A 56,199-nucleotide genomic window follows, 5' to 3' on the forward strand; every position below is an offset into this window, starting at 1 on the left:
CCCGCCGTGGGCGAGTGCGGCTTCACGCTCGGCCGACGCCGTGTTGGTAAATGGGCGGTGGGGGCGGGCGTAGCTTAGGAGTATGTCGAAGTACGGTTCCTTTCCCGGTTCGCGTCCTCGTCGGCTGCGTACCACGCCTGTGATGCGGCGTATGGTTGCCGAGACCCGGTTGCATCCCGCCGACTTCATCCTTCCCGCGTTTGTGCGGGAGGGGGTGCGTGAACCGGTGCCGATTGCTGCCATGCCGGGCGTTGTGCAGCACACGCGGGACAGTTTGAAGAAGGCCGCTGCTGAGGCTGTGGCCGCCGGGGTTTCCGGGATCATGTTGTTCGGGGTGCCGGAGGAGTCCAAGAAGGATGCGGTGGGGACTCCTGGGACCGATCCGGACGGGATTCTTCAGGTCGCGATTCGGGATGTGCGGGCCGAGGTCGGGGACGACCTGCTCGTCATGTCTGATGTGTGTCTCGACGAGACCACCGATCACGGGCACTGTGGGGTGCTTGACGCTGACGGGCGCGTGGACAATGACGCGACCCTGGAGCGGTACGCCGAGATGGCTCAGGTGCAGGCCGATGCCGGGGCCCATGTGGTCGGGCCCAGCGGGATGATGGACGGGCAGGTCGGGGTCATCCGCGACGCCCTTGATCAGATCGGGCGGGAGGATGTGGCCATCCTCGCCTATACCGTGAAGTACGCGTCTGCTTTCTACGGGCCTTTTCGGGAGGCCGTTGCCTCGTCGTTGCGGGGGGACCGGAAGACGTATCAGCAGGATCCCGCCAACGTGCGGGATTCGATGCGCGAGTTGGCCCTGGATTTGGAGGAAGGGGCCGACATGGTGATGGTGAAGCCTGCCGGGCCCTATTTGGATGTCCTCGCTCGGGTTGCGGATGTGGCGGATGTACCGGTGGCTGCCTATCAGATCTCTGGTGAGTACTCGATGATCGAGGCCGCTGCCGAGAAGGGCTGGATCGATCGGGATCGGGCGATTCTCGAGGCGCTTACCGGGATCAAGCGGGCCGGGGCGCAGAACATTCTTACTTACTGGGCCACCGAGGTGGCCCAGAAGCTGCGCTGAGTCGTCCACCGGGCACCCGCAGCTCCAGCACCGGCTCGCCCGTGGCATCCCCCTCGGGTGAGCCGATCAGCGCGGAGAACGCCTCGGTCGTGACGAGCAGGCCGGTGTCGGTGCGCTCGAAGACCGGCGCGAACGGCTCGTCGGCGTGGGCGGGCCCGTAGCGGACCGCGAAGACGGTCAGCCCGCCCGGGGCGCCCGGCAAAGGGTCCGCCTCGAGCGCCGTGGTCGCGACCGTGTGGCGCCAGCCGGCATCCGGGTTGCCGTAGCCGCGCGGGTCGGCGGCCAGCCGGAAGGCCGCCTGCTCCTGGGTGAGACCGATGGTGTCGGGGGAGTTGAAGTAGGCGGAGGAGTCCGTGCCCGGCCAGTCGGGCGTGGTGACCGCGATCCCGGCGGCGCCGGTGACGGCCAGACCGCCCGCGTGGAGCGCGCCGTCGGTGGCGAGCCGCCCCGCCCGCTCGGACAGGTCCAGACCCGCCACCTCCAGCAGCTTCGCCAGCCGCCCATCGGTCTCCGTCGCGTACGGCAGACCGGCCAGCAGGAACGGCTCGCCCTCCGCCGGGTCCAGGTCCAGGGCCACCGTCAGCCACAGCGACGTCCCGTCGGTCACGTACAGCGACTGGGTGTGGACGAGGACCTGCGCGGCGCTGACCACCGGCTTGGTGACCAGCTTCGCCATGAGCCCGGGGGCGGCTGCGTCGCGTACCCGCACCTCGCCCATCGGCCTGGTCAGCAGGAAGCTGCCCCCGTCGGCCAGCCGTACGGCCGGTCCGATGCCGTGCTGGCGGTCGGCGGCCGCGGGCAGCAGTAGCGTACCGGCGGCCTCGATCAGCGACGGCGTCAGCACGTTGTCGAAGGAGACGGAGACACGGGCGCTGCGCAGCTGATGGCGGACGGGAGAGGTACGCGGCGCCCGGTACCAGCGTGTCGTGTCCTGCGCCTGCCACACCAGCATGAAGGCGAAGTGGCCGTCCATGGCGCCGTCCGGACCGGCGGCGTGGTAGCCCCACCGGGTGTCACCGCGGTAGCGGCCGAGGTCGGCGCGGATACGGCGGCTGAAGAGCCGCAGTCCCAGGACCGCCTCGAAACCGGAGTGCTGCTCGCTGTAGCGCGGCCCGCCGATGTCGTAGCCGCAGGACGACAGCCGCGCGTCGATATAGCGGGCGATGTCGTCGCCGTCCTCGACGAACACCTGCTCGCCGCTGACCCGGTGGGCCTGGGCGAGGAACGACAGCGAGATGGGCCCGTAGTTGTTGTCGTACGCGCCCCCGTGCTCGGCGGGCAGCAGCGCGCCCCGGTCGGGCAGCCGGCGGGAGCGGATCTCCTCCGTGTACAGGCGCATGGCCGTCTCGCGGACGCACTCCGCCTCCGTGCCTGGCAGGTGGCGGGCGAGCATGAGACCGCCGACCACACAGCCGATGGCCTGGTTGGTGGCGTCCTGCGGATTGAAGAAGGTGACCTCGGTGAGCCAGCGCCAGTAGCCGCAGGCCAGTTCCGTGAGCGCGCCGGACTGCTCGTCGGACAGCAGGCCCCGGCCGATGTCCAGCAGATTCACCGCCTGGAGCAGCGCCCAGACCGTGCTGGGCCAGTCGCCGATCGGGTGCGCGCCGTCGCCGAGTACGTAACGGGCGTACGGCTCACCGGAGTCGCGCAGGCGCAGGTTCGGGTAGCCGGGGTTGTCCGTACGGAAGACACGTTCGCGCAGGTGGAAGTCCACGCTGCGGGACACGGCTTCGGGGAGCCGGTCGTCGCCCGTGCGCCGCCACGCCAGCGCCAGCAGCGAGGAGATGCCGAGCGAGGTGTCGCCGATGTCGTCCGTGCAGCCGGGGCGTTCGAGGTTGCCGTCGGGGGTGATCCGGTCCAGGGCCTCGGCGGCGACGCGTGCCAGCACGGCGTCGTACGCCTCGGGGCTGTCCGGCTGGTCGTGCAGGGAGGTGCGCTGGTGCGGGAGCAACACGGGTTCCACGGGTGTGGTCACGTGGGGCTCAGCCCTTCATTCCGGTGGTGGCGAGGCCCTCGACGAGGCGCTTTTGGAAGACGAGGAAGCAGATCAGGGTCGGTGCCAGGGCCAGCGTGGACATCGCGAACATCGCGCCGTACGACGAGCCGCTGGTCTGGTCCAGGAACAGAGTCAGGCCGAGGGGCACGGTGAACTTGTCGTTCTGCTGGAGGTAGACGAGCTGGTGGAGGAAGTCGTCGTACGTCCAGATGAAGGTGAAGATCGTGGTGGTGACCAGGGCCGGCTTCATCAGCGGCAGGATGACCTTCCAGTAGATCTGGAAAGGGTTGGCGCCGTCCACCATGGCCGCCTGGTCCAGCTCGCGCGGGATGGAGCGGATGAACTGGACCATCAGGAAGATGAAGAAGGCGTCCACCGCGAGGAACTTCGGCACGATCAGCGGCAGGAACGTGTTGATCCAGGTCAGGTTGTAGAAGATCGTGTACTGCGGGATCAGGACGGCCTGCGTGGGCAGCATCAGCGTGCCGAGCATCAGGCCGAACCAGATCTTCTTGCCGCGGAACTCGAAACGCGCGAAGGCGTAGGCGGCCAGCGAGCAGGAGATGACGTTACCGATCACCGCGCCGATCGTGACGATCAGCGAGTTGGTGATGTAGAGCGAGAAGGAGTTGCCCGAGCCGCTCCAGCCCTCGGAGTAGTTCTCCGGGCGCACTGCGTTCGGGATGAGCCCGGGGTGGGTGAAGATCTCGGTGTCGGGCTTGAGGGAGCTGCTCAGCATCCACAGCAGCGGATACAGCATGACGACGGCCACGCCGATGAGCAGGGTGTGGACGAAGATGCGGCGGGAGCCGGTGAGCGAGCGGAGCTTCTGCAGCGGCGACGCGTTCGGCGTGATGGCAGACATGGGGTGAAGGACTCCGGCTTCAGTCGTCGTAGTGGACCCAGTAGCGGCTGGCGATGAAGTTGACCGCCGTGAAGCCCGCGATGACCAGGAACAGCACCCAGGCCAGCGCCGAGGCGTACCCCATCTGAAGGTCCGTGAAGCCCTTCTTGTACAGGTAGAGGGAGTACAGCATGGTCGAGTTCAGCGGTCCGCCGGTGCCGTTGCTGACCACGAAGGCGGGGGTGAACGTCTTGAACGCGTCGATGATCTGCAGGACCACGTTGAAGAAGACGATCGGGGTCAGCAGCGGCAGGGTGATCCGGAAGAAACGCGTGACGTTGCTAGCGCCGTCGATGGCGGCCGCCTCGTACACGTCCTTCGGCAACTGCTTCAGGCCCGCGAGGAAGATGACCATCGGGGTGCCGAACTGCCAGACGGCCAGCAGGACGAGCGTGTAGAGCGCGGTGTCCGGGCTGGAGATCCAGTCCTGGCCCTTGATACCGAACCAGCCGAGGAAGTCGTTGAACAGGCCCTCGCCGCCGAAGACCTGCCGCCACACGATGGCGATGGCCACCGCCCCGCCGAGCAGCGACGGCAGGTAGAAGGCGGCCCGGTACAGGCCGATGCCCCTCAGGTCGCGGTTGAGCAGCATCGCCACGGCGAGGGCGAGCGCCAGCTTCAGCGGTACGGAGACGACGACGTACAGGAGGGTGGCGTGCACCGAGTCCCAGAAGACCGGGTCGTCGGTGAACATCTTGCCGTAGTTGTCCAGTCCGACCCACTGCGCGGGCGTCAGCAGGTCGAACTTGGTGAAGGACAGGTACAGCGAGTCCAGCATCGGGTAGATCGTCAGGCCGAACAGGCCGACGAACCAGGGGGCCAGGAAGACGTACGGCCACCACCCGCCGCCCCGCCGTCTGGCGAGGCGGCGGCGCATACGGTCGCGTTCCCGCTGGTCGGACGGGGTCGCCGCAGCCGGCGGCTCCTTCACGACCTCGTCGGTCTGCGCGGTGGTCATACTCATCTCCCTGGCCCTCAGCCCATCTTTTTGCGGTTCGCCTGCGGGGCGCCTGAAGCCGGTCGGCTCTCTCGGTGTCCGGTTGCGCGGCGCGGGTTCATCACTGTGCTTCCAGCGGAGCGCTCAGGCGCTCAGGATCCCTGGCGCCTGGTCGAAGAACTCGCCGAGCTGCGCCTTGATCGACTTCTTGCCGAAGGCGACGGCGAGGTTCGACTGGAACAGCAGGTCCCAGATCTGGTCGGCGCCCTGCGGCGGGGGCACCGGCGCGGGCAAGGCGTTCGTCGCCTTCGAGACGCGCTGGGAGATGTAGTCGGCGTTCGCCATGTTCAGCTTGTCCGTCTCGGTCAGGCCCGAGGCGATCAGGTTGCGGGCCTTCTCCGTCGGCGGGATGCCCCGGTACAGCTGCATGTCCTTGATCGCCGTCTCGTCCTGGGCGAAGAAGTCCATGATCTTCACCGAGTCGGCCACCTTCTTGCTGGCCTTGGTGGCGCTCAGCAGCACACCGCCGTTGACGAAGTTGCCCTCGCGGGCGCCGGACCAGTCGCCCTGCGGGGTCGGCAGGAAGTCCAGCTGCGCGTCGGTGATGGAGCCGCCCGCGCCGTAGACACCGGAGTCGAAGGTGAACAGGGCCTTGCCGATGACGACCGCGTTCTTGGTGAGGTCGTTGTGCGCGGCGGAGGTGATCGCCGGCGGCGGCGATGCGTGCGTCTTGCGCATCTCGGCCCAGTACTCCCACCACTCCTGGAGCGTGTCGGGGGTGAAGCCGAGCTTCTTGCCGTCGTCGGAGAAGAAGGTCTCGCCCTTCTCACGGGCGAAGATCTCGAAGCACTGGAGGGTGGAGCCGCCGCCGTCGTCGACGCCGTAGATCTTGCCGCTGCTCTTCTTGTAGACCTGCTGGGCGATCTTCTTCAGATCGGCCCAGGTCCACTCGCGGTCCGGCAGCTTCAGGCCCAGCTTCTCCAGGCCGCTGCGGTTGACGGTGAGCTGGTTGACGCCGATGCCGGACGGGACGCCGTACAGCTTGCCGTCGACGGTGCCGGCGGCGAGGAGCGTCTTGGAAAAGCCGGTGAGGTCGAGGCTCTTGCCGACGTACGTGTCGAGCGGGGCGAGGACGCCCTTGCGGGCGTACTGGGCGACGAGCGCGGTGTCCATCTGGAGCAGGTCGGGGGCGCTGCCGCCGGCGACGTTGGTGTTGAACTTGTCGAAGTACCCCTCGTAGCCGGAGTAGGTCTCCCGGATCTTGATCTTCGGGTTCTTCTCCTGGAAGTACTTCAGCGCCTTCTTATAGGCGTTGTGGCGGTCGTCGCTGCCCCACCAGGTCATGGTCAGGTCGCTGCTGGTGCTGCCGGCGCCGGTTCCGCCGCTGCAGGCGCTGAGCGAGCTGCCGAGCGCACCGGCGACGGCGAGGCCGCTCGCGGTGCGGAAGAGGGTTCTGCGCGAGATCTGGTGACCCACCGGGTCCTCCCTGGATGTGCGTGACGGATCCCCCGGCCGGTCGCGCGGCTCGGGTCGTTCTGTGGAGGGCTCTTTCCGGCATGCGACCTCGCCCGGTCGCGCCGCCCTGGCGGGTGAGGATTCCTCGGCCGTCATCCCGACCGTGACCGTACGAGCACGCCCTCGTACGCCGCTCCGCCGTAGGGCGGAGCCCCTCGCCCTGAGTCGGGTCCCGCCGACTTAGAAAGCGCTTGTCCGGACATTGGCAGACCTTCGGTTACCCGTCAATGCTTCGCCCGCGTGCCTTCCGGTCACGATTTGAATTCCATGGGCGACCGCGAGCCGGCTCGCGCCCGCCACGGTGCCGCTGTCGCCGAGGGTGCTGCTCACCACCTCGGTGGGCCAGCTCAGCCGTGCCAGTTCGGCCCGTACACCGGGCAGGAGCTGCGGGTCCGCGCCGGTGGCGCCGCCCAGCACGATCAGTCCCGGGTCCAGCACGGCGGCCACGGCGGTGGCGAGCCGGCCCACGTCGGCCGCATGGCGGCCGACCACCGTGCGGGCCGTGGCATGGCCCTCCTCGGCGAGGGCGAAGAGCCGCTCGACGGTTCGGGGGCGCGGGCCGTCGGCGTCCTGCCAGGCCTCACGGGCCCGACGCAACAGGGAGCGCGCGCCGATGTACTCCTCCAGGGCCTCGTGGCGCGGTTCGCGGCCCTCGTCCCATGGATAGGGCAGCCGGGCCACCTCTCCCGCGGCGCCGTTCGCTCCGCGCAGCACCTTGCCGCCGATGACGACGCCGAGGCCGATGCCCACGCCGATCCGCAGATAGCCGAAGGTGTGGCGGCCGCGGGCGGCGCCCTCGTGCAGCTCGGCGAGCGCGGCGCAGTTGACGTTGTTCTCGAGGTGGACGGGAACACCCGGCGGCAGCGCGACGGACATGGCGTCGAAAGCGGGGCCGGCCTTGGCAGTTGCGGGGCGCATACCGGTGCCCTCCGGGTCCTGCGTGGTGACGTCGCCCACGGCGACGACGATCGCGCGCAGTGGGCCCCCGGCGGGCAGCGAGTCGAGGGCCTCGCGTACGGCGTCGGCGGCATCCGCCCGGGAGCCGGTGGCCTGGGCGAGGAGGGTGCCGTCCAGGGCGCAGCCCCGAACCCGGGTGTGCGTGGGGCCGAGATCGATGGCGAGCACGGCGCCGGCAGCCGGCCCGAGACCGTAGACGGCGGCGGACCGGCCGGTGCCACCGGAGGCGGTTCCGGAGCAGGCGGCGAGCTGGGCGGCCTCTAGCTCGGCCATGGCGGAGGAGACGGTCGGCTTGGACAGGCCCGCACCGGCCGCCAGCTGGGGACGGGTTGCGGTGCCCGCCCCGGCCAGCACGGCGAATACCGCGCGGGCACTCTCACTCAGGTGCATGTTCTCCCTCAGGTCGTGCCGCAGCGTCTGGTCGCAAGGCGTCTGGTCGCGAGGCGTCTGGTCGCAAGGTCGCAGGGCATCGGGATTCCGTGCCTCTTGACGCGCACCCTACTTGGTTAGTTAACTTCCTAACGAACTCGCGCGGTACTCGCCTGCCGCGCTCATTCAGAAGCCCGTCCCGGGGCTTCCCGACCGCTCGACCGCTGCTCGCCCGGCGACGCCCACGCTCCTGATCCGCGGGGCCCGTCGCGAGGCAACGGCTCTCGCGCGCCCCGGCACGGTTCGCCCGCCGTTCGCTACGCATGGGATCACCGCGCAACGACGAAAGAGGATCCGTGCAGGAATCCGCGTCCATGGCCGTCGGTATCGACGTGGACGGCACCAAGACCCATCTCCGCGCCTGCTCGGGTACGGACGTCGTCGTCGACACCGTCCGTCCGAGCAGTGGCTGGCGGCCGCACGATCCCGGTGAGGCCGCGCAGTGGCTCGCTGGGCTCGTCCGGGAGGCCCTGCCCGCGAGGGCCAGGCCCGCATCCGTCGCCGTCGGGGCGCACGGCTGCGAATCCCCGCGCCAGGGCGCCCTCCTCGACGAGGCGCTCGGTGCCCATCTCGATGTGCCCCGGCGCATCGTCAACGACGCCGAACTCCTCGTCCCCGCCCTAGGGCCTGTCCGGCGGATCATGCCGGCGTCGCGTGGCCTGGTACGCCCTCCCCCAGAGGGGGTACCCCCAGCGGCGTTGTCGTCGGTTGCCGACTCCCCCACGCTCGAATCCGCTCGCGCGGGGGCACCCCCATCGCGTCGCCGCCCTCCTCCGCCTTGCAGCCGGACGCACCAGGCCCCGCTCACCCGCGCTGATGAGGTGCCGTTCCTTGCAGCCGGCCTGATCCGCCGGACAGGCCCTAGGCCTCAGGCAGGGCGTCGGTCTGGTGGCCGGCACCGGCTCCGTCGCGATCGGGCACCTCGCCGACGGGACGCAGATCCGTGTCGGGGGCTGGGGCGCCGTCCTCGGTGACGAGGGCAGCGCCGCCGGAGTCGTACGCGAGGCGGCACGTGCCGTCTGCACCGCGCACGACCGGGCGATCCTCCCGATCCGCTCACCCGCGGGCTGCTCGCCGCCCTCGGGATCGTCGAAGTCCCGGCGCTCGGCGGGGTGCTGGATGCCGCGGCCGACGTGTCAGCGGAGTGGGGTCGGCACGCCGATGCCGTCTTCGGCGCCGCCGCAGCCGGGTCCGACCTCGCCCGCGACGTGATCGCCGCGGGAGGACGGGCCCTGTCCGCGCTCGTGACGCGACTCGCCGACCGCGGCGCCGTCGTGGACGACGTCGTCGTGGCCGGCGGGGTCGTCCTCAACCAGGCCGCCCTCTACAGCGCGCTCGACGACGCGCTCGACAGGGACCTCCCCGGCACCCGACTGCACCCGCAGCGGGCCCGTCGAGGGTGCCGTCGAACTGGCCCGCGCTCTGCTGTAGACCGCTGCCCGGACGTACCGCCACTGGAGGTGGCCCTGATGGACGTACCAGCCGCAGGGCGTACCGCCCGGGACGCCCGACCGGTGCCCAACCGCTTGTGACCAGCCCATACAGCCACCGCCTCTACAGTCGCCGCCCACCCGCCGCCGCCCAACCAGCCACCTCCCGTACAGCCACCGAAAGGCCCACGCCAGCATGCGGATCCGCGACGTCCGGTCCACCGACCTCTTCGTCGGTACGCAGCAGTCCCCCCGCCAGGTCGTACGTGTGACCCTGCAGGGCGGGACCGGCCGCGTACGGGTCCGGGTCGAAGGGCCGACGGTCAGCACGCCGGAACCGGCGCTGATCGCCGCACCCGGGCCGGGACGGGAGGCCGTCGCCGAGGTCGGGGTCGTCTTCTCGGATCCGGCCCCCGCCGGATCGCTGCACCGGGTCACCGCGATCGCCGAGACCGCCGAGGACTCCGAAGCCGCCCGCCTCACCGCCGTCGGCTCCAGCGCCTCGTGGCCCACCGCCGTCGACTCCGGAGCCGCCCGCACCACCACGGAGGACGCCGGCGCCCACCGCTGCACCGCCGAGGCGACCGTCACGGCCGAGGACACCGGCTGGACCATGTGGATGGTCTCCCACTTCCACTACGACCCGGTCTGGTGGAACACCCAGGCAGGCTTCACCGAAGTCCGCCACGAACTCCCCGATCTGCCCTGGGTGGACCGGCTCCGCCCGCCCCATGTGCGCAGCGCCTTCGACCTCGTACGTGCCCACCTCGACTCGGCCCGGCACGACGACGACTACCGCTTCGTGCTCGCGGAGATCGACTATCTCAAGCCGCACTGGGACGCCTTCCCACGCGACCGGGCCGACCTGCGCCGCTTCCTGCGCGACGACCGGATCGAACTGGTCGGCGGCAGCTACAACGAGCCCAACACCAACCTCACCCACCCCGAGTCGACGATCCGCAACACCGTCTACGGCATCGGCTACCAGCGGGACGTACTCGGCGGTGATCCGCGTTCCGGGTGGCTGCTCGACGTGTTCGGTCACGACCCGGCGCACCCCGGGATCATGGCCGACGCCGGACTCGACTCCAGCGCCTGGGCGCGCGGCCCCTTCCACAACTCCGGGCCCATCGGGCATACCGGGGACATCGCGCGGATGCAGTTCCCCAGCGAGTTCGAGTGGATCGCGCCCAGCGGTCGCGGCGTCCTCACCCACTACATGGGCGCGCACTACACCGCCGGCTGGGCCATCCACCGGACCGACTCGCTCGAGGCCGCGATGGTGGCCGCGTATGACCAGTACGCGCAGCTGAAGAAGGTAGCCGCCACGCGCAATGTGATGCTGCCGGTGGGCCACGACCACAACGTGCCGTCGCGCTGGTGCACCGAGATCCACCGGGAGTGGGCCAAGCGCTATGTCTGGCCACGCTTCACGATGGGCCTGCCGCGGGACTTCTTCGCGGCCGTGCGGCGTGAGGCGGAGTCCCCGTCCCGCTCGCGTACGACGAGCGTGATCACGCCGCAGACCCGTGACATGAACCCGGTCTTCACCGGCAAGGACGTCTCGTACATCGACACGAAGCAGGCGCAGCGGGCCGCCGAGACGGCCGTACTCGACGGGGAACGGCTCGCCGCCCTCGCAAGCCTCTTCGGCGAGCGCTTCCCCAGCGAGGCACTCGACAAGGCGTGGCGCCTCCTCGCCTATGGTGCGCACCACGACGCCGTCACGGGCACCGAGTCCGACCAGGTCTATCTCGATCTCGCCGACAACTGGCGTGAGGCGTACGAACTCGGCGACAGGGTGCGGACGGACGCGCTGGGGCAGCTCGCCGCCCGCACCGACACCCGCGGCAGCGCGCATACGCCGGGGCGGCCCCTGCTGGTCGCGAACACCCTCTCCTGGGAACGGGACGGCCTCGTCACCGTGGACGGTGCGGCAGGCGCAGAGGTCCGGGACGAGGCCGGGCGGCCTCTGCCCTCGGTCACCGAAGGCTCCGCTCTTTCCTTCCTCGCCCGGGGCGTACCCTCGCTCGGCCACCGCGTCTACCAGCTCGTCGAACCCGGGGCGTCCACCGAACCCGAGGCGTCCACCGAGCCCGGACAGGACACCGAGTCCGGACCGGGCACCGCACCCCGACCGGACACCGAACCTCAACCGGCTACCACCGGCTGGGCCCTCGTCCCGGACGCCACCACCATCGAGAACGAGATCTTCCGGATCGAGGCCGACCCCGACCGCGGCGGTGCGCTGAGCCGCATCTCCGATCTGCGCACCGGCCGCGAACTCCTCCGCCCGGGCGGCCTCGGCGGCGAACTGACCCTGCAGGACGAGTACACGACCCACCCCGTCTGGGGCGAGGGCCCCTGGCATCTGCTCCCCAAGGGGCCCGGCACGGGCACCGGCGCCCGACCCGCCACCTCCGCACGCGTCGAGCGCTCCGCCGTCGGCGCGCGGATCACCACCGAAGTGCGCCTGGACACCCTGCGGTTCACACAGACGGCCACCCTCCTCCACGGCAGCTCCCGCATCGACTTCCGCACCCGCGTGGACGGCTCCATCGGTGAGGACAGGCTGCTGCGGGTCCGCTTCGACCTCGACCTGCCCGGCACCCTGCCGGTCTCCGAGGTCGGATTCGCCGCGATCGGGCGGCCTTTCGGCTTCCCGGAGACCGACACCGCCGAGCACCTGTGGACGCTGGACAACCCCGCACACACCTGGGCCGGGCTCTCCACGACCGCCCGCATCGCCCTGCATCCGGCCGACTCGGCCGACTCCGCCACCGGTGACGGCAGCGGGCGCAGCACGCTGTCGCACGCCATCGGCGTCGCCGAAGTGATCGCCCCCGAAGACCATGATGTACGCCCCCTCCTCGCCGCTCTCGTCGCCCAGGGCGTGACCGCAACCTGCACACGCCCGGACGGCCCGCGCCACGGCTCTCTCGACGCGGACTCCAATCTCCCCGACATCAGAGTGGCACCCGGCACTGACAACGCCTTCGCCGAACGCGTCCTGGCCGCCACCGGAGCGGACGAAGCCGCCTACCGGGCGGCCCTCGCCACTCACGGCCGCGTCTTCGTGCCCGCAGCCCGTACCCGCCGCGAAGCCTGGGTCCCCGGCGCCGACCTGCGCGGCCCGCGCGATCTCCCGGTACTGATCGTCAGCGACACCGACGCCCTCACCGCCGACCTCTCCGACGCGGTGATCGACGTCCACGTACCCGACGGCCTGCCCACCACGGCCGAACCCGCCGACGACTATTCCGCCGCCCTGGTCAATCACGGCACCCCCGGTTCCGTCGCCACCACCGACGGCACCCTCTACCTCTCCCTCATGCGTTCCTGCACCGACTGGCCCAGCGGCGTCTGGCTCGACGGCCCGCGCCGCACCGCCCCCGACGGCAGCAGCTTCGCCCTCCAGCACTGGACGCACGACTTCCACTACAGCCTCGTCGCCGGACCGGGCGGCTGGCGCCAGGCAGGCTTCGTACGCGCCGGACGCGAGGCGAACCATCCCCTGCTCGCCCTGCCCACCACTCCCTCCGACGGCGAACTCCCGCCCCGCGCCTCCCTCCTGACCGTCGAACCGGCGAACGTCGTGCTCTCGGCGCTCAAGCCGCGCGGCAACCCCATGGCCTCCGGCCTCCCCGGCGACACCGACCCCGCCACCGACGGCCTGGTCATGCGCCTGTACGAGTCGGAGGGCCGGCCGGTGACCGCGCGGGTCCGCCTGCACGGCGGACACGGCGGACACGGCGGGTTCACGGCCGGTGAGGCCACGGACCTGCTGGAACAGCGCACGGTACGACCACTGACCGCCGACGAGGACGGTTCGCTGAGCATCGGCCTGGCGGCGGCGGACGTCGCGACGATCGCGGCCCGCCCCGACCTGTCCGGCCGCTCGGGCCTGTCCGCCTCCGACCCGGCCCCGTCCCGGTCGGACCGGCCCACATCGGAACCCGATGGCGGCGGCCCGGCCCGCGAACCCGTCCAGCCCGTCTTCACCCGCTACTGGCTGCACAACACAGGCCCGGCCCCCCTCGGTCATCTCCCGGTCAGCCTCCGCCTGGAGCGCACCGAACGGCTCGGCGAGGGCGCTGAGGCGGGGAAGGCCGGCGAGCCCGCGGGATGCAGCACGAAGAGCGAGGCGTCTTCAGCGGGAGTCACGGAAACCATACGCATCACCGTCGCGACCTCCGTCCTCCCGGCCAGGGGCACCATCTCCCTGTGCGTCCCGGCGGGCCTCACCGTGGCAGCGCACGCGCCACTCCGGTACGACCTGGCTCCGGGCGAGTTCGCGGAGTTCGACATCACCGTGCGGCCGGAGAAGGGTGCGGCACCGGGCACGTACTTCGTGGCGGCCCGCATCCTCGACGGCATCGGCCAGATCCTGGAGGACGCGCTGCCCGTCGCCGTCGGGGGAGGCCCAGAGGTCGCTCCCTTCGGCATCGACCTCTCCCACCCCGCGCCCGATCGCCTCGTCCTGCGCCTGACCGGCCACGCGCTGAGCGAAGTCCGCGGTGAGGCCCGCATCATCAGCCCGTACGGCACGTGGGGCGCCCCCGGCGACGCCGTCGCGATCACGCCCCGGATCCAGGGATTCACCGTGTCCCCGAGAGCCGTGACGGAACTCCACTACGCCGTGACGCACCGACCCGGCGACACGAGCGACAGCGGCGAGAGCGGCGGCGACTGGTGGGCGCTGGCCAAGGTCTCCGCCTTCGGCACCGTCCAGTACTCGGCCACCGTGCCCGTGACGGCATCTCCCTGACGGCCGCGGCGCTGCGCTTGCTGTACGTCTCGGCCTGGCTGTCAGTCGATCGGCCAGGTGTGGGCCGGGGCGTTGAGGTGCATGTAGTCGATGTACTGCTGCGTCATGCGGCGTAGGGCCTCGTGGCGGCCCGCGGAGGATGCGGTTGCGTGGTGGAACATCTCCTTTTGCCAGACCGCTCCGTTGCGGGCCGTGACGCAGCGCTGTTCGATGATGCCGAGCAGGGGTTCGCGCCAGGCCTCGTCCATGCCGGAGTGTTCCAGGCCCCGGTGGGCGAGGGGGAGTAGGCGCCGCAGGACGAGTTCGGGGGCCGGGACCTCGCCCATGCCGGGCCAGTACAGGAGCGCGTCCATGCCTTGGCGGGCCGCCGTGTGCAGGTTGTCCTCGGCGGCCGCGAAGGACATCCGGGACCACACCGGGCGTTCCTCCTCCACCAGGGCGCGGGTGAGGCCGTAGTAGAAGGCGCCGTTGGCGAGGGTGTCGGCGACGGTCGGGCCGGCGGGCAGTACGCGGTTCTCCACCCGGACGTGCGGTTTGTCGTGGGCGATGGCGTAGACCGGGCGGTTCCAGCGGTAGATCGTGCCGTTGTGCAGGGTCAGCTCGCCGAGTTCCGGGATGTCGCCCTGCTCCAGCGTCTCCAGGGGGTCCTGCTCGTCGCACAGGGGGAGGAGAGCCGGGAAGTAGCGGAGGTTCTCCTCGAAAAGGTCGAAGACGCTGTTGATCCAGCGTTCCCCGAACCAGACCCGGGGCCGCACGCCCTGCACCTTGATCTCCTGCGGGCGGGTGTCGGTTGCCTGTTCGAAGAGGGGAATGCGCGTCTCGTGCCACAGTTCCTTGCCGAAGAGGAAGGGTGAGTTCGCGGCCAGTGCGACCTGGATGCCGGCGATCGCCTGCGCCGCGTTCCAGTAGCCGGGGAACTCCTCCGGGGAGACCTGGAGGTGGAACTGCGTGCTGGTGCACGCGGCTTCCGGGGTGATCGTGTCGGCGTAGGTGCGCAGCCGGTCGACGCCGTCCACCTCGATGTGGAGGTCCTCGCCCCGGGCCGCGAAGACCTGGTCGTTGAGCAGCCGGTAGCGCGGGTTCTCGGACAGTGCGCACTCGCCGACGTCCTGCTGTCGGAGAGTGGGGAGGATGCCGATCATGATCAGGTGCGCGCCGACCGACCTGGCGCGTTCGTCGGCGTGGTTGAGAGCGGCGCGGACCTCGGACTCCCAGGAGTCGGGGCCGCCCTCGGTCAGCCGGCGGGGCGGGACGTTGATCTCCAGGTTGAACCGGCCCAGCTCCGTCGACCACGCCGGGTCCGCGATCGCCTCCAGTACGTCGCTGTTGCGCATCGCCGGCTCGGCGTGATCGTCGACCAGGTTCAGCTCGATCTCCAGCCCCACCTGCGGCCGCCCGGATTCGAAGCGCGCCTCGCGCAGCATCAGCGCGAACGCGTCGAGGCACCTCTGCACCTTGATCCGGTACCGGCGGCGGTCCTCCCGGGTGAAGACCACCTCCGGGACATCGCGTCCCATCGGGCCTCCCGAGCTGGCTCGGACTGCTCCTGACTCCAGCCTCGCACCAGGTGGGCGAGATGTCAGCGCCAGCCGAAACGGCGGTCCACCACCGCCGAGAACTCCTCCAGGGTCAGTACGGCGTCCCCGTTCTGGTCGGCCGCGTCGAACAGCGCGGAGGAGGCGTCGGCGTCTCCCACGCCCCAGAACGGCAGCAGCCCCGAGGCGGCGAGCGTCGGGCCCTTCGTCCGCAGGGCGATGATCACCTCTTCGCGGGTCAGGATCCCGTTCTTGTCGAGGTCGAGCGCCTCGAACAGCTTCCGCGCCTTGTCGCTCATAGTGTCGTCCTCATTCCTGGCAGGCCGTGCGGGCCGGTGGCTCAGTCCCACCAGAAGGACCAGATTTCCAGGTCCATCAGTTGCTCGGCGTAGGCGTTGAGGGATGGGGTGCTGCTCTGGTTGATGTTGTCCGGGCAGAACGCGTAGTGCTCGACCGCCACCGCCTGCGCTTCGGCGGGGGTGGTGGGCGGTGCGGCGACCGAGAGGATCAGCTGGTCGAAGGTGAGGGCGACGACGCGTACGCCGAAGCGGTCCTCCCAGGAGCGTAGTACCGCGCACAGGCGCGCCACGTCGTCCTCGTGGTTCACGGGGCCCGACCAGCCGATCGCCGCCGGGATGTCCGCGCTGCGGCGGGCGGGGACGAGGGCGAGGCGCGGTTCCTTGAGCCAGGTTCCGTCCGTGAGGAGGTGGTCGGCTATGTCCGTGGCCAGGGCGTCGGGGTCGGGGGAGTCGGACTCTGGCTGGGGTTCGGGTGCCAGGCCCGGCCAGTCGTCGTCCTCTGTGTCCTCCCAGTACTCGGCCAGTACCTCTTCGGCGTCGTGATCTCCGGGGTACGAGGTCTCGTCGGGCATCAGTTCCCAGGCCTCGGGGCCGCCCTGGCTGCCGCCGACGTCGATGAGCAGGGGGAGCAGGCCCGCGGTGCGGCGGGCCGGTTGCAGGGTGGCCCAGTCGCCGGGGGTTGCGGGTACGTCGGCGTGCCAGAGGAGGGTGTCGATCAGTTTCCCGGGAGGGAGGTCGAGACCGAGGGTGGCGAGCTTCGGGAGGGGGTTGGGGAGGGTGGCCATCGTTCAGCGGGCGGCGAACTTTGTGAACGCGGTCCAGGTGGCGGGGGCGACGTGGAGGGTGGGGCTGTCGTCTGCCGGGTTCTTGGAGTCGCGGATGTGGATGGTGTGGGGGCAGAACGCGACTTCCAGGCATTCGCCGCCTTCGCTGCCGCTGTAGGTCGACTTGAACCACTGAAGTGCGTCGGCGCTCATTGCTCTCCTAGCAGGCGATCCAGCAGGCCCAAGGAGTCTTGTGTGGTCAGGGCCTGGGTTCGCAGCATCGCATACTTGCGCGACAGGATGGACACCTCATCCGGGTCAGATACCCATTGGCTTCCGCGTTGGGATTCTGTGTACGCGAGGTGCTGGTGGTCCGGGGTCTCCAGGAGTACGAAGGGTCCGTCGAGGCTGGCATGGCACGGGCTGGGCAGTGGCAGGAACTGCACGGAGATTCCTGGGAGTTCGGCGCAAGCGCGCAGGTGGCGAAGCTGGTCGGCGCGGATCTTGGGTCCACCGACGGCCAGGCGGAGCACCGGCTCCCAGATGACGAAACTGACGGTCGGCGGGACCTTGCGGCGCAGGATGTCCTGGCGGCCGATTCGAGCCGCCGTCTTGGTCTCGATCTCGTCCTCGGCGTACGCGGGGACGCGTTCGCGGAGTACGGCACGGGCGTACGCCTCCGTCTGAAGCAGGCCGGGCAGGACCTGATTGGCGTACAGGGACAGCGCAATGGCCTCCTGCTCATGCTGGATATACAGCTCCGCCCACATCGGGAACTGGTCGATCTCCGGGAGGTTGGCGACGCCAGCCTCCAACAGGCCCTTCAGATCCAGCACTTGGTCCAGGTGGACGGCGAGGTCCGGGGTGAGTCGGCGTCTGCCCTGTTCGATCGAGGCGATGGTCTCCTCGTCGACGTTGGCGATCTCGGCCAGTGAGCGCTGGGTGAAACCAGCCGCGCGGCGGCCGGCGCTGAGCTGCGCGCCGAGCATCTTCATGGCCGTCAGGTTCTTCTTCCGCGGCGGCTTCTTGGCGTTCATGACGGTTCAACTCCCCACGCGTGTCCGTGCGCGACCCCGTGTGAAGCCGTACAAAGAATCCGTACGGTCTCACCCACTGATCAACGCTAGTGACTCTGCGCGACATTCGTCTCGTGAATGTCGAAGTTGAACTCCCCTACCAGCGCGACCAGTTCTACGCCCGCCACCGCCGGTCCGTGCCCGCCGCCCGGCACTTCACGTGGTGGTCCCTCAAATACTGGGGGCTCGGAGAGTGGGAGCGGGCCGAGGACGTGTCCGTGTGTGTCAGCGAGCTGGCCACCAACGCCCTGCTGCACGGCGTACCGCCGGGGCGGGGCTTCCTGCTGCGCGTGCGGTACGACGGGGACGTACTGCGGGTGGAGGTGCACGACAGCGGGTCCGGCGTGCCACGCGTCGCGGACGAGGCCGACGAGGGTGGGCGGGGGCTGCTGCTCGTCGCCGCGCTCAGTGACAAGTGGGGCGTGGGGGAGCGCGAACTCGGCAAGGTGGTGTGGTGCGAGTTCGCGCTCCCCGCCGGAGGTGCCTGATATTCAGAGACGTTCGGGGGTCCTGATGCCCAACAGGGCCATGCCCTGGTGGAGCGTTCGGGCCGTCACGTCGCAGAGGAACAGGCGGTTCTCGATGTGTGCCGGGGTTTCGGCCTTCAGGACCGGGCACTTGTCGTAGAACGACGTGTACAGGGACGCCAGCTGGTACAGGTACGCCGCCAGCTTGTGCGGGGCGTACTCCGTTGCCGCCTCCGCGACCGTCTCCGCGAACGCGTCCACGTGCAGGCCCAATGCGCGTTCCGCCTCGTGCAGGTCCAGCTCCGGGTGGGCCTGCGGGCGGGACTCGCCGGCCTTGCGGAGGATGGACTGGATACGGGCGTACGCGTACTGGAGGTAGACCGAGGTGTCGCCGTTCAGCGAGACCATCTGGTCCAGGTCGAACTTGTAGTCGCGGTTCGCCGAGGTGGACAGGTCGGCGTACTTCACCGCGCCGATGCCCACCTGGGCGCCGCGCTCGGCGATCTCCTCCTCGGAGAGGTCCTGGGCCTTCTCCCGTACGACGGCGGAGGCGCGGTCGATCGCCTCGTCGAGGAGGTCGACCAGCCGGACCGTCTCGCCCTCACGCGTCTTGAACGGCTTGCCGTCCTTGCCGAGGACCGTGCCGAAGGCCAGCTGGTACGCCTTCACGTCGTCGTTCAGCCAGCCCGCCCTGCGGGCCGTCTCGAAGACCATCTTGAAGTGGAGGGACTGGCGGGCGTCCACGACGTAGATCAGGCTGTTCGCCTTCAGGTTGAAGACGCGGTCGCGGATCGCGGACAGGTCCGTCGCCGCGTAGCCGTAGCCGCCGTCCGACTTCTGCACGATCAGCGGGACCGGCTTGCCGTCCGGGCCCTTGATGTCGTCGAAGAAGACGCACAGCGCGCCCTCCGAGCGGACGGCCACTCCTGATTCCTCCAGGAGGCGGCAGGTCTCGGCGAGCATGTCGTTGTAGCCGGACTCGCCGACGATGTCGGGGTCGCGGACCTCCATGTCCAGCTTCTCGAAGACCGAGAAGAAGTAGATCTTCGACTCGTCGACGAACTTCTGCCACATGGCGAGCGTGTGCGGGTCGCCGGCCTGGAGGTCGACGACCCGGCGGCGCGCCCTGGTCTTGAACTCCTCGTCGGAGTCGAACAGCTTGCGGGCGGCCTTGTAGAGGCGGTCGAGGTTCGACATCGCCTCCTCGCCGGTGACCTGGGCGGCCTTGTGGTCCAGCTCGTGCGGGTGCTCGTCGAGGTACTGGATGAGCATGCCGAACTGGGTGCCCCAGTCGCCGATGTGGTGCCGGCGGACGACGTTCTCGCCGGTGAACTCCAGGAGCTGGACGACCGAGTCGCCGATCACCGCGGAGCGGAGGTGGCCGACGTGCATCTCCTTGGCCACGTTCGGCTGGGCGTAGTCGATGACCGTCGTGCCCGGGTGCTCCGCGTACGGGACGCCGAGGCGGGCGTCGGGGTCAGTGGCGCGGGCGGCGAGGTTCTCGTTGATCGCCTGGTCGGTGACCGTGATGTTGAGGAAGCCGGGGCCGGAGACCTCGATGTCCTTGATCACGTCGCCGGTGACGACCTGGGAGACGACCTGGGCCGCCAGTTCCCTCGGGTTCGCCTTCGCCTTCTTCGCGAGGGCCAGGATCCCGTTGGCCTGGAAGTCGGCCCTGTCGCTACGTCGCAGCAGCGGGTCCGAGTCGGCGGCCTCCGGCAGGGCAGCCGAGAGGGCGGACGCGAGGCGCTGATGGACGGAAGCGGTGAGGGACGTGACCGAGGCCATAGGAATGGGTGCCGTTCTCCTCGTGGGGATGGATAGACACGGCCAGTATCCCATGGGGGGTAAAGCGGTTTTCCCGGGCGCGATGCGGTCTGGGAGAATGGAGAACCTTCACCACAGCTCTCAGGAAAAAGAGGACGTGCCGATCGTGGCTCTGAGCACCGAGACCACCGACTGGGTCTCCCGTTTCGCGGACGAGGTCATCGAGGAGTCGGAGCGTCGGGCCCCGGGCAAACCCGTCGTCGTCGCGTCCGGGCTCTCGCCGTCCGGTCCCATTCACCTGGGCAACCTCCGGGAGGTCATGACCCCGCACCTCGTCGCCGACGAGATCCGGCGGCGGGGTTATGAGGTGCGGCATCTGATCTCGTGGGACGACTACGACCGGTACCGGAAGGTGCCCGCCGGTGTCGCCGGGGTCGACGCGTCCTGGAGCGAGCACATCGGCAAGCCGCTGACCTCCGTGCCGGCGCCCGCCGGGTCGTCGTACCCGAACTGGGCCGAGCACTTCAAGGCGGCCATGATCGAGTCGCTGGGTGAGCTGGGCGTCGAGTTCGACGGGATCAGCCAGACCGCGCAGTACACCTCCGGGGTGTACCGCGAGCAGATCCTGCACGCGATGCGGCACCGGGGGGAGATCGACGCCGTGCTCGCGCAGTATCGGACCAAGCCGAAGGCGCAGGGCAAGAAGCCGCAGCAGAAGGCCGTCGACGAGGCGGAGATCGAGGCCGTGGAGGGGTCGGGGGCGGCGAGTGAGGACGACGGCAGTTCCGGTGCCGCCGGGTACTTCCCGTACAAGCCGTACTGCGGCAACTGCGAGAAGGACCTCACCACCGTCACCTCCTACGACGACAACACCACCGAGCTGACGTACGCCTGCACGGCCTGCGGTTTCTCCGAGACCGTCCGGCTGAACGAGTTCAACCGCGGCAAGCTGGTCTGGAAGGTCGACTGGCCGATGCGGTGGGCGTACGAGGGTGTGATCTTCGAGCCGAGCGGTGTCGATCACTCGTCGCCGGGGTCGAGCTTCCAGGTGGGCGGGCAGATCGTCGGGATCTTCGGCGGCAAGCAGCCGATCGGGCCGATGTACGCGTTCGTGGGGATCTCCGGGATGGCGAAGATGTCGTCGTCGCGGGGCGGGGTGCCCACCCCGGCCGACGCGCTGAAGATCATGGAGCCGCAGCTGCTGCGCTGGCTGTACGCCCGGCGCAGGCCCAACCAGTCGTTCAAGATCGCCTTCGATCAGGAGATCCAGCGGCTGTACGACGAGTGGGACAAGCTCGACGCCAAGGTGGCCGACGGTTCCGCGCTGCCGGCGGACGTGGCCGCGCACTCGCGTGCGGTGCGCACGGCCGCCGGTGAGCTGCCGAGGACGCCGCGGCCGATGCCGTACCGGACGCTCGCGTCCGTCGCCGACATCACCGCCGGGCACGAGGACCAGGCGCTGCGGATCCTCAGCGAGCTGGACCCCGACAAGCCGCTCGGCTCGCTGGACGAGGTGCGGCCCCGGTACGGCAGGGCCGAGGCGTGGATCAACACGCACGTGCCCGCCGACCAGCGGACCATCGTGCGTGAGGAGCCCGACGTCGAGCTGCTGAAGTCGCTCGACGAGGCGTCCCAGCGGTCGATCCGGCTGCTGCTCGACGGGCTGGCGGACCACTGGTCGCTGGACGGCCTGACCCACCTCGTGTACGGCGTGCCCAAGGTCCAGGCGGGCTTCCCCGCCGACGCCACGCCGAAGGAACTCCCGCCGGAGATCAAGACGGCCCAGCGGTCGTTCTTCGCCCTGCTGTACCACCTGCTGGTGGGCCGGGACACCGGGCCGCGACTGCCTACGCTGCTGCTGGCGGTGGGGCAGGAGCGGGTGCGGGCGCTGCTCGGGGAGTAAGCCGCTTCTCCACGGTGATGGGGGCGCCTGGTGTTCGCCGGGCGCCCCCCTCTGCTCACTCGTTCACTCGGTCGGGTCGTGGGGATCGCGGCTCGGCGGGGCGGCCCTTAGCGTCGGCCACGGAAATGACCGTTCCGTCGCGAAGGAGCCCCCCATGGCGGACAACAGGACCAAGAACGAGTTCACGTTCGTCGTCACCGGCGTTGAGCTGACCGAGGAACAGCAGGAGCGGGTGAGTCGGGCCATCGCACAGGCGGGTGCGCTGGCGCTGGGTGACCTTGCGCCGGCCGACGCGACGCCGGTGCGGCTGTCCGGGAAGATCTGGTGGACCGGGCAGCCCAAGCCCAACCTGATGCGGGAGCTCCAGGAATACGCCGCCGCAGAGGCCGGGTACCAGCGGTGACCTCGGGGACCGCCGGCCGGGAGGAGGGAGCATCCGGGCAGCCACGGGCCTGCCCCAGCGCCCCCTGCGCCACAGGAGCCTCGCTGCTCGGGGTCATGACCGGCGCCGGTCGACTGGCGTATCTGCCCGTCCCGGTGGTGGTCGACCAGTCCTTCGCCGACCGGCTGGAGGCGGCGGGGCGTCCGGAGAGCCGGTACCGGTTCACGGGTGCCTGTGTCGAAGGCGGGTGCCCGCAGTGGACGGGCACCGACTGTGCAGTCATCGACCACGTCCTGGACGAGTCGGATGTCACCGACCCCGCCGACGGGACACTTCCGAGCTGTGGCATCCGACGCGACTGCCGGTGGTTCGTGCAGCGCGGGGCGGCCGCGTGTGCCGTCTGTCCGACCCTCGTGGCGGACACGGGCGGAACGGTTACCTACCGGTCGGCACACGGTCTGGACTGAACCGGGCGCCTTCCAGGGGCCGTTACGCGATGTGGTCTTCTTCCAGTTCCGTGTAGTGGCGGTTTGTGAAGTCGTTGACCAGGCGCTTGGCTTCCGTGCCGTCGAGGCGGATGCCGAACTCCGCCTCGATGTTGTCGATGAGCTGGTTCGGGGTCGGGTAGCTGCCGTTGATCGACTGCTTGAAGACCTGGTAGAACGACTCGTCGTCCGGCTCCGGGGGCGGTGTGCCGCCGCCTTCGCCCAGTTCACGGGTGCGGCCGGGGCCCACCGGGATGGGGAACGTGCCGGTGTCCTCCGGGGAGGGGTCGGGGATCGGCGGGGGTTCCTCGTAGTGCTGCTGGTACTGCTCCGCCTGGCGCTGCTCCTCGTACCACTCGGCGTACGCGGCCTCGGGGTCGTAGTTGGGGTCGTAGCCGCCGTGGTACTCGATGGTCTGGGGGTCGCGGGCGTGGAGCCAGGGGTTCTGGTGCTCCGTCTGGTCGAGTTGTACGGAGTCCTGGTTGCTGTGGCGTTGGGGGCGCTGCTCGCTGGGAGGTGCCGTTGCTGACTCCAAGGCGTGCTGCGGCGGCGCCGGGGGTATCAGCGTCGGTTCTATGCCCGCCGCTGCCAGGCCCGATGGGGCCGTGTCCGCGAGGGGGACGCCGTACTTGGCCAGGCGGAGTGGCATCAGGGCCTCCACCGGGGCCTTGCGGCGCCAGGCGCGGCCGTAGCGGGAGCGGAGGCGGGCCTGGTAGACGAGGCGTTCCTGTTCCAGCTTGATGACCTGGTCGTAGGAGCGCAGCTCCCAGAGCTTCATGCGGCGCCAGAGGAGGAAGGTGGGGATGGGGGAGAGCAGCCAGCGGGTGAGGCGGACGCCCTCCATGTGTTTGTCGGCCGTGATGTCCGCGATGCGGCCGATCGCGTGCCGGGCCGCCTCCACCGAGACCACGAACAGAATCGGGATCACACCGTGCATGCCCACGCCCAGCGGGTCCGGCCACGCCGCCGCGCCGTTGAAGGCGATCGTCGCCGCCGTCAGCAGCCAGGCCGTCTGACGCAGCAGCGGGAAGGGAATCCGGATCCAGGTGAGGAGCAGGTCCAGGGCGAGCAGGACGCAGATGCCCGCGTCGATGCCGATCGGGAAGACGTAACTGAAGTCCCCGAAGCCCTTCTTGAGGGCGAGTTCGCGTACGGCTGCGTACGAGCCCGCGAAGCCGATGCCCGCGATGATCACGGCACCGAAGACGACCACGCCGATGAGAACGCGGTGCATCCGTGTCAGCTGAAGTGGCGCGGCCACCCGTATTCCCCTCCCACTGCGTGTTGTTGCGCGCCCAACAGGGTGGCACATGCGTACGGGGGGCGGGTGGCCGGATCGTGTACGTCAGCTCTTCCGTGACACTTCCGGTGGCTGCCGGTGATCCGCCGGGGGGATCGGGGTCAGCTGTTCTTCGCGGGTGTTTCGGATGAAGTGGCGGACTTGGAGGGTGAGTTGGTGCCACCAGGGGTTGCCGAGGCGTCCGTCTCGTTCGCCTTCGTGACCGCGGTCACCGCCTCCTTGGCCGCCTTCTTCGCCGCCTTCATCAGGTCGTCGGCGTCCGGCGTCTCGTCGCCTGCCAGGCCCGCGCCGTTGTAGTCGAGGGTGACGACGACGTTCTCGACGCGCGCCACGATCGTCTGCTGCTTGAAGGCGCCTTCCTTCTTCTTCAGGTCGTAACGCACCGCCGTCGCCTGGTCGCCGGTGCCGGTGACCTGCTCGGCCTTGGTGTTCTTGGCACCCTCGGCCGACTGGACGTCGGTGACCTGCTTCTCGTAGTACTCCTGCGCCCGCTGCTCGCCCGCGCCGCGCGTGACGTCGGACTCGAAGCGCAGCAGGGAGACATTCAGCCAGCGGAACTGGGAGCCGTCGACGCCGTTGTTGTCGAGGCTGTCCCAGGAACAGCCGGCCCGGGTCGACACATCGTCCGAGTTCGCTTCCTTGCCCGACTTGCCCGCCTCCGGGACCAGTTCCTCCAGCGTCTTCGTCGACAGCACCTTGCACGGCTCGGGCAGTTTCGCGTACGCCGCCGCCTGCACGGTGGGCGAGGGGCTCGCGGAGGCGCCCGCCGGGCTCTCGGACGCCTGCTTGGCATCGGCGTCGGAGCCGGAGTCCGAGGAGCAGCCTGCGGCGATCAGCATCACGGGGACGGCCGCCGCGCCGACAAGGACGCGGGTGAGGCGGCTGGCTCGCTGATGGCGCTGTTCGGCTCGCTGTGCTCGTCGCTGCATGGTTCCTTCACTCGTGACACTCGGGTAACGGGTCCGAGAGGTCACGGTACGCGGTGAGGGAAGTGTGCGGACTCGGTTCGGCCGCTTTGCGCGGGGGCGCGAAGAGGCGCTACTCCGCGAGCGAATCGGCCAGCTGCGCGGCCAGTTTCCGGGCCCTGTCCTGCATTTCCTTGCTGTCCGGTACGACTCCGACGGTCGCCGGTTGCTCCTCGTACTCGATGGTCACGATGACGTTGGACGTGCGGAACGCCACAGTCACCGTGCGCTGCTTGGCCGTCGAACCGGAGCTGCTCAGCTCGTCGTCGAGGAAGGCCTCGTCGGCGAGGTCGTCCAGGACGCGGGGTTGGAGGGCGGTGGGGGTGGCGCTGGAGGTGGGGCCAGTGGGGCTCGATGTGCCGCTCGGGGTGCCCGAGGGGGCGCCCTGGGGGGTGGTGGTGGCGGAGGGGGTGGCCGTCCCGCTCGGGGACTCGGTCCCGTCGTCGGTCGCGGTTTCGGTGATCGTCTCCGTCGGTGTCGGCTCCGGGAGGTCCGCCGCCTCCTGCTTGCCCGCGAACAGCTCCTGCGCCTGGTCGTCGTCGCTGACCGTGTTGTCGTACGACACCACGCGCTCGAAGTCTACGAACAGGTGGTCCGTGGCGGAGCTGGACTCGACCTTCCAGCGGCAGCCGACCTTGCGGTCGTTGTCGTAGGTGAGCGTGGGCTTGCCCTGGTAGGCCTGCTCGCGCTGTTCCTCGTCGGCGATCTGCTGGAGGCCGGGCAGGAGGGAGTCGAGGGTGTCCTCGCCGACCGCGCCGCAGGGTTCGGGGAGGTTGCGGTAGCGGCCGGGTTCGGCCGCCGCCGTCGCCGTACCTGCGTTGTCGGAGTTGGCGCTGTCCGTGGTGTCGCCGCCGTCGGAGCCGCTGGTGCAGCCGGCCAGCAGGGCCGCGAGGAGCGCGGCGACGCCGGTTACGTACGCCTTCCGCTGCACGGTCAGGCTCCTCTCGCTGGTTAATCGCTTGATGTTCCGGGGCTCGCCCTGGAGACAATGTGTATCGCACGCACTGCCGTGAACGCCGGTCCGTTGTCCGTAACGTCGACCTTGCGCCGGTTTTGCGTTTCGAGGCTTTTGATTTTCTTCCGGGGGAACGAGGACGTTATGTCGTATGTCGAAATACCGGGCGCGAAGGTGCCGATCCGTATGTGGACGGACCCGGCGACGGTCGAGGAGGTCGCGCTCCAGCAGCTGCGGAACGTGGCGACGCTGCCGTGGATCAAGGGGCTCGCGGTCATGCCGGATGTTCACTACGGCAAGGGCGCGACGGTCGGGTCCGTGATCGCTATGCGGGGCGCTGTCTGTCCGGCGGCGGTCGGTGTCGACATCGGGTGCGGGATGTCGGCGGTGAAGACGTCGCTGACGGAGAACGACCTTCCCGGGGATCTGTCGCGGCTGCGGTCGAAGATCGAGCAGGTGATTCCGGTGGGGCGGGGGATGCATGACAGTCCCGTCGATCCGGGGCGGCTGTATGGGTTCGCGACCGGAGGGTGGGACGACTTCTGGGAGCGGTTCGGCGGGGTCGCCGAGGCGGTGAAGTTCCGTGAGGAGCGGGCCGTCAAGCAGATGGGGACGCTGGGTAGCGGCAACCACTTTGTCGAGGTGTGCGTGGATACGTCCGGTTCGGTGTGGCTGATGCTGCACTCCGGTTCCCGCAACATCGGCAAGGAGCTGGCCGAGCACCACATCGGCGTCGCCCAGAAGCTGCCGCACAACCAGGGCCTGGTCGACCGCGACCTCGCCGTCTTCATCGCGGACACCCCGCAGATGGCGGCGTACCGCAACGATCTGTTCTGGGCGCAGGAGTACGCCAAGTACAACCGCGCGATCATGATGGCGCTCCTGAAGGATGTGATCCGCAAGGAGTTCAAGAAGGCCAAGCCGGTCTTCGAGCAGGAGATCTCCTGCCACCACAACTACGTGGCGGAGGAGCGGTACGAGGGGATGGACCTGCTCGTCACCCGCAAGGGCGCGATCCATGCCGGCTCCGGGGAGTACGGGATCATCCCGGGCTCGATGGGCACCGGTTCGTACATCGTGAAGGGCCTCGGCAACGAGAAGTCCTTCAACTCCGCCTCGCACGGCGCCGGCCGGCGGATGAGCCGCAACGCCGCCAAGCGGCGCTTCTCCACGAAGGACCTGGAGGAGCAGACGCGGGGTGTGGAGTGCCGTAAGGACTCCGGCGTGGTGGACGAGATCCCGGGCGCCTACAAGCCGATCGAGCAGGTCATCGATCAGCAGCGGGACCTGGTGGAGGTCGTGGCGAAGCTGCGGCAGGTGGTCTGCGTGAAGGGTTGACGCATTGAGGTGAGGCCCCCGGTGAGCCGGGGGCCTCCCTGGCCTGCCTGACAAGAAAAGGGGGCCCGGGAGTTACTACGTCACGCGGTGGACCTTGGTGTTCGACGCCTGGGCTCGGGGGCGGACGACGAGGAGGTCGATGTTGACGTGGCTCGGGCGGGTGATCGCCCAGGTGATGGTGTCGGCGACGTCGTCGGCGGTGAGGGGGTCGGGGACGCCCTCGTAGACCTTTGCCGCCTTCTCCTCGTCGCCGGCGAAGCGGGTCAGGGCGAACTCGTCCGTCTTGACCATGCCGGGGGCGACCTCGATGACGCGGACCGGCCGGCCGACGATCTCCAGGCGGAGCGTTTCGGCCAGGACGTGGGCGCCGTGCTTGGCGGCGACGTAGCCCGCGCCGCCCTCGTACGTCGCGTGGCCCGCCGTGGAGGAGACGACCACCACCGTGCCGTCACCGCTCGCCTCCAGCTTGGGGAGCAGGGCCTGGGTGAGGTTGAGGGTGCCGATGACGTTCGTCTCGTACATCTGGCGCCAGTCCGCCGGGTCGCCGGTCGCCACGGGGTCGGCGCCCAGTGCGCCGCCGGCGTTGTTCACGAGCACGCCGACCGTCTTGAAGGCGGTCGCGAACTCGTCCACCGCCGCGCGGTCGGTGACGTCCAGGGGGTACGCCGTCGCCTGGCCGCCGGCCTTGTTGATCTCCTCGGCCAGCGCCTCGATGCGGTCCTTGCGGCGGGCGGTGAGAACGACGCGGTAGCCCGCGGCCGCCAGCTGCCGTGCCGTGGCGGCGCCGATTCCGCTGCTCGCGCCGGTGACGACGGCGATGCGGGAGGCTGCGGAGGGGGTCATACGGCTGCTCCTCGGTGGAGATCGGGTGCCTGGTCGCAAGGATAGGCAAGGCGTGGGTGATCCCCTCGGTTCGCGTCCTGGCTTCGGTGCCGGTCGGTCGTCGTGCAGGTCAGTCGCCGCGCGGGGCGTACATGATCACCGCCATGCCCGCGAGGCAGATCAGGGCGCCCGTGATGTCCCAGCGGTCCGGGCGGTAGCCGTCCGCGATCATGCCCCAGCCGATGGAACCGGCGACGAAGATCCCGCCGTACGCGGCGAGGACGCGGCCGAAGTTTGCGTCCGGCTGGAAGGTGGCGACGAAGCCGTAGGCGCCGAGGGCGAGGACGCCGCCGGCGATCCAGAGCAGGCCGCGCTGCTCCCGGTACCCCTGCCAGACCAGCCAGGCGCCGCCGATCTCGAAGATCGCGGCGACGACGAAGAGGGCGGCGGAGCGGAGGATGAGCATGCGGGCAGCTTCGCACGGTGGTCCTCCGGAGTTCTCTTGGCCCGGGGCCGGTTGTCAGTGCCGGGTGGCACAGTGCCGTATGTGATGAACGACATGGAGAAGGGCCCGCTGGCCGGGCTGGACGCCGTCGACTGGGCGGGCCTGGAGCACGCCTACGGCGACGCGGACGACGTCCCCGGGCAGCTGAGCGCCTTGTGCGGGCCGGACGCGGAGGAACGCAAGAAGGCCCTCCACGAGTTGTACGGCAACATCTTCCACCAGGGCAGCCGCTACGAGGCGTCCGCCGCGGCGGTGCCGTTCCTGGCCCGTATGGCGGCCGACCCGTCGGTGCCGGACCGGGACGAGGTTCTGGAGCTGCTGGCGGCCCTGGCCATCGGATACGACGAGTCGCACCTGCCGGGCGGCGTCGACATCGCCGGCTGGCGGCGGGAGATCGCCGAGTTCCGGGCGCGGGACCCGGAGCGGATACGCGCCGAGTACGACGAGTGGGTCGAGCAGGCACCCGACGAGGGCGAGCGGCGGGTCCGCGAGATGCGGCGGGCGATGTTCGACTATGACCTGCAATTGCGCTATGCAGAGGCCGAGTTGGGAGCTTACGACGCGGTGCGGCGGGAGGTGCCGGGGCTGCGTGCGCTGCTGGACGACGGCGATGCGGCCGTGCGCGCGGCGACCGCATACCTGCTGGCCTGGTTCCCGGAGGAGCGGGACGCCTCGCTGCCGCCCCTGCTCCGGCTGCTCGACGGGGAGACGAACCCCGCGGTCACGGCCACGGCGGTGGTGGCGGCGGGGCTGCTGGGCGACGGCACGCTGGTCGACCGGCTGCGGGCGCTCCTCACGGCGGAGGAACCGGTGGTGCGGTGGTCAGCGGCGACCGCGCTGGCCCGGCTGGGCAGCGTGGGGGCAGACGGCGCCGTGGACGCGCGGGTGCTCGCCGAACTGGCAGCCGCCGAGGCCGAGCCGCCCGAGGCGGGCGCGCCCGGCGTTCTGTTCCACGAGGGCGACCTGCGGGGGTTCGCCGCGGTGGGCCTGACCCTGCTCGCCGACCGGTATCCCGGCGAGGCGCTGGACGCCGTGACGGACGGTCTGGCCGCCGCCTCGGGGCCGGCGACCTTCGCGATCACCTCGGCCGCCGTACGCCTGGCCTTCGGAGCGGAACGCCCGGCCGGGCCGGCGGCCTACGCCGATCTGGACGAGCGGCAGCAGCGGCTGATACGGGTCCTGGCCTCGCGCGACGAGGGCACCTGGCGGTGGGCGAACTTCCTGGAGATCCTCCGGGCGTGGGGGCTGCCGCACGAACGCGCGGCGATGCGGGCGTACGCGGGGCTGCCCACGGAGTAGGGCGGCTGAGGAGGGCGGAATAAGGGGGGCGGGGTGCTCGTTTCCGGGTATGGTTGAACGGTCAACAACTTGGAGGTTGAGCGACCATGCAGTTCGGGATCTTCAGCGTCGGCGATGTCACGGCGGACCCGACCACGGGCCGTACGCCGACCGAGCGCGAGCGGATCAAGGCCATGGTCGCCATCGCGCTGAAGGCCGAGGAAGTGGGGCTCGACGTGTTCGCCACCGGTGAGCACCACAACCCGCCCTTCGTGCCGTCCTCGCCGACGACCATGCTCGGCTACATCGCGGCCCGCACCGAGAGGCTGGTCCTGTCCACCTCCACCACGCTGATCACCACCAACGACCCGGTGAAGATCGCCGAGGACTTCGCGATGCTCCAGCACCTGGCCGACGGCCGGATGGACCTGATGATGGGGCGCGGGAACACCGGGCCGGTCTATCCGTGGTTCGGGCAGGACATCCGGCAGGGGATCAACCTCGCCATCGAGAACTACGCGCTGCTGCGGCGGCTGTGGCGCGAGGACGTGGTGGATTGGGAGGGGAAGTTCCGTACGCCGCTCCAGGGGTTCACGTCCACGCCGCGGCCGCTGGACGGCGTACCGCCGTTCGTCTGGCACGGGTCGATCCGCTCGCCGGAGATAGCCGAGCAGGCCGCGTACTACGGCGACGGGTTCTTCCACAACAACATCTTCTGGCCCGCCGATCACACCAAGCGGATGGTCGAGCTGTACCGGGCCCGGTACGCCCACTACGGGCACGGCACGCCCGAGCAGGCGATCGTCGGGCTGGGTGGTCAGGTCTTCATGCGCCGCAACTCCCAGGATGCGGTCCGCGAGTTCCGGCCCTACTTCGACAACGCGCCGGTGTACGGGCACGGGCCGTCGCTGGAGGACTTCACGGACCAGACGCCGCTGACCGTGGGATCGCCGCAGCAGGTGATCGAGAAGACGCTGAGCTTCCGCGAGTACGCCGGTGACTACCAGCGCCAGCTGTTCCTGATGGACCACGCCGGGCTGCCGCTGAAGACCGTGCTGGAGCAGATCGACATGCTCGGCGAGGAGGTCGTGCCGGTGCTGAGGAAGGAGTTCGCCGTCGGGCGGCCGGCCAACGTGCCCGATGCGCCGACCCACCAGTCCCTGCTGGCCGCCGCTGCGCAAGGGGTGAGCGTCGAATGAAGCTCGTCGTGGTGTCCGCGGGGCTGAGTGTGCCGTCGTCCACGCGGCTGCTGGGCGACCGGCTGGCCAAGGCCACCGCTGGTCGTGTCGCGGCGGACGTGGAGGTCGTCGAGCTGCGTGAGCTCGCCGTCGAGATCGCGCACAACTTCACCAACGGGTTTCCCGGGCGGAAACTGTCCGCCGCGATCGACGCGGTGACCGGGGCGGACGGGCTCATCGTCGTCACGCCGGTGTTCTCGGCGTCGTACAGCGGGCTGTTCAAGTCCTTCTTCGACGTGATCGATCCCGAGGCGCTGGTCGGCAAGCCGGTGCTGATCGCCGCGACCGGCGGCAGCGCCCGGCACTCGCTCGTCCTGGAGCACGCGCTGCGTCCGCTCTTCGCCTATCTGCGGGCCGTGGTCGTCCCGACGGCCGTGTACGCCGCCTCGGAGGACTGGGGCGCGGAAGGGCTGGACGGGCGGATCGAGCGGGCGGCGGGGGAGCTGGCGGGGCTGATGGCGGGGTTGTCCGGAGCGAAGCCCGCCGTTGAGGAGGACCTCCATGTGGTCCCGTTCGAGGAGCAGCTCGCCGCGCTGCGTTCCGCCGGGTGAGAGGCCAGTAACAGGTGAGAGGCCAGTAAGAGGATCGGCGGCGGCTCGTACCTATGGTCGTACGACCGCCGCGCTTTGCCACACTGGACAGGTGCCCCAGACTGTTCTGCTCGCCGAGGACGACCGCGCGATCCGTCACGCCCTGGAACGGGCCCTGACCCTGGAGGGCTACCGGGTCACCGCGGTCGCCGACGGCGTGGAGGCGCTGGCGCAGGCCCATCGCACACCGCCGGACGTGCTGGTGCTGGATGTGATGATGCCGGGGATCGACGGACTCCAGGTGTGCCGGGTGCTGCGGGCCGAGGGGGACCGGACGCCGATCCTGATGCTGACGGCGCTCGTGGAGACGGCCGACCGGATCGCGGGGCTGGACGCGGGCGCCGACGACTATGTCGTGAAGCCGTTCGACGTGGAGGAGGTCTTCGCGCGGCTGCGGGCCCTGCTGCGGCGTACGGCTCCGGCGGAGGCGACCGGGGGTGCCGCCGTCGGCGTACCGGAGAAGGCGGCGCCGCCCGAGCGGCGGGTCGAGGCGGCCGGGCTGCGGATGGATCCGCAGGCGCGGCGGGCCTGGCGCGGGGAGCGGGAGCTGGAGCTGACGCGCACCGAGTTCGAGCTGCTGGAGCTGCTGGTGCGCAACGAGGGGATCGTGCTCGACCACTCCACGATCTACGACCGGATCTGGGGGTACGACTTCGGGCCGGGGTCGAAGAATCTGGCCGTGTACGTCGGTTATCTGCGCCGGAAGCTGGACGAGCCGGGGGCGCCGCAGCTGATTCACACCGTGCGTGGGGTGGGTTACGTGCTGCGGGAGGACTGAGTGGGGCTCCTGCGGTGGATGCGGGTGGCCGGGCGCGGTGGGTGGTGGCGGCCGCGGCTGGTGTCCTTGCGGACGACGTTCGCCGTGTCCTTCGCGACGGTGACCGCCGTCGTCACCGTGCTCGTCGGGATCCTGTCCTACGGGGCCGCCGCCCGGCTGGTGCGGGTCGACCAGCAGTCGGTGTTCGACGAGGTCGTGCAGGATCTGCGGGTCGAGGTGAGCGAGCGCCGGATGGTTCCGGAGGACTTCTCCTCCGCGCCGGGGCACGACTTCGTCCGGCCCGCCCGTACGGATGTGCAGGTGCTCGGCCCGGACGGCGGTGTCGTCGACCCGGGCAGTCCCGGGCTGCCGGTCACCGACGCCGACCGGGAGATCGCGGGGGCGGCCGGGGCCGGGGCGCTGGCCCAGCACGAGGACGTCGATGTCGGGGACGACGTCTACCGGGTCGCGACCGTCGCGCTGGGCGGGGGCCGGGGTGCGGTGCAGGTGGCGCAGGAGTTCAGCGACACCGAGGATCTGCTGCGGGCGCTGCAGCAGCGGACGTTGCTGCTGATGGCGGCGGTGGTGGTCGGGGCGGGGCTGTTCGGCTGGTGGCTGGCGCGGCGGATCACCCGGCGGCTGGTGATCCTTACGTCGGCGGCGGAGGCGGTGGCCCGTACCCGGCGGCTGGGCATCGACGTACCCGTGACCGGCAGCGACGAGGTGGGGCGGCTCGGGCGTGCGTTCGACCGGATGCTGGGGCGGCTCGCGCAGTCGGAGGAGGACCAGCGGCGGCTGGTGCAGGACGCGGGGCACGAGCTGCGTACGCCGCTGACCTCCCTGCGTACGAACATCTCGCTGCTGCGCCGGATCGACGAGCTGCCGCCTGGGACGCGGGACGAGCTGGTCGCCGATCTGGGGCAGGAGGCGCGCGAACTGACCGACCTGGTCAACGAGTTGGTGGACCTGGCGGCCGGGCAGTCGGACTCCGAGCCACCGCAGCGGGTCGATGTGGCCGACCTCGCGGAGGATGTCGCGGGCCTGGCGCGACGGCGTACCGGGCGGCAGATCGAGGTGCGGGCGAGCGGCGACACGACGACGGAGGGGCGGCCGGGGATGCTGACCCGGGCGCTGTCGAACCTGGTCGAGAACGCGGCGAAGTTCGACGCCGACGGCACCGCCCCGATCGAGATCGTGGTGTCCGGTCCGGCACGGCCCGGGGCGATCCGGGTGGAGGTCCACGACCGGGGGCCGGGCATCGCGGACGCCGACCTGGTGCGCGTCTTCGACCGCTTCTACCGGGCGGCGGACGCTCGGTCACTGCCGGGGTCGGGGCTGGGGTTGTCGATCGTGCGGGAGGTGGCGTTGGCGCACGGGGGTGCGCCGTTCGCCTATGGGCGGGAGGGGGGCGGGGCGGTGATCGGGTTCACGGTGGGTGGAGGGTTGGCCTAGGGCGGCTGCCGCCGCGTTGGTGCCCGCGCCGGCCGGGGCGCCGGCGGCCTTCGCGGCGTTGTCGGCGGCGATGCCGGCCTCGGCCGCCTTCCGGGCCCCCGAGGCCGCGTCGCGTGCCTTCTGCGCGGCCTTCCGAGCCTGCTGAGCCCGGGTGGCGTCACCCGCTGCGGCAGCGGCGGCGGACCTGGCCGTCGATGCCGCGTTTCCGGCCTGGCTCGCGGCGTAGGCCGCCTGTGCCGCGGCGGTGGCGGCCACCCGTGCCGTCGCGTTCGCGGCCGCGGCCGCGGGCACCGCCGTACGGGCCGACTGGGCCGCCCGGACAGCGGCTGCTGCCGCCTTGCCGACCGAGTCCTTGGCCGCCAGGGCCTCCTGCGCCGCGAGCTGCGCCGCCTCCTTGGCCGCCTCCGCCTTGGCGGTCTCGGTCAGCTCGTTCGTCTGCTTCTGCGCCTTGTCGGCGAGTTGGGCCAGCTGGGCGACGGTGAGCGTCTCCTGGTCGCGGGCGGCGGCGACCTCCCAGCCGTGGTCCGATGTCGGCGTCCGAACCCAGCAGGGCCGCCTCGGTCGCCCGCCGTACGCCCGGGCCGCCGTATTCCCATTCCAGGAGAACGTCGGCTGATTGGTATTCCGGTGGAGTTTCGTCCGCTGCGGCAGGACGCAGATCGATGCCCAGCACATCACCACAATCGCCGCGCGGCCAACTTCAACCCGCGTTCAGGTGGCCGAATGGGGCGTTCCGTTTAATCCGGCGTTCATCTTGTGCGTCTAACGGCACGTCGGGTCCAAAACGTGTGGTCCGAGTCACTGTTGTGTGTGGGGTGTGAGGGTGTAAGGATGCGGATTCGGCCCGGCTCACTGATCATCAACTCGACCCGTTCCGTGACGAGTTGGTGGTTCTGTCTGTTGGGTCGTCTGTTTGCCGGTGTGCGTTGCTCATTTCACGAAACCAAGTCAGAGGACAACCAAGTCAAGGGACGCTTATGCGATTGCTTTCACGGGTGATGGCCGCCGGTGCCGCGGTCGGACTGACAGTCATGGCTTACACGGCTGGTGCTCCCGGTGATACGGACGCCGCCCTGCGCACGGTGGCTGACGAAGCCCCGGGATATGCGGTGGAGGATTTCGCCTATCCGCAGGCCGACAAAATCCAGCAGGAGCGCGGAATCATCCTCAAGCGCGGTGACGGGCACATTGTCCTCGCCGAGTGCGGTCCGGCCGGATTGCTGGAGGTGTGGGCGCGCAGCCAGGACAAGATCTGCTTCCGGGTCACCGGTAACCAGGGCTACCTGAGTCTGGAGATCCCCTCGGTCTACGCGATCAAGGGCAACGACTACCAGACCGAGGTCAACATGACCGTCGACAGCGAGGAGAAGACCTTCGAGGTCGACGAGAACGCCTGGACGCCGGTCGGCGAGAGCGCCGATCCGGAAGGGCGTGAGCACATGCTCGTGGAGATCGTCACCTCCAAGTAGCCCCTCCATTCGGCCCCTTCACGAACCGGCCGGCGGTTCCGCAAGCCGCCAGGTCCATCCGAACCCGCCTCAAGGAAACGGACATGCCCAGACCCAGACCCCGTAGTACCCGCCTCTCCGCGCTGGCCGCGTTCAGCGCGGCTCTCACGGCCGCCCCGATGCTGGTGTCCGCCGCCCCGGCCCAGGCCGTGACCGGCGCACCCGCGTCCGACAACGCCTACGCCTTCACCGCCCGCCTGGACATCGGCGACGGCCAACGCGCCTGCTCCGGCACGCTGGTGTACGCGCAGTGGCTGCTCACCGCCGCCAGCTGCTTCGTCGACAACCCCGCCGCCGGCCTGAACGTGCCCGCGGGCGCGCCCGCGCTGCCGACGACCGCCACCATCGGCCGAACCGACCTCACCACCACGACCGGGCAGGTGCGCAACGTCGTCCAGCTCGTTCCCCACCCGGACCAGGACCTCGTACTGGCGAAGCTCGCCACCCCCGTCACCGGCATCACCCCCGTCGCCCTCAGCGCCACCGCACCCGCAGCCGGGGAGGAGCTGCGGGTCGCCGGATACGGTCGTACCAAGGACGAATGGGCCCCGCTGCGCCTGCACACCGGCGCCTTCACCGTGGACTCGGTGAGCGCCACCGAGGTCGGCATCACCGGCAAGGACGGCGCCGCCGTCTGCAAGGGCGACACCGGAGGCCCGGCCTTCCGTGAGGCCGACGGAACCGTGCAGCTCGTCGGCATCAACAGCCGCTCCTGGCAGGGCGGTTGCTTCGGCACCGACGAGACCGAGACCCGTACCGGCGCGATCGGTACCCGCATCGACAAGGTGCGCACCTGGATCAACGCCAACGTCGGCCCGGCCTGCGCCTCCACCGGCGCCCTCTACTCCGTCACCACGGCCGGCAGCCTTCTGCGCCGTAACGTGGGCGACCCCGCCAACGGCACGGTCACCGTCCCCGAGTCCATCACCATCGACTCCGGTTGGGACCAGTACCCCCGCGTCCTGGCCGGCCCCTTCGCCAGCTTCTACGGCATCAAGGCCGACGGCCTCTACTTCAGCCACCGCGTCGCCTCCACCGGTGCGTGGGACATCCACCACCGCAAGATCAGCACCGGGTTCACGACGTACCGCCTGCCCGAGAACCGCAACGAGATCAGCATCGACCGCGGCGGCCACATCTGGCACGTCGACGGCGGCGGTGACCTGCGGTGGGTGCAGTACACCAGCGCCACGAACAGCTGGAACCCGGCCGGCAACAAGAAGATCGACTCGGGCTGGGGCCGCTACAGCCACATCGTCGCCACCGACGACGGCGTGCTGTACGGGATCGACTCGGCGACCGGTCATCTGCTGCGCTCGCGCTACGACTTCGAGAGCGAGCGCTGGCTCCAGCGCCACGTCACGGTCAGCTGGGCCGACTGGCGGGACTCGAAGAACATCACGTCCTTCGGCGGCGATGTGATCGTGCGGGTCAAGGCCAACGGCGATGTCCGCCACTACCGCTACCACGAGCCGACCGGCGACTTCGACGGCGTCTACAACCTCCTCATCGGTTCCGGCAGCCACTGGGCCGGCTACACCAGCGTGAGCGGTGCCCCGGACTCCTGCGCCCTCAGGGCCGACTACACGCCCGAGTCCCCCGCGATCGACGCCGACCGCACCGGCCCCGCGAGCGTGCTGCAGACGTCCACCGGTGAGATCGAGTACGCCTACACCGACAGCGAGGGCCGCATCGTCCACGGCCGGCAGACCGACCCGGCCGACTTCTCCTCCGTCCAGTGGACGACCGGCCCGGACACCGAGACGTTCTCCGGCCGGACGCAGCTCGCCGAGCAGCCCGACGGGGCGGTGGCGCTGACCGCGCAGAACGTCAACAGCCAGACCTGGTGGCGGCGTCACAGCGCGGGCAGCTCGGCCTGGGGCAACTGGATCAACCTGGCCGGTGCGATGAAGGAGCCGCCGGTCACCGGGAAGCGGCCGGACGGCGTGCTGGTGCAGTTCGCCGTCGACGCCGACGGCAAGCCCTGGTACCGCGCCCAGCAGCGGCCCAACGTGGACTTCATGGGCTGGATCAGGCTCGACGGCGAGGGCTTCGCCGGACCGCTGACGGCCGTGACCGTCCGCGACGGCATCCAGCTCTTCGGCACCGACACCGCCGGGCAGCTGCGTACCGCGACCTTCAAGGACGGCGTGGTCGGTTCCTGGACCAACCTCGGGGACCAGAAGATCACCCACGCTCCCTCGGTCGTGGTCTACCCCGGCTTCCGGCTCGGTGTCTTCGCCCGCACCACCGGCGGCCAGATCGTCAACCTGGTCCAGGCGAGCGAGGGGGCGGCGTTCCCCGCCACCTGGACCCAGGTCGGCGACCTGACCGCGGCCGGCGCACCGTCCGCCGTCATCAACCCCGTCTCCGGCTTCACCGAGGTCGTCGCGCGGGCAGCGGACGGGACGATCCACAACACGCGTGAAACCCAGCAGGGTGCCTTCGGCACGTGGCAGGCCTGGCAGCAGGCCGGCACCGAGCGGTCGGCCACCGATCCGGCGGCGTTCACGTACACGACGGACGCGGGCTCGGCGTGGGCGTACGTCTTCCGCACGGACGCGAACCAGGCCCGTATTCAGCAGGGCCCGTCCGGCAGCTGAGCGACTCAGGGTCAAGGCCCGTAGCGGGCGCTGGGCGTCGGGAGTCGCCCAGCGCCCGCTATCGTCGCTCCGATCAGCCGATGCGCGGAGCGTGTATGCAGAAGACGGAACATCTCGCCACGCGAGTGGACGTGGAAGCGGGGGCGGAAAGGGGCGATGCGGTCGCCCGGCCCGCGCACAGCTGGCCGCGTTCCTGGCCGCTCCTCCTGCTGGCGGCCGCCGTGCTCCCCGGTGCGCTGCTCTTCGCCGCCGGTCGGTGGGCGGACGAACCGGCCGTGCAGGCTTGGCGGACGGTGTGTCTGGCCGTCACCGTGCAGGCGCTGCCGTTCCTGCTGCTTGGCACGGCCCTGTCGGGAGCGATCAACGCGTTCGTGCCCGCGCGGGTGTTCAACCGGCTGCTGCCGAAGCGACCGGCGCTGGCCGTGCCGGTCGCCGGGGCCGCCGGGGTCGTCCTGCCCGGCTGCGAGTGCGCCTCGGTGCCGGTCGCGAACAGCCTGATCGGCCGGGGCGTCACCCCGGCCGCCGCCTTCGCGTTCCTGCTGTCGGCGCCCGCCGTCAACCCGATCGTCCTGACCGCCACGGCGGTTGCGTTCCCCGGCAGCCCGGAGATGGTGCTGGCCCGCCTGCTCGCCTCGCTCGTCACGGCGGTGGCGATGGGCTGGCTGTGGCTGGCACTGGGCCGGACGGAATGGCTGCGCCCCGCTGTCCGGCACACCGGTCACCACCCGGGCCACAGCCGCTGGAGCGAGTTCCGGCGCGGCTTCCAGCACGACTTCCTGCACGCGGGCGGCTTCCTCGTCGTCGGCGCCATGGCGGCGGCCACCTTCAACGTGGCGGTCCCGCGCTCCGTACTGGAGACGTTCTCCGGCTCACCGTGGCTGTCCGTGCTGTTCCTGGCCGCGCTCGCCATCCTGCTCGCGGTGTGCTCGGAGGCCGACGCGTTCGTCGCGGCCTCGCTCACCGGTTTCTCACCGGTCGCGCGGCTGACGTTCATGGTCGTCGGGCCGATGGTCGACGTGAAGCTGATCGCGCTGCAGGCGGGCACGTTCGGCCGGGCGTTCGCGATCCGTTTCTCGGCCGCCACGACGGTCGTAGCGATCCTGTCCAGCGCACTGATCGGAGCGGTACTCCTGTGAAGCGGCCCCTCCAGATCACCCTGCTCGCCCTCAGCGGCCTGGGCGTCCTGCACGCCTCCCTCTTCAGCGACCTCTACCTCCGCTACGTAAAGGAGGGCATGCGTCCGCTGCTGATCGCCTCCGGGGCGCTGCTGCTGGCCCTGGCGGCCGCGGAGGCCTGGTGGGGAAGAAAGGAGGAGGCGGGCGCCCGTAGCGAGGACGCCCACGACCACTCCGGCACCCCCAAGGTCGCCTGGCTGCTGCTCCTCCCCGCCCTGAGCCTGCTCTTCTACGCCCCGCCGGCCCTCGGCGCCTTCACCGCCTCCCGCGAGGCCCCCAAGACCGTCGCGGAGGAGGACCACTTCGACCCGCTGCCCGCGACCTCGCCGCTGCCGATGACCCTCACCGACTTCACACAGCGCGTGCAGCAGGACCGCGAGCAGGCGATCAAGGGCCGCACGGTCCAGCTGACGGGTTTCGTCACCCCGGCCGGGGACGGCGGTGACGGCTGGTACCTGACCCGGCTCATCCTCAGCTGCTGCGCTGCGGACGCCCAGTCGGTGAAGGTCCGCGTCCACGGCGTCCAGGCCCCGCCGACCGACACCTGGGTGACCGTCACCGGACGCTGGCACCCGTCCGGCGCCTTGGGTACGAAGTCGGCCTCGGCGGCGCTGGACGCCCACACCATCACGAAGATCCCCAAGCCGACGAACGGCTACACGGACGCCGTACCCCTCACACCGCTCACACCGCGCTGACTTCTGCGTCTACGACATTTCCCATGTGATGCGCGGTCAGGTCGCCGGGAGAATGCCGGCCCCGAGCAGGAACATGATGAAGAGGCCGAGGACCACCCGGTAGCCGATGAACACGTTGTAGCTGTGCTTGGCCACGAACTTCAGCAGCCAGGACACCGCCACATAAGCGGTCGCGAAACTCACCGCGGTGGCGGTCAACGTCGCGGTCCATCCCACGCCCCGCGATATGGCCCCGAACTCGTCGACGGTCTGCAGTGCGCCGGCTGCGGTCAATGCCGGGATGGACAAAAGGAAGGAAAGCCTGGTGACGGTTACCCGGTCCAGGCCGCGGAGAAGTCCGGCCGACATCGTGGCGCCCGAGCGGGACACACCCGGAATCAGCGCCATGCACTGGACCGTGCCGATGATCAGGGTGTCCTTCCAGGTCACGTCGTTCTCGCCGCGGACCTGGCGGCCCTTGCGGTCCGCGTACCACATCACTGCGCTCCAGAGCACCAGTGCGGCCGAGACGAACCACAGGGTGCGGAGCGTGGTCTCGATCTGGTCCTTGAACGCGAGCCCGACGACACCGATGGGCATCGAGCCCAGAATGACCGCCCAGGCCAGTTTGTAGTCGGCGGTTTTCCTCTCCTCCTTCCGCGTCACCCCGCGGAACAAGGCCGTGAGCAGCCGTCGGATATCCGACCGGAGATACAGCAGCGTGGCAAGGACCGCACCGACCTGAATAATGGCCGTGAATGCGGTGATGTCGGGATCGTCGGTCGAATAACCGAGCATTCTCTCCAGGATGGTGAGATGCCCTGTGCTGGATACCGGTAGGAATTCGGTGAATCCCTCAACCGCACCCAGGAACGCCGCCTCGACGATGTGCACGAGTCTGTTTCCTTCGCTACTTGGTCACGCCAACTCGGTTCCGGGCTGCACATGATGCCACATCCGAAGGCCGCGGGATTCTCGGAAAGTGGGCTTGTGAAATGATTCGTCGGTTGTGAGACTTTGGTTGGGTGTTATTCCTTACCGAGGTAAGGGCGGACGGTTTCCCAAAGCACCGCCGCCGGGGCCTTCGAGGTGCCTAACCTTGCCGTTGTGAGAGGAGTCGAACGGGGAATCGAGCCGCGGCGCCGCATGGTGACGTCCGTGCTGGGCTGGCTGGCGCTCAACGCGCCGGCGCTCCTGCTGACCTCGGGCTTCCCCAGCGGCGTGAGCCGATGGTGGTGGACGCTCGCGGGGGCCGTGGTGACCGGTGTCGCCGTGCTGCTGCGGCGATCGCGGCCGATGGCGTCGTTGCTCCTCTGCCTCGGCCTGTGGTTGACCGTCGGCACCCTGGAGAACGACATCGGCTCCATGGCCGTCTCCCCGTATGTTCCGGCCGTGTTCGTCATGAGCTTCGCGCTGGGACGGACGCCGACGAAGACGCCCTCCGGCCGGCTGACGCCGGGCCGCACTGTGCTCGTCGGCTCGGCTCTCGCAGCGTTGGCGTTCATGCCCCTGCCCATGTGGTTCGTGCTGGTCACCGTACTCGTCTTCGCGTGCTTGCTGCCGTGGCTGACCGGCCGGTACTGGCAACAACGGCAGGAACTCCAACTCGCGGGCTGGGAGCAGGCCCGGCAGACAGAGCGTCAGCAGCACATCCTGATCGAGCAGGCCCGGCTGCTCGAACGCGCCCGGATCGCACAGGACATGCACGACTCGCTGGGGCACGAACTCAGCCTCATCGCGCTGCGCGCCGGCGCCCTCCAGCTCGCGCCCGGCGTGGACGAGCGCTTCCGCGACGCCGCTGGAGAACTGCGAGCCGACACCGCGAACGCCTTGGAGCATCTGCGCGACATCATCGGCGTCCTGCGTGAGGACGACGCGGAGACACCTCTGGCGCCCGCACATGCCGACATCGGCGAACTGGTCGAGCGGGCGAGGACCTCCGGCGTTCAGGTGCGGCTCGAACGCCCGGACGAGAGGCCGCACCTGCCCGCCATGACGGACAAGGCGCTCTACCGGGTGGTGCAGGAGTCGCTCACCAACGCGATCAAGCACGCTCCGGGAGCCGGCATCACCGTCCGGGTCGCCTACACGGCCGCCGAGGTCAGGGTGACGATCCACAACGAGCCGCCCACCGAACCGCCCGCCGCCGCCCGTCCCAGCGGCCGGCGTGGGCTGATCGGGCTGCGGGAACGGGTACGGCTGGCCGGCGGCCGACTGCGCACGACCGCGCTGCCGGACGGCGGTTACGAGGTGATGGCCCGGCTGCCCCGGGCGCCCGAGTCGGTGGCGGCCGACGAGGAACCGGAGTGGCTTCCCGCCGCCCCGGCCCCGTCGACGGACGTCGGCCTCGCCGACGCGACCGCGCACGTCCGCCGCCGGTTCATCACGGCGGCTTCGCTGCCCCTCGGCCTCTTCGTCTGTCTCGTGGCCGGCATGATCGGCTACTACGCCTACCTGTCGGCGACGACCGCACTCGCACCCCGCCACTTCGACGACCTGCGCGTCGGACAGAGCCAGGACGAGGTCGACGTGTACCTCCCGCACCGGGAGATGATGGACCCGCCGTCCGAGGAGCTGCCCGTTCCCTCCGGCGCGACGTGTCACTACTACCGTTCGAGCCAGGCGCTCTTCGTCCCCGTGGACGTCTACCGCATCTGTTTCGCGGGTGGCCGGCTCGTGGCGAAGGACATCATCACCGTCGAGTCCCGGGCTCCCGTGGACCACGGCTGACGACCGGCGATCGAGAAGCGAGAGTCGGGAAGCGAGAGTCCAGGAGGCGAACACCATCACTCCCATCACTGTGGTCCTGGCCGACGACGAAGCGATGATCCGCGCGGGGATCAAGGCCATCCTGGCGACCGATCCCGAGATCAGCGTCGTCGCCGAGGCGTCCGACGGGCGCGAGGCGATCGCGTTGGCCCAGGACCACCAGCCCGACGTGGTCCTCATGGACATCCGTATGCCGGTCATGGACGGACTCACCGCCACCGCTGAGATCAAACAGCAGGTTCCGAAGACCTCGGTGCTCGTGCTGACCACCTTCTCCGAGGACGCGTACGTGGCCCGTGCACTGGGCGACGGCGCCAGCGGCTTCATCCTCAAGTCCGGTGACCCCCGCGAGCTGCTGACCGGTGTGCACGCCGCGTCGGCCGGCGCGTCGTATCTGTCGGCGAAGGTCGCCCAGCGAATCGTCGCCGAGCTGAACCGACGCTCCGGCACGCGGACGCGCAGCGCCGCGGCCCGGAAGCGGGTGAGCGCGCTCACCGAGCGGGAGCAGCAGGTGCTCGCGCTCGTCGGGGAGGGCCTGTCCAACGCGGAGATCGGCCGGCGCCTCTACGTCGTGGAAGGCACCGTCAAGAGCTATGTGAGCGCCATCTTCACGGCTTTGGGCGTCCGCAACCGGGTGCAGGCCGCGATCGTCGCGTACGAGGCCGGGCTGGTCACGGACGGGGACGAGTGACCGAAGCGACGATCAGAAACACCGACCATTCCCACATCGGCGAGGCAGTCCCCGCCCAGGGCGACCGCGAGGGCGACGTCCAGGAGGACCTTCCCCGGGTCGTGGACGGTCCGGTGCTTGCGCCACGGGGCGAGCGCGGCGGACATCGCCTGGTCAAGGCCGGTCTTGCGGATCGTCTCCACCAGCAGCACGGCCCCTGCCTGGGAGACCACCCTGCGGCCGCCGACCTCGACACGGACATGCGGGTACGACCCGATACGCTTCTTCACCTGGGAAGTGCTTCTTTCCTCGCAGCCAAAAGGACCCTCAGCAAGTCCTATCGTTGCAGGTCAGAGGCACTTCCCGTGTTTTTGATCAAGCCTCGGACAAGCCGCTTCGTGAAAGCGCGAGGCTAGGGGGCCTAGCCCTCCCCTGAGCAGGCACGAAGCCCCAGGCCCCCTCCCGGGGGGAAGGGCCCTGGGGCAGGTGCCGACGCGGTGGCTCTCCCGCCCGGCGTGCTGTTCAGCCGGTCGTGACCGGTCGGAGCCGCCGCGCCTTCACACGGCGTCCGGGCGCCGCCGGGTCGGCCACGGTGCCAGCTGTCTGAGCCCGGAACTCCCGGTGCCTGCTGGTGTCCAGCTTCTCGGCGACCCTGGCCAGGGCCCTATCTTCGGGGCGGACCGCGATGTGGAAGTGCGACGCCTTCGCCGGTTTCAGGTCGCCACCCCAAGCGACCGTGCCCTCGCAGTCGACGAGGATGTCCCTCACGATCGCCTCATGATGCGGCCACAGCCGCTCGCTGCCCGCCAAAGGATAGGCGCTGGGGTGAAGGGCGATGGCGGTGCCGGAGAGGTAGTTCGACTCGAAGGCGGCGCTGACACTACGGCGGGTGGTGTGGGCGGTGATGCCACCGCCCTCTCCCGTGTCGATGTCGGCGATCTCCTAGTGCCAGCGGCGCGCGATGTGCAGGAGGATCACGGCGGCGTCACCCTTGTGCAGGGACACGGACCGGGTGGTCCCTTCAATGTGGTGGACCGCGACGGCGACGGGGTCGATCCGCCAGCCGTTGGAGGAGGACTTGCGGGTCCACTCGGCCGGGCCCGTGGGGTCGTCGGCGGCGTTCGCGGCGGCGGCTGGGAGCACGGTGCCCTGCGCGACGACCAGAACCCCGGCGCCCGCGGCGGCGTTCAGAAGACTGCGTCTGGAGATCATGGGGGATTCCTCACTCACCGGTCACGAGGGCGGACACGCCGGGGTCGCTGCCCAGGCGCCATATGTTGTGGTCAAGTCCCCAGCCCGGCTGGAAGTCGTACTCCTTGATCTGGTTGAACGACCAGTTCTGCGGCAGCGGGAAGCCGAGGTTCCCCGAGAATCCCCAGGACATGCCCGAGACGAACGACCAGGTCGCCCCGCCCTCCCTGGAGATACGGATGCACACGTTCCGGGAGCCGTAGACGCCGAAGGTGTACCGGCTTCCGAAGTCGGCGAGGCCGTCCCGGACGCCCTTGAAGTACGGCAGCACGTGGCTGTCGATCTCCTCGTCCGTGGCGTCGTAGTCGATCGCGAAGTAGATGCAGGTGCGGGGGCCGATGCGATGCTCGACGGCCTTCTGGTGGGCCTTCCCTCCCTGGTCCCGTCCCTTGTCGTAGGTGAAGTTTTCAAGCTGCGTGCCGTTGTACTGGAAGATCGGGAAGAACCGCAGGCCGGCGTTGAGGATCGTCTGCGGCTCACCCGGCTTGAGCGCCTTGCCCAGGTAGTACGGGTCGCCCGGGCTGAGATGCTCGTCGAGGAACCGGCCGACGATCTCGTAGCCGTTCGCCTTGAGCAGCCGGCCGCGCTCCGCGGTGATCTCGGTGATGCCGTCGCAGCCGGCCGCGTCCCGCGAGGTGTCGCCGGACGACACGAGGAGCTGGGCCCACGTCGTGTAGTCATTGTGGCCCGTGACGGGGATCTGAGAGAAACGCTGGAAGTTCTGTACCCACCCCAGATGGGTGCCGGTCTGAGTGTCGATACCGATATCCGCCGCCAGATACTTTGTCGCACCTTGCGGTGTATAGGTGGGTGAGTTGAAGTAGCACGCGGCGCGGAAGAGATAGCGCAGGTCGCCGGTGAGAGTGGTGGAGCCCTTGCCCTTCAGAGCGGCTTGGGTGCCGGGCCCGAAGTACCCGTTGATGGAGCTGAGGGCGATGCCGGTCTCGTACTGGATGGCCATCATCAGACCCTGCTGGACATCGCGCGAGTAGACGCCGTCACAGGGCACGAGGCCCATCGCGGGAATGCCGACGCTTGCGACATAACGGGAGTTGAGCCGCTGCTGGATGCTGCGGATGACATCGTCCCCGCCCTGCACCTTGCGGAACTGGTCCATGCGCATCAGGGCTCTGACGACGTGCGGCCACAAGGCCCGGCGCTGTCCCAGATCGGCGTACGGCAGGCCCACGTCACCGTAGAGCTGGGCGAGGGCGTCCTCAGAGTCTCCTGTCCAGTCACCGAGGTCGGTCGACGCCCAGTAGCCCTTTGCCCACAGCGCGCCGTTGTAGATCCTGATCAGGTTCGCATTGCCGTCCTCGCCCGGGAGCAGCCCGCGGTTCTTGACGGCGTTGAAGGTCCCGGGACCGAAGTTCTGAACGGTGGGCGATATGCCGAGTTCATGCTGGAGTCCCTGCGTGAGCGACAGCACCGTGGGCCATCCGGTGTACCCGGTCTCCGAGCAGACGATGTATCCCGACGCCGTGTCATAGGTCTCATTGACCCATTTCTGCGTCCGGTACACATAGATATCGGCTGGGCCCCGCCACGGTACCGAAGGGTCGATCGTCGATCCCGGCCGCGCGTACATGTGAAGGTTTCCGGGGCAGTCCGTGTCCCACCCGAAGGAATGCGGAAGGATTTTTCCGCCGGCCGGCCGGGTGCTCAGGCTTCGCAGATGCTGGATGAGGTCCCTGATCGAGCGCAGCATGGCCTCGCTGGCCAGATTGCCGGAGCGGATCAATCCCAGGATCGAGTAGAACCCTTCGTTGCGGCCCACTTTCTCGTTGTCGTACTCGATTTGTCCGCCGCCGTTGGCCTCACCGCGCTCGTACCCCCGCCCCATGTAGATGTGGCCGTGCTGGCAGACGAGGAAATTGTAGGCGATGTCGTCGAATTCGCCCGTGGCGTGGTCCCAGTAGACGTCGGCGATTGCATTGCGGCAATCCTCTTCCGTCACCAGGTCGCTGGTGTCCCCTGAACCGAGGTAGTGAATGAACACCCCCATTTTGCCCGACCAGGGATCAGTGTTGTTCGGGATGGGGTCTGCCGAGGCATGTGCTCTCAGGATGAGGGGTACGTACTGCCCCCAGGTGATGCGGTTGTTGATGGTGACGGACATCGTTCCTCATCTCGCGGCGGTTGGTCTGTCCTGCGTTCGCCCGTGCGGAGCCGCAGCCGTCAGCCCCGGCAATTCGGCACGCCGTCAATCCAGTTGGTCTGGTTCTTGATGTAGTAGCTGGCCATCCAGCCGCGCGTGCCGTTCTCGGTCATGACCCACACCCAGTACGGGTTGCCGCCGACGGTCAGGCCGCCCTCCTGCTGGCAGTACACCCACACCACCTTGGGCGCGCTCACCGTCGCCACGATCCGGTCGCAGTAGAACGGCCCCGGGTACAGCTGGCAAAACTCGCCGCCGTCACGGACATTGACGCCCGTGGCCCAAACGCCGTAGTGGTCGATGCCGTGCCCGTCCGCCTGTGCGGTGCCCGGCGCGGCAAGCAGGGCCGCGGCCGTCAGGACCGCGGTACCGGCGACGGTGGCAAGTCTCCTGAGGAGAGCGGTTGTCCGGCCGCGGGCGGACGTGGGCAGGACGGAGCCCGGCTTCAACATGGTGATTCCCTTCAGTGACGAGCAATGCGGGAGGCCCGCCTGCTGGACGCCGCACACGCTTCGGCGCCGCTGCGGGGCCTTGGAACGCACATGCGGCGGCTCGCCCCTGACGGATGTCAGGGTTGAGCGGGCGACTCCCGGGGCCACGATGGTGAGCCCCGGGGGTACCCCCGGTGCGCGCGTCGAAGAGGACGCGGCACACACGTGCACCTCATGTGGTCGCCCTCAGGGTGTCCCGAGTCCCGGCCGCCCGGCAACCACTTTCGGTCTCGTCCGAAATAGATGGCGCGGCAGGACCTCGTTGCGTCTGTCACCGCCGTGAGCCGCACGAGCGAGTGTGGGCGATGACAGCCGGTCACAACAGGGGGTTCCGCCTGTGCTGCACATCCACTTCTCCGCGGAGGATCTGAGTCGTGTCCGGCTCGCCGCGGAGCCCGATCCTGCCTGGGAGCTGCTGCTGAGCCTTCACGCCCTCAGCGGCTCACCGGACCACATCGTCTTCGGTCGCTGGCGGGCCGAGGCGCTGGCGGCGCTCGATCTCTCGACCCGCCCGCTGCTCCAACTCGCCCCGCCGCATGGATATTCGCCCGACTTCCTCACCCCATCCACAGCGGCCGGAGCAACGGACGTGGAGTCCGTCGTGGAGGCCGTGATGAGCACCGGTCGCACCCGACTGCGCCGCGAACTCAAGTTGCTGGCTGCCCAGGGCGCCACGTCGCCGTGGATGCGCGGGCTGGCCGAGGGCGACGCGGAGACCATGCGCCAGCTCGGCGCCGCGCTGAACCGCTACCACCAGCGGGTTCTGTCCCGGACCTGGCACCGCATCCGTGCGGTGATCGATGCCGAACAGGCCTTACGCGTACGCGACCTCATCGGCGGCGGCGCCGAGCGGCTGCTGAGCAACATCCATCCCATGGTCCGCTGGGAGCCCCCGGTACTGAAGGTGGAGTACCCGGTACGCCAGGACGTGCATCTGAACGGGCGCGGCCTGCTGCTGATCCCTTCGTATTTCTGCTGGCGTATGCCGATCAGACTGCGGGACGGGGGGCTGCACCCCGTGCTGGTCTACCCCGCGAACCGCGGCCTCTAGAGCCTCGCCGAGGATCCCGCCGAGCCGAAGCGGGCTGCCGTGGCCCGCCTGCTGGGCCGTACGCGCGCCGCCGTCCTGGAGGAGATCGCGGCGTCCGACGGCACGACGGGCGGAGACATCGTACGGCGGCTGGGCATGTCCGCCGCGTCGGCGAGCGAGCACACCACCGTCCTGCGCAAGGCCGGGCTAGTCGTGAGCCGGCGCGAGGCCAACATGGTGTGGCACACGCTAACCCCGATCGGCCGGGCCCTCGTTGTGGGGCACGGCCACTAACCTCGATCGTTCATGAGTCGTCGGCAGCTTGCTGACGGGGACTCTGTGTTTGTGTGGTGTGGTCTTTTCGGGGTCGGCGCAGGCTGAGAGCCCGGCTTTCGCGTCGGGTGGGCGCCGGCTTCCACTTCACCGGTGCTGTAGTGCAGGTTGTCGGGACGGTGAAGTGTCTGGTCAGCCGGGGTTTGGCAGGGCGTGGAGCCTGACGATCGAGTGGCTGATGACGGCGGTCCACGGCCATCGTGAGGGCAGGCGGAGCCAGCGGCGGCGGCCGGTGGTGACCAGCTGGGCGGCGGCGGAGAACAGCCGCAGGCGGAGCTTCTGGGGTTCCCAGCGTCGGGCCTCGCCGGTCAGAGCGAGCATCGGCATCCAGGCGAGGAGGTCGAGCGCGAGCGAGACGATCTCCAGCCAGATCCGGTTCTGTGCCATGTCATGCAGGGGCAGGTTGCGCAGGCCGGTGGCGCGGGCGCCGCGGATGCGGTCTTCGCAGCGGGCCCGTCTGCGGTGACGCAGTTCCAGGCTGGCGAGCTGGCCGCCCTTGGTGTTGGTCGCGAAGCAGGTGAGCCGGTTGCCGTTGATGTCGGTGAAGCGCAACTGGGCGCCGGGGTACGGGCGTTCCCTGCGCACGATCAGCCGCATGCCCTTGGGCCAGGTACTCAGGTCGGGCATGTCGGTGATCTCCGCGACCCAGGCGCCGGGCCGCTCGGTGCCGCCAGCGTCATAGGCCGGCGTCCACGCCTTCTTGGGGATCTTCAGCACGGCCTGGTGGATGGCGTCGGTGATGGTCATTCCGACGGAATACGACAGCCATCGCCCGCGCCGGGAGAGCCAGTCGAGGAAGGCATGTGTGCCGCCGGCGGAGTCGGTGCGGATCAGTGTCTGCCGTCCCCGCCGCAGGTGTTTGGGCAGTTGAGCCAGGGCAAGTTGGGTAGTTTCGATGTGGTCGGCAGCGGTGTTGGAGCCCGCGTTGCCGGGCCGCAGGAGGGCGGCCACTGGTTCCCCGGACCCGTTCTGGCTGTGGTCGACGAACGCGACGAGCAGATGATGGCCGAAGGTCTTCTTCCAGGTCGGAGTGGCGTCCTGCTTCTCGGAGTGCGCGAGCACCAGCACCCCGTCGATGTCCACGATCACCTGGCCGTCGGCGGCCGGACTGCTTGCCCCGGCCAGCTCCCAGACCCGCTCGCGCACTTGGGAACGTGCGCCCTGGATTGCCGCAAGAGCTAGTAGCGGGTCCTACCCGCGTGTCCGTGTCGAGAGTGGCGGGCGCGGGGTGGTCGCCCAGGCTGGGGCAGTGCTGCTGGTTGAGACGGTCCGCAAGTCCGGCCTGGACAGCGCGATATCGGCGGCACTGGCGCCGTGGCGCAAGCGGCGTGCCGTGCACGATCCGGGCAAGATCCTTCTGGATGTGGCCCTGGCCGTCGCACTCGGCGGCGACTGTCTGGCCGACGTCGCCATGCTGCGGGCCGAGCCGACTGTGTTCGGCCCGGTGGCCTCCGATCCGACGGTCTCCCGTCTCGTCGACGCGCTCGCCGCCTCCGGTCCGAAGTCTTCACCTGGGAAGTGCCTCTTCCGCTACCACGTACAGGACCCTCAGCAAGTCCTATCGTTGCAGCTCGGAGGCACTTTCTGTTTTCTCGATCACCTGCCGGACGGCACCCCTCGTGAAAGCCCGAGGTTATTTTCTCGCGCTACGGCCAGCTGGTTGCCGACCCGGGATCGAGAAGGCCCTACAGCCCCTTGCCGAGGATGTGCCCGAACATCGCAGCCTGTTTCGCCATCCCCCGCTTCCACGGTGTTCCGTCTCCCGCGGCGATCTCCCGCCACAGTGCCGCTGTGGCCGCGCCGAACGCTGCGAGTACTTCCGGCTCGGCGTCCCGCCACGACGGGAAACGGCCTGCGAAGGCGACCGCTGACTCCCCCGGGTGGCCGGCATCCATGAGACGCAACGCCAAGGCGCCCGGGTCGATCCAGGCCGCGCCCCGTGTCGGCCACGCCCAGTCGACGAGCCGGGCCCGCTCGTCGACGATCAGGACGTTGTCCGAGGCGAAGTCTGTGTGCAGCAGCGAGTTGCCGCTGAAGTGCTGCAACGCGCCCGGCGGGGCGTAGCCCGCCCACCGGTCCACAGCGTCCTTGAGCTCGATGTCGGCCGGGGCCGTGATTCCTTGCAACTCGGTGAGCGCGGCTTCCACGAGTGGCAGGTCCGGCGAGCCGGGCGTGTAGTCGGCATGGCGGCCGTCAACCACCTCGTAGCCGAGAAGACTCCAGCCGTCGAGCTCCAAGTGCCAGTAAAGGCGCGGGCAGGACGCCGGCAGGTACGGGGCGACGGCCGCCTCACGGCGCTGGGCAGCGACCTGGGGATGGTCGGCCGGAATGCCCTTCACGAAGACGCTGCCGCTCTCCGTCTCCAGGACGGAGGCGATGCCGGAGTTCATGCCGCCCTGTGCGGTCAGCGACCGGTGCACGGCACCGAGCTTGTCGGCGACGGCTCGGCGGACGTCGGCGGGGAGCCTCTCGAAGGGGATGCGGGACATGGACACGCGCGGTTCCTCCGGGGTGCTCGGGTACGGGGAGTGCCGCCCCGGCCAGGGTACGGCCGGGGCGGCACTGAGGGGGTGGAACGAGCGGGCGGCACGGGCTCCACCCGTGGTGGATCTAGTACGGCTGGTCGTCACCGGCCGAGCAGCTGCACTCGGCGCCCTCGGCAGCCTCGTCCAGGTCGGCGATGATCTGGAACTCGCTGTCCTTGATCGACGCGGCGGTCAGCGGCACCGGCAGGGCGCTGATCGGGTTGTCCGCCGGACGTCGGCCGATGGTGAGCATGACCGGCTCGAGCGGCGGGGTAAGGATTGCGGTGGGCGGAGTCATGATCCGTAACCTCCATGTTGGCAGTAGAGCTCTCGTCGGTCCCCTGCCTCCTGGTAGAGCCTGGCCAGTGGTCGGCACGTGCGGCACGTGCCGACCTTCGTGCAGCCGGAGCATCCACCGGTGCGGAGTTGTAGGGACTCGGCGATCGCGCCGAGTCGGGGGAGGGCTTCGACGCCCTCGGTGATGAGGTTCACGCTCGGGTCGCGTCCGACCTTGCAGATCGACGCGATGCCGTGCGGGTCTACGTGAAAGAACGTGTGGCCCGCGTTGCAGCCAGTGAAGACGCTGCGGGCCTTGAGCGGCTCTCCGCCTGCGTCGCCAGTGGGTTCGCCTCGCCGTCGATCGTCGGCGACATGTTCGTGAAGACCTGGTGCGGGAAGCCGTACGACTCAGCGAGGCGCACCATCGCGTCGACCTCGTGCGCGTTGTCATCCGAGACGATCACGTTCAGTCGGACCGGCAGCCTGTCCTTGCGGGCGGCGTCCAGGCCCTTCACGAACCGGCCGAATGCCCCGTGGTTCCGCGTGACCTTGTCGTACGTGGCGGCGGTCGCGCCGTAGACGCTCAGGGTCAGTCGGTACGGCCGGCGGCGTGCGAACAGATCCCGGATCGGCTGCTTCCGCAGCGAGGAGCCGTTCGACGAGACCTGAACCATCATCCCGAGGTGGTGGGCGTACTCGTAGGTCGCGCCGAACTCGCGGTCGATCAGCGCCTCGCCGCCGGTGATCTGCAACCACAGGACCCCGGCGTCCCGGAGCGTCCGGAGCAGCGTCTGCTTGCCCGCCCAGTCCAGGCCCTCGAACCGCTTCTCGCCGAGGTAGCAGAACTCGCAGTCGTAGTCACAGCCGAGGTTGATCTCCCAGGACGCCTTGCCGTACCCGTACCGGGACCGCTCGCGGACGAGGACGACGTCGCTGACTGGCGACGAGGGCAGTTCGGTCCCCCACGCCTCCCTCGCCGCGTCGGCCAGCCAGTCTGGGACAGATCGTCCTTCCGCCTCCGCATCCCGCAGTTCCTCGTAGCGGACCTCCGGGATGCGCACGCCGGCCGCCAGGCCGGGCTGGACAAGGAGGTACTGGGCGAGAAACGGGCTGGCCACGAGCCGCGGAGCTGTTTTGGTCCCCAGCCTCTCGGCGCTGGTGTTTGTCTCGGTCATGGAACCTCCACGGGTTGCATACGAGCGGTCGGTCGGGCCTGGTAGTGGGCGGCGATCAGGTTGGTCGCCTGCTCAGCCGGTGGATCCCCTCGCCAAGTGCGGGTCAGAGGTGTGATCCGTGCGTGTCGAGGCGGTCACGCCGATCGCGGAGCCGTACGAGGCGGAACGAGCACGATTAGCAGTGGTCCGGCGTAGCGGGCAGCCTGCGTGACCTGGGCGGCGAGACGGCCGTTTACGGCTTCCACCAGGCCCTCCACGGGCGGGTGATGATCTCCCGGTACGTATGGTGCGAGGGATTGCGGCCACCGTGCGTAAACACCCAGCTCTGCGGGTCGGCGAAGTCGGTGCCGGGAGGCGAGATCTCGCCACAGACCGCGCACTGCATCGCGTACGTGGCGGGCTCTGCGTCGGGTTCCCGGTCGGGCTGGAGGGTCCACTCCTGGTGGCGCATGATCGTGCGGCTGGTCATCGAACCGCCTCCAGAGTTGTGGCGACGTAGGGGTGCTGGAGAGCAGCGCGGAGAGCCTCCGTGTCGGTGAGGGTGTCGTCGTCAGGCAGCTCGCACCACCCGCCGAACCAGTCGTCGAGCAGCTCCAGGCCGGGTGCGACGAGCCAGGAGTTGGTGGAGAGGTGCCGTACCGGCAGATCGTCCCAGCTGGTTGCGGTGCCGGTCGGGACGGCGTAGTAGAGACGCCCGTTGGGCCTGTCGTAGAGCACGGGGCCGACGGAAGTACCGATGCAGCGCAGGTAGGCCAGGGCTAGGAGGCCGATCTCGGCGGAGGTGCGCACGACGTCCCAGCCGTCGCCGACCTTCAGCAGCCGCAGCCCCGGCACGTCGTTCACCATGGGAGCTCTTCGCAACGCATCGCGCACGGACATCACGCATCCCCCTGCTGCCAGAAGCTGTGGCTCGCGCCGAGCGAAGAAGTGGATTCCGCGGTCGGCGTGAAGTGGCGGACCACGATCAGACGAGCGCCTGCTTTTGTTATCTGCCGCTTGCGCTCGGTGCCGAGGCCCTTCGGGCCGAGGTGGCTGAGAGCCGGAACCACGGCACCGTAGGCATCGGGGAGTTCGAGCGCGTCGAGCAGACCGACGAAGGCCGGGGACCGGATGATCACCGTGGAGTCGCGTTCGGTGAAGACACCGCACAGGGCCAGTTCGTGCCGTTCGCAGTACTCGGTGAGGCAGTCGACGAGCGCCGCGTGGCGGGGCAGCCGCCCGGTGACGTGGCGTAGGTAGCCGAAGACCTGGGGGAAGGCGACGGGGCGGCGTTCTGTGATGAGGTCGTCGTCCATGCCCATAGCGTCGGCCGTCGTGAACGGCCTTGAAATGACCTGCTGTTGTACTTCCGTTGCACTTCCCACCCCACGTCGTCACCGACAGTGCCTCCATACGTGACGGAGGGAGGTCATCCGTGGTCAGCGTGCAGCAATGGACAGGTCGGGAGGCGAGCGCCCTGCGCGCCGCGTTGCGTATGAGCACGCGCGCTTTCGCCGAGCACCTCGGTGTCGCGCTGCGCACGGTTGCGAAGTGGGAGAGCCTCGGCGCGGAGACACGGCCCCGACCGGACACCCAGGCCATCCTCGGCACCGCACTCGCACGGGCGGATTCCGCCGCCCAAGCCCGCTTCGAGGCAATGCTGTTCCCTGAGCGGAAGAGCGCGCGGCCGGCGGACTACGAGACCTGGACCGAGGACATCGAGCGCGCTGTTGTCTGCATCAGCCGTCAGGACTTCCCGTTCGCCTCAACCCTGTTGAACCGCTGGTTGGGCAGCCGTGCACCCCAGCAGCTGGACGACAAGGGGCTCTATTTGTACGGCCGTTCTCTCGTGCTCCTGGGCGACCTCCAGCGCGATCAGGGCGCGATCCTCGGCCCACTCTCCGCCCGCCACTCCTACCTGACTGCCCGCGGCATGTTCACCGAGCTCGACATCCCACGCCGGGTGGCTCAGATCGAGCTGTCCCTGGCCGTCGTTCAGGAAATGTCGGGCGAGTTGGAATCCTCCGCTCGCCACTACGAACTCCTCGCGGGGGACCAGCGCCTGAGCCCGCGTGACCGTGCCAGGGCGGGGCTGTGGGTGGGTACGGCGCTGAGCAAGGAGGGCGACAACGAGTACGCCACCAACGCGATGACGGCCGCCACTCGTGCCTTCGAGGACCTGGGCGAGCCGGAGGACTGGTCGGTCGCCCACCAGAAGCTGGCCCTGGCCCGTCGCGGTGCCGGCGACCTGAAGCAGGCACTGCACTACATCGACATCGCGCGCACCACCGGCACGGTCGACTCCCCGATGCAGCGGGTGAGGCTGGACACCGCGTACGGGCACATCCTTCTGTCGGATGCGGCGACCCGGAATGATGGGCTGTCCGTCCTCGATCAGGCGGCACAGGTGGCCCGGCAGTACGGGCTGAGCCACCAGCTGCGCAGTATTGAGGGCATCCGAAAGGGCCAGCAAGGATGAGCCAGGGAGTGCCAGTGCCGGAGCACCAGCAGCGCCAGATCACCGACGAGCAGTTCCACGACGCGACGCTGATCTGGAATTACCACCAGATGGGCCACGAGCTGCGGCCCTGCTCGGCGGCGATCGGCCTGGGCAGCCACGACCTCGGGGTCGCGACTACTGCGGTCGACCTTTATCGCGCTGGCCTTTTCCCGGTCGTGGTCTTCAGCGGCGGCAACAGCCCCACCACCCGCGCTCGCTTCCCGCGCGGCGAGGCCGTCCACTACCGCGAGCACGCGCTGAGCCTGGGGGTGCCGGACGAGGCGATCATCGTGGAGTCGAAGGCCGCAAACACCGGCCAGAACATCACCTTCTCCCGCGAACTGCTGGCCGAGGCCGGGGTGGAAATGCAGTCGCTGCTGCTGATCTCCAAGCCGTACATGGAGCGCCGCTCGTATGCGACTTGCCGCAAGCTGTGGCCCGAGGCTGAGGTCGTGTGCGCCTCCGAGCCGCTGGAGTTGGACGACTACATCAAGTCCATCGGCGACGAGAAGCTCGTCGTCGACATGCTCGTCGGTGACCTGCAACGGGTGATCGAGTACCCGAAGCTCGGCTTCGCCGTCGAGCAGGACGTACCGGGGGATGTGTATGACGCTTACGAGCGCCTCCTGGGCGCCGGCTTCGACAGCCGCCTCATCAGCACCTGAGCCGCCCAGCGCCGATGCGTCGGACGGGCTGTGCGCGATCCACCAACCGAACCTGTTTCCCCGGCTGTCCACTCTGGCGAAGCTGTTCTCCGCCGACCTGTGGATCGTCCTGGACGACGTGCAGTTCGCCCGGCGCGACTACCAGCACCGCGCCCGTCTCGCCGCCCTGGACGATCCATCCCGACAGCAGTGGCTCACGCTCCCGACGCACCTTCCCCACGGGCGCCCGACGCTGATTAGCCAGGCACGGCTCGTTGATCCGCGTCGCTCGCGCCGGACGGTCCAGCTTCTCGTCCGCCAGTACTACGGCCGCAGCCCCTACTGGGGTGCTGTGTCCGAGGTACTGGACGCGCTCGACGAGTCGGGCCGTGTGGCCGACCTGGCGAGGACATCGACGATCGCCCTGCTCAGCGCTCTCGGCTGGTCGGGGAAGGTGCGGGACAGCAGTGAGATCCCGACCCGGCAAGGCCGCTCCGAGCGCCTCGCCGACCTTGCGGCAGCCACCGGCAGTACTCACTATCT

The 56,199-nt window shown here is 69.6% G+C and carries 49 protein-coding genes and 5 pseudogenes (1 of these 54 only partly in view); 25 read left to right on the top strand and 29 right to left on the bottom strand.

Translation table 11 applies throughout. The annotated features are described in order from the left end of the window. The first annotated feature begins 82 nt into the window (after nucleotides 1-82). The gene (gene hemB / locus SSP24_RS11700) at nucleotides 83-1,075 is read left to right on the top strand and encodes a porphobilinogen synthase (protein ID WP_141309462.1); all 993 of its coding nucleotides are present in this window, start codon (nucleotides 83-85) and stop codon (nucleotides 1,073-1,075) included. Here the strand turns inward: hemB and SSP24_RS11705 are convergent. From SSP24_RS11705 to SSP24_RS11725, 5 genes are all read right to left on the bottom strand, one after another. Continuing rightward, entirely contained in the window at nucleotides 1,035-3,029 is a 1,995-nt protein-coding gene (locus SSP24_RS11705) for a hypothetical protein (protein WP_141309691.1), read from the bottom strand. The genes hemB and SSP24_RS11705 overlap by 41 nt on opposite strands. Before the next feature lie 28 nt (nucleotides 3,030-3,057). Beyond that, nucleotides 3,058-3,936, bottom strand: coding sequence for a carbohydrate ABC transporter permease (locus SSP24_RS11710; protein WP_141309463.1), 879 nt, complete (start codon nucleotides 3,934-3,936; stop codon nucleotides 3,058-3,060). A gap of 19 nt (nucleotides 3,937-3,955) precedes the next feature. Further along, nucleotides 3,956-4,933 carry a carbohydrate ABC transporter permease gene (locus tag SSP24_RS11715; RefSeq protein WP_141309464.1) on the bottom strand — a complete coding sequence of 326 codons (978 nt, stop codon included), beginning with the start codon at nucleotides 4,931-4,933 and terminating at the stop codon, nucleotides 3,956-3,958. Between the two features lie 123 nt (nucleotides 4,934-5,056). Continuing rightward, nucleotides 5,057-6,388, bottom strand: a complete 1,332-nt coding sequence (locus SSP24_RS11720; protein WP_141309465.1) for an ABC transporter substrate-binding protein — start codon at nucleotides 6,386-6,388, stop codon at nucleotides 5,057-5,059. 219 nt (nucleotides 6,389-6,607) lie between these two features. Further along, on the bottom strand, nucleotides 6,608-7,774 hold the full coding sequence (locus SSP24_RS11725; protein ID WP_141309466.1) for an ROK family protein: 1,167 nt from the start codon (nucleotides 7,772-7,774) through the stop codon (nucleotides 6,608-6,610). Between the two features lie 897 nt (nucleotides 7,775-8,671). On the opposite strand from SSP24_RS11725, the pseudogene SSP24_RS11730 reads away from it, so the two are divergent. Together SSP24_RS11730 and SSP24_RS11735 are read left to right on the top strand one after the other, a co-directional pair. After that, nucleotides 8,672-9,244: pseudogene (locus SSP24_RS11730) on the top strand (BadF/BadG/BcrA/BcrD ATPase family protein); the annotation flags it as partial. 195 nt (nucleotides 9,245-9,439) lie between these two features. Beyond that, nucleotides 9,440-14,011 (top strand): glycoside hydrolase family 38 N-terminal domain-containing protein, encoded by a 4,572-nt coding sequence (locus SSP24_RS11735; RefSeq protein ID WP_141309467.1) that lies wholly within the window; start codon nucleotides 9,440-9,442, stop codon nucleotides 14,009-14,011. A gap of 41 nt (nucleotides 14,012-14,052) precedes the next feature. Here the strand turns inward: SSP24_RS11735 and SSP24_RS11740 are convergent, their stop codons facing one another. The 5 genes from SSP24_RS11740 to SSP24_RS11760 form a co-directional block, all read right to left on the bottom strand. Further along, nucleotides 14,053-15,528 carry a glutamate-cysteine ligase family protein gene (locus SSP24_RS11740; protein WP_141309468.1) on the bottom strand — a complete coding sequence of 492 codons (1,476 nt, stop codon included), beginning with the start codon at nucleotides 15,526-15,528 and terminating at the stop codon, nucleotides 14,053-14,055. Nucleotides 15,529-15,590: 62 nt separating this feature from the next. Then, complete coding sequence (locus SSP24_RS11745) at nucleotides 15,591-15,845, bottom strand: EF-hand domain-containing protein (protein ID WP_141309469.1); 255 nt, start codon at nucleotides 15,843-15,845, stop codon at nucleotides 15,591-15,593. 41 nt (nucleotides 15,846-15,886) lie between these two features. Next, the gene (locus SSP24_RS11750) at nucleotides 15,887-16,630 is read right to left on the bottom strand and encodes a DUF4253 domain-containing protein (RefSeq protein ID WP_141309470.1); all 744 of its coding nucleotides are present in this window, start codon (nucleotides 16,628-16,630) and stop codon (nucleotides 15,887-15,889) included. 3 nt (nucleotides 16,631-16,633) lie between these two features. Continuing rightward, complete coding sequence (locus SSP24_RS11755; protein WP_141309471.1) at nucleotides 16,634-16,822, bottom strand: DUF397 domain-containing protein; 189 nt, start codon at nucleotides 16,820-16,822, stop codon at nucleotides 16,634-16,636. Beyond that, complete coding sequence (locus SSP24_RS11760) at nucleotides 16,819-17,646, bottom strand: helix-turn-helix domain-containing protein (RefSeq protein WP_141309472.1); 828 nt, start codon at nucleotides 17,644-17,646, stop codon at nucleotides 16,819-16,821. The genes SSP24_RS11755 and SSP24_RS11760 overlap by 4 nt, the downstream gene beginning before the upstream one ends. A 113-nt stretch (nucleotides 17,647-17,759) precedes the next feature. Here SSP24_RS11760 and SSP24_RS11765 point away from each other — a divergent pair, with 113 nt between their 5' ends. Beyond that, nucleotides 17,760-18,173, top strand: coding sequence for an ATP-binding protein (locus SSP24_RS11765; RefSeq protein ID WP_141309473.1), 414 nt, complete (start codon nucleotides 17,760-17,762; stop codon nucleotides 18,171-18,173). A gap of 3 nt (nucleotides 18,174-18,176) precedes the next feature. Here the strand turns inward: SSP24_RS11765 and argS are convergent, their stop codons facing one another. Next, the gene (gene argS / locus SSP24_RS11770; RefSeq protein WP_141309474.1) at nucleotides 18,177-19,940 is read right to left on the bottom strand and encodes an arginine--tRNA ligase; all 1,764 of its coding nucleotides are present in this window, start codon (nucleotides 19,938-19,940) and stop codon (nucleotides 18,177-18,179) included. Nucleotides 19,941-20,076: 136 nt separating this feature from the next. Here argS and lysS point away from each other — a divergent pair, with 136 nt between their 5' ends. The 3 genes from lysS (at nucleotide 20,077) to SSP24_RS11785 (ending at nucleotide 22,671) form a co-directional block, all read left to right on the top strand. After that, a complete protein-coding gene (gene lysS / locus SSP24_RS11775; protein ID WP_141309475.1) occupies nucleotides 20,077-21,822 on the top strand; it encodes a lysine--tRNA ligase in 1,746 nt (581 codons plus the stop codon). 154 nt (nucleotides 21,823-21,976) lie between these two features. Continuing rightward, nucleotides 21,977-22,225, top strand: a complete 249-nt coding sequence (locus tag SSP24_RS11780; protein WP_141309476.1) for a hypothetical protein — start codon at nucleotides 21,977-21,979, stop codon at nucleotides 22,223-22,225. A 95-nt stretch (nucleotides 22,226-22,320) separates the two neighbouring features. Next, nucleotides 22,321-22,671, top strand: coding sequence for a hypothetical protein (locus tag SSP24_RS11785; protein WP_141309477.1), 351 nt, complete (start codon nucleotides 22,321-22,323; stop codon nucleotides 22,669-22,671). A gap of 22 nt (nucleotides 22,672-22,693) precedes the next feature. On the opposite strand, the gene SSP24_RS11790 is transcribed toward SSP24_RS11785, so the two are convergent. From SSP24_RS11790 to SSP24_RS11800, 3 genes are all read right to left on the bottom strand, one after another. Continuing rightward, the gene (locus SSP24_RS11790) at nucleotides 22,694-23,923 is read right to left on the bottom strand and encodes a DUF2637 domain-containing protein (protein ID WP_141309478.1); all 1,230 of its coding nucleotides are present in this window, start codon (nucleotides 23,921-23,923) and stop codon (nucleotides 22,694-22,696) included. A 167-nt stretch (nucleotides 23,924-24,090) separates the two neighbouring features. Beyond that, entirely contained in the window at nucleotides 24,091-24,918 is an 828-nt protein-coding gene (locus SSP24_RS11795) for a DUF3558 family protein (RefSeq protein ID WP_141309479.1), read from the bottom strand. A 109-nt stretch (nucleotides 24,919-25,027) separates the two neighbouring features. After that, entirely contained in the window at nucleotides 25,028-25,885 is an 858-nt protein-coding gene (locus tag SSP24_RS11800; protein ID WP_141309480.1) for a DUF3558 domain-containing protein, read from the bottom strand. Between the two features lie 168 nt (nucleotides 25,886-26,053). Here SSP24_RS11800 and SSP24_RS11805 point away from each other — a divergent pair, with 168 nt between their 5' ends. Further along, nucleotides 26,054-27,247 (top strand): RtcB family protein, encoded by a 1,194-nt coding sequence (locus tag SSP24_RS11805; RefSeq protein WP_141309481.1) that lies wholly within the window; start codon nucleotides 26,054-26,056, stop codon nucleotides 27,245-27,247. A 75-nt stretch (nucleotides 27,248-27,322) separates the two neighbouring features. Here SSP24_RS11805 and SSP24_RS11810 read toward each other — a convergent pair whose 3' ends face one another. Together SSP24_RS11810 and SSP24_RS11815 are read right to left on the bottom strand one after the other, a co-directional pair. Continuing rightward, complete coding sequence (locus tag SSP24_RS11810; RefSeq protein WP_141309482.1) at nucleotides 27,323-28,090, bottom strand: SDR family NAD(P)-dependent oxidoreductase; 768 nt, start codon at nucleotides 28,088-28,090, stop codon at nucleotides 27,323-27,325. A 109-nt stretch (nucleotides 28,091-28,199) separates the two neighbouring features. After that, nucleotides 28,200-28,535 (bottom strand): YnfA family protein, encoded by a 336-nt coding sequence (locus tag SSP24_RS11815; protein ID WP_141309483.1) that lies wholly within the window; start codon nucleotides 28,533-28,535, stop codon nucleotides 28,200-28,202. 84 nt (nucleotides 28,536-28,619) lie between these two features. Between SSP24_RS11815 and SSP24_RS11820 the strand changes: the two genes are divergently transcribed. From SSP24_RS11820 to SSP24_RS11865, 9 genes are all read left to right on the top strand, one after another. Next, on the top strand, nucleotides 28,620-29,873 hold the full coding sequence (locus SSP24_RS11820; RefSeq protein WP_141309692.1) for a HEAT repeat domain-containing protein: 1,254 nt from the start codon (nucleotides 28,620-28,622) through the stop codon (nucleotides 29,871-29,873). 86 nt (nucleotides 29,874-29,959) lie between these two features. After that, nucleotides 29,960-31,051, top strand: coding sequence for an LLM class flavin-dependent oxidoreductase (locus tag SSP24_RS11825; protein ID WP_141309484.1), 1,092 nt, complete (start codon nucleotides 29,960-29,962; stop codon nucleotides 31,049-31,051). Then, nucleotides 31,048-31,641 (top strand): FMN reductase, encoded by a 594-nt coding sequence (locus SSP24_RS11830; protein ID WP_141309485.1) that lies wholly within the window; start codon nucleotides 31,048-31,050, stop codon nucleotides 31,639-31,641. Before SSP24_RS11825 ends, SSP24_RS11830 begins: the two co-directional genes overlap by 4 nt. A 91-nt stretch (nucleotides 31,642-31,732) precedes the next feature. Further along, complete coding sequence (locus SSP24_RS11835) at nucleotides 31,733-32,458, top strand: response regulator transcription factor (RefSeq protein ID WP_141309486.1); 726 nt, start codon at nucleotides 31,733-31,735, stop codon at nucleotides 32,456-32,458. Between the two features lie 18 nt (nucleotides 32,459-32,476). After that, a complete protein-coding gene (locus SSP24_RS11840) occupies nucleotides 32,477-33,889 on the top strand; it encodes a sensor histidine kinase (RefSeq protein WP_141309693.1) in 1,413 nt (470 codons plus the stop codon). A 1,082-nt stretch (nucleotides 33,890-34,971) separates the two neighbouring features. Further along, nucleotides 34,972-35,358, top strand: a complete 387-nt coding sequence (locus tag SSP24_RS11850; protein ID WP_308439628.1) for a hypothetical protein — start codon at nucleotides 34,972-34,974, stop codon at nucleotides 35,356-35,358. Between the two features lie 83 nt (nucleotides 35,359-35,441). Next, nucleotides 35,442-38,000, top strand: coding sequence for a tachylectin-related carbohydrate-binding protein (locus tag SSP24_RS42800; RefSeq protein WP_167529569.1), 2,559 nt, complete (start codon nucleotides 35,442-35,444; stop codon nucleotides 37,998-38,000). A 95-nt stretch (nucleotides 38,001-38,095) separates the two neighbouring features. After that, complete coding sequence (locus tag SSP24_RS11860) at nucleotides 38,096-39,136, top strand: permease (RefSeq protein WP_167529570.1); 1,041 nt, start codon at nucleotides 38,096-38,098, stop codon at nucleotides 39,134-39,136. Next, nucleotides 39,133-39,873, top strand: a complete 741-nt coding sequence (locus SSP24_RS11865; protein ID WP_141309489.1) for a TIGR03943 family putative permease subunit — start codon at nucleotides 39,133-39,135, stop codon at nucleotides 39,871-39,873. The genes SSP24_RS11860 and SSP24_RS11865 overlap by 4 nt, the downstream gene beginning before the upstream one ends. A 36-nt stretch (nucleotides 39,874-39,909) precedes the next feature. Here SSP24_RS11865 and SSP24_RS11870 read toward each other — a convergent pair whose 3' ends face one another. Further along, the gene (locus SSP24_RS11870) at nucleotides 39,910-40,746 is read right to left on the bottom strand and encodes an undecaprenyl-diphosphate phosphatase (RefSeq protein ID WP_141309490.1); all 837 of its coding nucleotides are present in this window, start codon (nucleotides 40,744-40,746) and stop codon (nucleotides 39,910-39,912) included. A gap of 213 nt (nucleotides 40,747-40,959) precedes the next feature. On the opposite strand from SSP24_RS11870, the gene SSP24_RS11875 reads away from it, so the two are divergent. Beyond that, a complete protein-coding gene (locus tag SSP24_RS11875) occupies nucleotides 40,960-42,582 on the top strand; it encodes a sensor histidine kinase (protein WP_141309491.1) in 1,623 nt (540 codons plus the stop codon). A gap of 70 nt (nucleotides 42,583-42,652) precedes the next feature. Continuing rightward, nucleotides 42,653-43,312, top strand: coding sequence for a response regulator (locus SSP24_RS11880; RefSeq protein WP_280527079.1), 660 nt, complete (start codon nucleotides 42,653-42,655; stop codon nucleotides 43,310-43,312). On the opposite strand, the pseudogene SSP24_RS11885 reads toward SSP24_RS11880, so the two are convergent. From SSP24_RS11885 to SSP24_RS11905, 5 genes and pseudogenes are all read right to left on the bottom strand, one after another. After that, a pseudogene (locus tag SSP24_RS11885) lies at nucleotides 43,291-43,581 on the bottom strand (transposase); the annotation flags it as partial. The gene SSP24_RS11880 and the pseudogene SSP24_RS11885 sit on opposite strands and share 22 nt — an antisense overlap. Before the next feature lie 232 nt (nucleotides 43,582-43,813). Next, nucleotides 43,814-44,059, bottom strand: a complete 246-nt coding sequence (locus tag SSP24_RS11890) for a hypothetical protein (protein ID WP_141309492.1) — start codon at nucleotides 44,057-44,059, stop codon at nucleotides 43,814-43,816. 174 nt (nucleotides 44,060-44,233) lie between these two features. Next, complete coding sequence (locus tag SSP24_RS42805) at nucleotides 44,234-44,503, bottom strand: hypothetical protein (protein ID WP_167529571.1); 270 nt, start codon at nucleotides 44,501-44,503, stop codon at nucleotides 44,234-44,236. A gap of 10 nt (nucleotides 44,504-44,513) precedes the next feature. After that, nucleotides 44,514-46,661 (bottom strand): glycoside hydrolase domain-containing protein, encoded by a 2,148-nt coding sequence (locus tag SSP24_RS11900; protein WP_218037079.1) that lies wholly within the window; start codon nucleotides 46,659-46,661, stop codon nucleotides 44,514-44,516. Nucleotides 46,662-46,720: 59 nt separating this feature from the next. After that, nucleotides 46,721-47,152 carry a hypothetical protein gene (locus SSP24_RS11905; RefSeq protein WP_229864961.1) on the bottom strand — a complete coding sequence of 144 codons (432 nt, stop codon included), beginning with the start codon at nucleotides 47,150-47,152 and terminating at the stop codon, nucleotides 46,721-46,723. Nucleotides 47,153-47,528: 376 nt separating this feature from the next. Here SSP24_RS11905 and SSP24_RS11910 point away from each other — a divergent pair, with 376 nt between their 5' ends. Both SSP24_RS11910 and SSP24_RS11915 read left to right on the top strand, forming a co-directional pair. Then, the gene (locus tag SSP24_RS11910; protein WP_141309493.1) at nucleotides 47,529-48,242 is read left to right on the top strand and encodes an ArsR family transcriptional regulator; all 714 of its coding nucleotides are present in this window, start codon (nucleotides 47,529-47,531) and stop codon (nucleotides 48,240-48,242) included. A 39-nt stretch (nucleotides 48,243-48,281) separates the two neighbouring features. After that, a complete protein-coding gene (locus SSP24_RS11915) occupies nucleotides 48,282-48,515 on the top strand; it encodes an ArsR/SmtB family transcription factor (protein ID WP_141309494.1) in 234 nt (77 codons plus the stop codon). Between the two features lie 171 nt (nucleotides 48,516-48,686). Here SSP24_RS11915 and SSP24_RS11920 read toward each other — a convergent pair. Beyond that, a pseudogene (locus tag SSP24_RS11920) lies at nucleotides 48,687-49,733 on the bottom strand (IS1380 family transposase); the annotation flags it as partial. On the opposite strand from SSP24_RS11920, the pseudogene SSP24_RS11925 reads away from it, so the two are divergent. After that, nucleotides 49,720-50,058, top strand: a pseudogene (locus tag SSP24_RS11925) (transposase); the annotation flags it as partial. The pseudogenes SSP24_RS11920 and SSP24_RS11925 overlap by 14 nt on opposite strands. 181 nt (nucleotides 50,059-50,239) lie before the next feature. On the opposite strand, the gene SSP24_RS11930 reads toward SSP24_RS11925, so the two are convergent. From SSP24_RS11930 to SSP24_RS11955, 6 genes and pseudogenes are all read right to left on the bottom strand, one after another. Next, nucleotides 50,240-51,043, bottom strand: a complete 804-nt coding sequence (locus SSP24_RS11930) for a phosphotransferase family protein (protein WP_229865012.1) — start codon at nucleotides 51,041-51,043, stop codon at nucleotides 50,240-50,242. Nucleotides 51,044-51,164: 121 nt separating this feature from the next. Next, complete coding sequence (locus SSP24_RS11935; RefSeq protein WP_141309495.1) at nucleotides 51,165-51,377, bottom strand: hypothetical protein; 213 nt, start codon at nucleotides 51,375-51,377, stop codon at nucleotides 51,165-51,167. Next, nucleotides 51,374-52,533, bottom strand: a pseudogene (locus SSP24_RS11940) (radical SAM protein). Before SSP24_RS11940 ends, SSP24_RS11935 begins: the two are co-directional and overlap by 4 nt. A gap of 232 nt (nucleotides 52,534-52,765) precedes the next feature. Next, nucleotides 52,766-53,002: a DUF7848 domain-containing protein gene (locus SSP24_RS11945; RefSeq protein WP_141309496.1), complete on the bottom strand. Its 237-nt coding sequence runs from the start codon at nucleotides 53,000-53,002 to the stop codon at nucleotides 52,766-52,768. Next, nucleotides 52,999-53,379 (bottom strand): hypothetical protein, encoded by a 381-nt coding sequence (locus SSP24_RS11950; protein WP_229864963.1) that lies wholly within the window; start codon nucleotides 53,377-53,379, stop codon nucleotides 52,999-53,001. The genes SSP24_RS11945 and SSP24_RS11950 overlap by 4 nt, the downstream gene beginning before the upstream one ends. Nucleotides 53,380-53,411: 32 nt before the next feature. After that, a complete protein-coding gene (locus SSP24_RS11955) occupies nucleotides 53,412-53,828 on the bottom strand; it encodes a hypothetical protein (protein WP_229864965.1) in 417 nt (138 codons plus the stop codon). A gap of 119 nt (nucleotides 53,829-53,947) precedes the next feature. Here SSP24_RS11955 and SSP24_RS11960 point away from each other — a divergent pair, with 119 nt between their 5' ends. The 3 genes in view from SSP24_RS11960 to SSP24_RS11970 are tightly spaced (each overlapping or abutting the next) and all read left to right on the top strand, a layout consistent with a single transcriptional unit that may run on beyond the window. Next, the gene (locus SSP24_RS11960) at nucleotides 53,948-54,991 is read left to right on the top strand and encodes a helix-turn-helix domain-containing protein (RefSeq protein ID WP_141309499.1); all 1,044 of its coding nucleotides are present in this window, start codon (nucleotides 53,948-53,950) and stop codon (nucleotides 54,989-54,991) included. Next, nucleotides 54,988-55,677: a YdcF family protein gene (locus SSP24_RS11965; RefSeq protein ID WP_141309500.1), complete on the top strand. Its 690-nt coding sequence runs from the start codon at nucleotides 54,988-54,990 to the stop codon at nucleotides 55,675-55,677. The genes SSP24_RS11960 and SSP24_RS11965 overlap by 4 nt, the downstream gene beginning before the upstream one ends. Next, nucleotides 55,619-56,199, top strand: the 5' portion of a protein-coding gene (locus tag SSP24_RS11970) for a WbqC family protein (RefSeq protein ID WP_167529572.1). Its footprint extends 214 nt past the window's final position; only the first 581 of its 795 coding nucleotides appear in the window; it begins with the start codon at nucleotides 55,619-55,621; the stop codon falls past the right edge of the window. Before SSP24_RS11965 ends, SSP24_RS11970 begins: the two co-directional genes overlap by 59 nt.

It is taken from the genome of Streptomyces spinoverrucosus, from assembly GCF_006539505.1.
Lineage (GTDB): Bacteria > Actinomycetota > Actinomycetes > Streptomycetales > Streptomycetaceae > Streptomyces > Streptomyces spinoverrucosus.

Coding starts and splice junctions, on each gene's coding strand:
- hemB (WP_141309462.1), top strand. CDS start 83: ATGTCGAAGTACGGTTCCTTTCCCGGTTCGCGTCCTCGTCGGCTGCGT.
- SSP24_RS11710 (WP_141309463.1), bottom strand. CDS start 3,936: ATGTCTGCCATCACGCCGAACGCGTCGCCGCTGCAGAAGCTCCGCTCG.
- SSP24_RS11715 (WP_141309464.1), bottom strand. CDS start 4,933: ATGACCACCGCGCAGACCGACGAGGTCGTGAAGGAGCCGCCGGCTGCG.
- SSP24_RS11725 (WP_141309466.1), bottom strand. CDS start 7,774: ATGCACCTGAGTGAGAGTGCCCGCGCGGTATTCGCCGTGCTGGCCGGG.
- SSP24_RS11735 (WP_141309467.1), top strand. CDS start 9,440: ATGCGGATCCGCGACGTCCGGTCCACCGACCTCTTCGTCGGTACGCAG.
- SSP24_RS11740 (WP_141309468.1), bottom strand. CDS start 15,528: ATGGGACGCGATGTCCCGGAGGTGGTCTTCACCCGGGAGGACCGCCGC.
- SSP24_RS11745 (WP_141309469.1), bottom strand. CDS start 15,845: ATGAGCGACAAGGCGCGGAAGCTGTTCGAGGCGCTCGACCTCGACAAG.
- SSP24_RS11750 (WP_141309470.1), bottom strand. CDS start 16,630: ATGGCCACCCTCCCCAACCCCCTCCCGAAGCTCGCCACCCTCGGTCTC.
- SSP24_RS11755 (WP_141309471.1), bottom strand. CDS start 16,822: ATGAGCGCCGACGCACTTCAGTGGTTCAAGTCGACCTACAGCGGCAGC.
- SSP24_RS11760 (WP_141309472.1), bottom strand. CDS start 17,646: ATGAACGCCAAGAAGCCGCCGCGGAAGAAGAACCTGACGGCCATGAAG.
- argS (WP_141309474.1), bottom strand. CDS start 19,940: ATGGCCTCGGTCACGTCCCTCACCGCTTCCGTCCATCAGCGCCTCGCG.
- SSP24_RS11780 (WP_141309476.1), top strand. CDS start 21,977: ATGGCGGACAACAGGACCAAGAACGAGTTCACGTTCGTCGTCACCGGC.
- SSP24_RS11785 (WP_141309477.1), top strand. CDS start 22,321: ATGACCGGCGCCGGTCGACTGGCGTATCTGCCCGTCCCGGTGGTGGTC.
- SSP24_RS11790 (WP_141309478.1), bottom strand. CDS start 23,923: ATGCACCGCGTTCTCATCGGCGTGGTCGTCTTCGGTGCCGTGATCATC.
- SSP24_RS11795 (WP_141309479.1), bottom strand. CDS start 24,918: ATGCAGCGACGAGCACAGCGAGCCGAACAGCGCCATCAGCGAGCCAGC.
- SSP24_RS11805 (WP_141309481.1), top strand. CDS start 26,054: ATGTCGTATGTCGAAATACCGGGCGCGAAGGTGCCGATCCGTATGTGG.
- SSP24_RS11810 (WP_141309482.1), bottom strand. CDS start 28,090: ATGACCCCCTCCGCAGCCTCCCGCATCGCCGTCGTCACCGGCGCGAGC.
- SSP24_RS11815 (WP_141309483.1), bottom strand. CDS start 28,535: ATGCTCATCCTCCGCTCCGCCGCCCTCTTCGTCGTCGCCGCGATCTTC.
- SSP24_RS11820 (WP_141309692.1), top strand. CDS start 28,620: ATGAACGACATGGAGAAGGGCCCGCTGGCCGGGCTGGACGCCGTCGAC.
- SSP24_RS11825 (WP_141309484.1), top strand. CDS start 29,960: ATGCAGTTCGGGATCTTCAGCGTCGGCGATGTCACGGCGGACCCGACC.
- SSP24_RS11830 (WP_141309485.1), top strand. CDS start 31,048: ATGAAGCTCGTCGTGGTGTCCGCGGGGCTGAGTGTGCCGTCGTCCACG.
- SSP24_RS11840 (WP_141309693.1), top strand. CDS start 32,477: ATGCGGGTGGCCGGGCGCGGTGGGTGGTGGCGGCCGCGGCTGGTGTCC.
- SSP24_RS42800 (WP_167529569.1), top strand. CDS start 35,442: ATGCCCAGACCCAGACCCCGTAGTACCCGCCTCTCCGCGCTGGCCGCG.
- SSP24_RS11860 (WP_167529570.1), top strand. CDS start 38,096: ATGCAGAAGACGGAACATCTCGCCACGCGAGTGGACGTGGAAGCGGGG.
- SSP24_RS42805 (WP_167529571.1), bottom strand. CDS start 44,503: ATGATCTCCAGACGCAGTCTTCTGAACGCCGCCGCGGGCGCCGGGGTT.
- SSP24_RS11900 (WP_218037079.1), bottom strand. CDS start 46,661: ATGTCCGTCACCATCAACAACCGCATCACCTGGGGGCAGTACGTACCC.
- SSP24_RS11905 (WP_229864961.1), bottom strand. CDS start 47,152: ATGTTGAAGCCGGGCTCCGTCCTGCCCACGTCCGCCCGCGGCCGGACA.
- SSP24_RS11930 (WP_229865012.1), bottom strand. CDS start 51,043: ATGTCCCGCATCCCCTTCGAGAGGCTCCCCGCCGACGTCCGCCGAGCC.
- SSP24_RS11935 (WP_141309495.1), bottom strand. CDS start 51,377: ATGACTCCGCCCACCGCAATCCTTACCCCGCCGCTCGAGCCGGTCATG.
- SSP24_RS11945 (WP_141309496.1), bottom strand. CDS start 53,002: ATGACCAGCCGCACGATCATGCGCCACCAGGAGTGGACCCTCCAGCCC.
- SSP24_RS11950 (WP_229864963.1), bottom strand. CDS start 53,379: ATGGTGAACGACGTGCCGGGGCTGCGGCTGCTGAAGGTCGGCGACGGC.
- SSP24_RS11955 (WP_229864965.1), bottom strand. CDS start 53,828: ATGGACGACGACCTCATCACAGAACGCCGCCCCGTCGCCTTCCCCCAG.
- SSP24_RS11965 (WP_141309500.1), top strand. CDS start 54,988: ATGAGCCAGGGAGTGCCAGTGCCGGAGCACCAGCAGCGCCAGATCACC.